Source organism: Micromonospora sp. H61 (assembly GCF_018070325.1).
Taxonomy (GTDB): Bacteria; Actinomycetota; Actinomycetes; order Mycobacteriales; family Micromonosporaceae; genus Micromonospora; species Micromonospora salmantinae.
The window spans coordinates 1-57264 of the sequence record NZ_JAGPXY010000007.1 but is presented as its reverse complement, the minus strand read 5'-3'; the positions used below and the strand labels follow the sequence as shown (position 1 = coordinate 57264).

Sequence of the window (57264 nt, the reverse complement as noted above, 5' to 3'; positions counted from 1 at the left end):
GGAACAGGCGCAGTCGACCGTCGCTGTCGGTGCTGACGCGGTACGGCGAGCTGGGGTTGGTGCGGACCGACACGACGGTGCGACGCAGGTCGTACGGACCCCCGGTGAGCACGATCTCCTCCGGTGGTCGGCGCAGCGCGGCCGTCCCCAACTCCGGCAGCGTCCGGTGATCGAAGGAGAAGATGAAGTACGACTTCGGCTTGACGTCGCCGTGCTCGTTGTCGGTCAGCGCCGCGTCGTCGAAGGCGAGGCCGCCCCGCAGCAGGTCTTCCTTGAGGACCGCCTCCCGTGGCACGTGTGGAAAACGGCTCATCAAGTCTTCGACGAGGTCGGTTCGCGACTCCATGCGGTTCCTCCCGAACGTGGTACGCCGCACCGGGTGGCTCGCGCCACCCGGTGCCGGTTGATCAGCCCTGCTTGGTCTCCCAGAAGATCTTCGAGATCTCCTCGATCTTCCCGAGGAGCTGCTCGGCGACCGCCGGGTCCGCGGCGCCCTTCGCGCCGCCGGCACCCGCCAGCTTCGTCGCCTCGTTGAAGAGGCCGTGCAGCTGGGGGTACTTCTCGAAGTGCGGCTGCTTGAAGTAGTCGGTCCACAGCACCCAGAGGTGGTGCTTCACCAGCTCGGCGCGCTGCTCCTTGATGAGCAACGCGCGGGTGCGAAACTCCGGGTCGTCGCTGGCCTGGTACTTCTCGGAGATCGCCTTGATCGACTCGGCCTCGATGCGGGCCTGCGCCGGGTCGTAGACGCCACAGGGGAGGTCGCAGTGCGCGCTCGCGACCGTACCCGGGCGGAGAAGGCGGGACAGGTTCATCGGAATCCCTTCGACGGTAGTGCTCAGCTGACGTACGCAGGGCACGGCGGCCCTGACGTGATCATCTAGGGACGCTAGAACCTCAACCGCACTTCATGTCAAGGCCGGGTCGATCGCGAGCCCTGTTTCCGGACGAGCGTCAGCAGGGCGGCGTGCGTCCGCTCGTCCGCGGCCACGACGAGACCGTCCCCACCGGTGTGCAGCGGCTGACCGTCGAGCCCGGTGACCACGCAGCCGGCCGCCTCGCAGAGCGCGATTCCGGCCGCGAAGTGGACGCTGTTCCGCAGGTCGTGGCGGTCCGTCAGATAGGCGGCGCGGCGACCGGCGGCGACCCAGGCCACGGCGAGGCTGGTGGAGACCACCCGGGGCCGGAACTGTTCGAGGAAACCCTCGTCGGTGAGCATGCGGGCGGCCAGGAAGACGTCCCGGTTGGGAAAGGGCGGGTCGAGATTGAGGTCGACAAGCGTCGACTCGGCCGACGGTACGAGTCGCTCGTCCGTCCCCGCGCCCCGGACGTACGCGGCGGTGCCGTCGGTCCAGAACACCTCGGCGGCGAACGGGTCCGCCGAGGCCGCCACTGTGACGTCCGACCCGACCCGCAGGGCGACGTTGACCGAGGCCAGCATGGTCCGCGCGGCAAAGTTCAACGTTCCGCACAGCGGGTCGACCAGCCAGGTGCGCCCGTTGTCGCCGGTACCCGTGCGCCCGCTCTCCTCGGCGACCACGGCGTCCTCCGGCCGCGCCGCGCGCAGGACGTCGATGATGGCCCGCTCGGCCTCGACGTCGGCGGCGGTGGCGAAGTCACCGCCGGTCTTCATGACGCGCGTCAGTGCTGAGCCGTACCGGGAGCGGACGACTGCGGCTCCAGCTTCCGCCGCCTCGATGGCCAACGCCTGGTCTGTGATCGACATGCCCGAACCATAGGAGCCGTGGGCAATGTCGATGACAGCCCCGCACCCGGGCCGCGGGTAACCGGGCAGGTCAGTCCGACAGTTCGATGATCGGTAGTTGACTGACGACCGCCGTCATGATCATGGGAGCGTCGCCGTCACACTGGTTGACCGAGACCGCGACCCACCGACCCCCGGTCACCGTCGGCCCCCAGACGGTCAGGTCGCCGTAGCAGTCCAGGTCACAGAGCGACTGGAACAGCGCCGGCATGGGTTCACCGGCCTGATCCCGGAACAGCGGCACCCGCATGGAGACCGAGCGGTGCCCGCCCCACCTCTGGTCCAACTCCGCCACGACGAGGGCCAGGTTCGCCTCGGCGGCCTCTTCGGCCTGGTTCCACTCGGCACCGTACACACCCGTCAGGGCGTCGCTCTCCCAGAGCGGAACGATCCGAAAGCCCTCGCCTCGGCTGCCCGTCCACTCACCGGTGACCGGGTCCCCCTCGCTGACCGGCGTCCCGTCCGTGGGCAGGTGCGCGGCGAGCAGCGACTCGATGTCGGACACCGTCCGACCGGTGTCGAACACCTCGCCGGCCCGGCCGGTCATCGGGGGACTCGTCGTACCGCTGGCGGCCCATACCGCATCGTCCGCACCACCTGTCTCCGTCGGCTCCGGCCGTCGATCATCGCACCGTGAGCGAGCCAGCGAGGGGGCGGGCATCGGTCAGGAGACCGCCGTCCGCACCAGTTCGGTGATCTTCTTCTCCACGGCCGGGCTCCACTGCTGCAACGCGTACGCCACCGGCCAGAGATCCCCGTCGTCGAGGTTGGCCGAGTCCTGGAAGCCCACAGTCGAGTACCGGTAGTTGAACTTGCCGGAGTCCTGGAAGAAGACGACGATCTTGCCGTCCTCGTTCGCGTAGGCGGGCATCCCGTACCAGGTCTTCGGCATCAGGCTCGGGGCGGCGGCGGTCACCGTCACGTGCACCCGCTCGGCGAGCGCGCGGTCCTCCGGTTCCATCTGCGCGATCCGGTCGAGGACCGCTTGCAGCCCGTCCGCCTTCTTGGCGCCCTTCTTGCCCTCGGCGCGCAGCTCGTCGGCGCGCTCCTTCATCGCGGCCCGCTCCTCGGGGCTGAAGCCGTCGGACACGGTAGTGGTCTTCGCGGACATTCTCGGGCTCCCTCTCGTCGTCCAGGTCGGCATGCTGCCGTTCACCTGGGGAAAGGCTAGGCCGCCCGAAGTTCCCGGGGCTTCTCGATTCCTGATCGGTTCGAAGCCGTTCCGCAGGTGGCGGTCATCGTGCCCGTGATTTGCTGGTCAGCGTGATCGGTGGCTAGGTTGTCGACCGAAGCAGAACGACCGGTCTAGGGAGTCCCACCATGAACATCACCGCCGATCGGATGGCGGCGGCGTACTTCGACGCCTTCGAGACGCTGTGCAGGGTGACTCCGAAGGGCGGGTACGCCGAGCGGGGCACTGCCCGCGCGGGGGTGACGCAGGCCGGCGTCGCGACGCTCAACGCTGCCTACGACAGGTCCACCGAGCCCGACCTCGGGTCGCTCGACGAGATGGCGACCGAGGTCGGCAGGCAGGCCGCGCAGTGGTCGATCATCGTTCGGGGCGAGGCGGACGACCAGGTCGCTGACCTCGCGGCCCGGCACGGCCTCCTCGAACGCAGTGAGCTGCCCCTGCTGGCCTGCGCGTCGGACGACCTCACCTTCCGTGCCGGCTCGGCGGAGCGCCCCTCGGTGCGTCAGGTAGGCGCCGCCGAGAACGACCTCTACACCGACGCCCTCACCCGGAGCTTCGAGGTTCCCGAGGGCCTCTTCGGATCGCTGATGGGTGGTGCGGTGCTCGACGCCGACTCCATCACCGGCTACCTGGCCGAGGAGTCCGGCCAGCCCGTCGGCACCGGGCTCGGGATGCTGACCTCCGGGGTGGTCGGCGTGTTCAACATCGCGGTCGTTCCGTCCGCCCGGGGTCGTGGCCTGGGCCGGGTGATCACCGAAACGGTTCTGCGGGACGGCATCGCGGCCGGCGCGGACGCTGCCTACCTGCACACCAGCGTGATGGGTAGGCCGCTCTACGAGTCGATGGGCTTCACGCTCGTGGAGACCTGGACCATGTTCCACGCGCGGTGACGGACGATGTCGACCGGGCGGTGTCAGGTATGGGGGAGAGGGTCATGACCTTCAGCGAGAGCGTGCGCTCGGCGTTTCGCCGAGGCGAGACCGACGCCGTGGTGCGGATGAGCGAGGCCGAAATCGAGCGGGCCCAGGCGGCCGGTGACCTGGCGGGCGAGGTGGAGGCTCGGTACAGCCTCGCCCGGGTCGCCATTCGCGGCGGTGACCTGACGGGCGGAGAGGCGCGGGCCCGGGAGGCTCTCGCGGTGGCGCTGCGCTCCGGCGACCGGGCCCTGGAGGAACGACCGAGGCACGTGCTGGCCGGCGTCGCGAGGATGTCCGGTGACCTGCTCCGCGCTCGGGACCTGTACCGGGAGAGCATCGCGCTCAACGAGGCGCTCGGCCAACCCAAGACGGTCAACTCCGAATATCACAACCTCGCGTTCTGCGAGCTGGGGCTGGGCAACCTGGACGTGGCCCGAACGCTGTTCGCCGAGAACCGCCAGCGGGTGTTCCACAACGGTTGGACGGACTTCGTGCCGTACGTCTGCGTTGCCGGCGCCGCGCTCGCGACCGCCGAGGGGAACCACTCCCGCGCGGCGCGGATGATCGGTGTCGCGGACGCCGCGTTCGCGGCGCTCGGCCAGGTGCCGGACCCGGACGACGCCGCGGACCTCGCCCGGATGCGCGCCGCCGCGACCGAGGCGCTCGGCCCGACCGACTTCGACGAGCAGTACGCCGTTGGCCAGCACCTCGAACCGCGGGCGGCGTTCGGCGTCGCCTGACCCAAAGAGACTGTCGCCTCCCCGTTCGACAGCGGTCCTCCCGCGTTCGGGACGGGTCCGTACCGTTCCGAACACCCTGATGTCTTGTTGGCCGTGAATGGCGATGATTGGTTCGCCTCATGTCAGTCAAGAGAGCAACGCGCCCAGCTTTCATCGTGGCCCTGGCGGCCCTCTTCGTCCTGCTCGCCGGCGCGCCGGCGGCGGCGACCATCGCGACGCCGGCCGGCTGGCCGCCCGACGTCGTGGACTGCGTCGACGCACCGGCCCCCTCCGCCGGCTCGTCGTCGCCGGCCCAAGCCTGCTTCCGGGCCTACGGTGACCAGATCTGGGTCTACGACCGCGACACGCCCTACGCGGCCATCGGGATCTGGGAGAACCAGCTCTACTACGGCGGAACCTGGCACAACTACCGCAGCGGCGACTGCCAGAACCTCGAAGGCGAGGGTGAATGGGGAGTGTGCAACTACGACTTCTACGAGGACGGCACGACTCACCGCTACAACGATGAGGGCAGCCGCGTGCGGTTCCGGGCGTGTGGCGCCTGGGGCTGTTCGGGATGGTCGCCCTGGTGGCGTAACAACAACTAGTGCCGGAGGGCGATGACGATGATCGGGTCGGAGGGCCGCCTTCCGGATCCCTCCGACCCGATCGTCTCTGACCCCTGAGCGGCCGCAGGCGATGTCTACGACGCCGTGCGGGCAGCGGTGATGGTCCGTCCCCGCTCCGACTCTCCGAAGCGGTCGAGCATGGCGCGTACCTCGTCGGCGCTCACGTTGGCGCCGAACAACTCGCTGCCCGGTTCTAGTCGTACCCCCTCGGCCAGCGGGCCGGCCACGATCGGATCGAAGCCGAGCGCGTCCACCAGGGCCGCGATCTCGGTGAGGTCGGCGTTGTCGTCGCCGGCGATCGCGATGGCCTTGCGGCCGGTCGCCCCTGCCGGCCGGGCCTCGTCCTCCAGGTCGTGATAGCCCATGTGGTTGAACGCCTTCACGACGCGTGAGCCGGACAGGAACGCCTGGACGGTCTCGCTGGACGAGGTACGCGGGTTGGTGAGGTCGTCGCGGATGCCGTCGATCTCCCACCAGTAGTTCATGGCGTCGACGACGAGCTTGCCGCGCAGCGCCTCGGCGGGAACGCTGCGGTACTTGCCCAGGGGCAGGGCGAGGATGACGACGTCGGCGTCGGCCGCCGCGTCGACCGCCGTGGTGGCCTCGGCCCCCGGGGCGAGGACCTCGACGGTGAGGGCGATCTTCGTCGGGTCGCCGGAGCCGGCCACCCGTACCCGGTAGCCGGCGGCGACGGCGAGCCGGGCGAGCACCGTGCCCACCTTGCCGGCGCCGAGGATGCCGAGGGTCGCAGGCCGGCTCCGGTCGTTGTCGTTCATGTCGTCCTCTCGCTCGGGAAGTGCTGTTCAGGCCAGCAGTTCGCGGACCATGGGGATCACCTTCGAGCCGTAGAGTTCCACGGCGCGCATCCGGGCGCTGGCCGGTTGCGCTCCGGCCGAGTAGATGAGGTCGAACCGGCCGACACCGAGGCTGCGGATCGCACGGGCCATCCGGCGGGCCACCGTCTCCGGTGAGCCGATGTAGAGGGAGCCGTTCTCCACCTCGGAGTCGAACTCCTGACGGCGGATCGGGGGCCAGCCCCGCAGTTTGCCGATCCGGTCTCGCATGATCCGATAGTGCGGCCAGTAGATCTCCTTGGCCTGCTCGTCGGTGTCGGCGATGAAGCCCGGCGAGTGCATGCCGACCGGGTGCGCGGTCGTACCGAGCTGGTCGGCGGCCCGGCGGTACAGGTCGATGTAGGGCGCGAAGCGCTCGGGGGCCCCGCCGATGATGGCGAGCATGAGTGGCAGCCCGTACCGGGCGGTGCGGACGACCGACTGCGGCGAGCCACCCACGCCGACCCAGGTGTCCAGGTGACCCGATTCGGTCTTCGGGAACACGTCGGCGTTCTCCAGTGGGGCACGCAGGGTGCCGCTCCAGGTGACCGGCTTCTCGTCCAGCAACTTGACGAACAGTTCGATCTTCTCCTCGAACAGCGTGTCGTAGTCGCGCAGGTCGTAACCGAAGAGCGGGAACGACTCGGTGAACGAGCCGCGACCGAGGATGACCTCGGCTCGACCGTTCGACAGCGCGTCCACTGTGGCGAAGCGCTGGAACACCCGTACCGGGTCGTCCGAACTCAGCACGGTCACGCCGGAGGCCAACCGGATCCGCGAGGTGCGGGTGGCGATTCCGGCCAGCACCGTCTCCGGTGTGGAGACCGAGTACTCCGGCCGGTGGTGCTCGCCCAGCGCGATGACGTCGACCCCGAGTTGGTCGGCGAGGACTGCCTCGTCGACGACCTGCCGGATCGCCGCCGCGTGGGAGACGAGTTTGCCGGCGTCGTCCTGCGGTATGTCGCCGAACGTGTCCAGGCCGAACAGCAGATCAGACATGGTTGGGCTCCTTAGCCAGCAGCTCCCGGACCCGTGGCGCGACCTCACTGCCCAGCAGTTGGATGGTGCGCGCGCGTGCCTCGCGGGGCAGGTGCATGATGTCGTACTTCAGGTCGAAGCGGCTCAGTCGCAGGTCCCGAGCGACAGTGGCGATCTTCTGCGCCACTGTCTCGGGTGAACCGACGAAGAGCGCGCCGTGGTCGATTTCGGCCTCGTAGCGCGCGCGGTCCGGTTTGTAGAAGCCGCGTTCGGCGGCCAGGGCCGCCACGACCGGCTGCCAGTATCGCCACCACGTCTCCACCGCCTCCTCGTCGGTGTCTGCGACAAGGCCGAGTGAGTGCTGCCCGATTGGCTGCAGGGTATGCCCGAATTGTTCGAGCGCCCTGGTGTAGAGGTCGACGTGGCCGGCGAAGCGCTGGGGGCGCCCGCCGATGATCGCGAGCATGAGCGGAAGTCCGTGCCGGGCGGCGCGGATGACCGAGTTCGGGCTTCCCCCGACACCGATCCAGGTCGGGATGCCGCCCGGCTGCATCAGTGGGTGCAGCCGCTGCCCGGTCAGTGGGCTTCGTACAGTGCCGGACCAGGTGACCGGTTCGTCCTGCTGAAGTCGCAGGAAGAGGTCCAGCTTCTCCTCGAACAACCGCTCGTAGTCGGCCAGGTCGTACCCGAACAGCGGAAACGACTCGGTCGCGGATGCGCGCCCGAGGACGATCTGGGCGCGGCCGTCGGAGACGGCGTCGAGGGTGGAGAACTCGTGGTAGAGCCGTACCGGGTCGTTGGTGCTGAGCACTGTGACCGAGGTGCCGAGGCGAATTCGCTCGGTGGCCGTCGCGACCGCGGCCAGCAGCACCGGTGTCGCCGAGTCGTTGTGGCCCTCGCGGTAGTGCTCGCCGACGCTGAACACGTCGAGTCCGGCCGACTCGGCGAGCCGTGCCTCGTCCACGAGTAGCCGTACGGTCTCGGCGTCGCTCAGGACCCGGTCGCCGTCGGTGGCCACCTCCCCGAACGAGTTGAGCCCCAGCTCGAAGTCTGCAGCTGCCATGGTCTCCTCCTCGGTGCAATCCGCCGACGGCCTGCGGAAGCGGACCTACCGGTTGACGTGTCAATGATGCTAACTTGGCGATTGACACGTCAATTCCCGGGAGGGTGAGATGACGGAGACCACACCCGGCCGGCGGGGCGGACGCCAGCTCCCGACCGCCGACGAACTGCGGATCTGGCGGAACTTCATCGAGACGACGGCGGCGCTCGGCTCCCGGCTCGAGTCCCGCCTACAGGGCGACTCCTCGCTCTCGAGCGGGGACTACGCGGTGCTCCTCGCTCTCAGCGAGGCGGAGGGCGAGGCGATGCGGTCGTCCGAACTCGCCTCGCACATCGGGTGGGAGCGGAGCCGGCTCTCCCACCATCTCGGGCGGATGGAGCGGCGCGGCCTCATCCGCCGCCAGGAGTGCGCCACGGTTCCCCGCGGTGCGGAGGTGCTGCTCACGACGGCCGGCGCCGAGGCGTTCAGGGGAGCCACCTTTCCCCACCTGCGCGCCATCCGGGAGCTCTTCGTCGACGCCCTCACGCCGGAGCAGATCGTCGCTGCGGGCGAGATCGCCACGGCGCTGAAAGCGCGCCTCGACGATCCGCGTACGCAGTGACGCGCTGCCACGCTTTCCCGGCACCATCGCATCCGTAGCGGCGAGTGTTCGGGCGATTGCCGAGAGCTATGTTCGGGTGGTCCAATCCTCCAGAAAGCCGCCACTCCGCCAGCCCGGCGGGGAATGGCGACGGCTGCGCCGCCCGGAGGTACGTCCATGAGCGAGACCGCCACCGCAGAGGCCCACCGCTTCAATCCCGGCAAGCCCCACAGTGGGCGCACGGAGTCGGTGCTGCCGGAGTTGCGGGAGATGTGGTGGGAGACGGGGGTGCGGGCGCGCGCGGAGGCCGGCGTCTTCGCCGTCTTCGCGGAGCTGCCCAGGCTCGTCTGGACAGCCGTCGGGATCAGTTGGCGCGCGGACCGGCTCCGTACCGGTGTGGTGGCCGCGGCCACTGTCGGCGCGGGGGTGATGGCCGCCTTCGGCCTGTTGGCCACCCAGCGGGTGTTGGTGGAACTGTTCGCCGGCGGACCGACCGCGGACAAGGTGCGGGCGGCGCTGCCCGCGCTGGCCGTGCTGGCGGCGACGGTCGCGCTCCGCGCCGGGATGGGCATCGCCACCGGGTACGCGCAGAACGGCTTGACGCCTCGGGTGAGTCGTGAGGTGGAGCGGGGCCTGTTCGAGGTGTCCACAGCGGTCCGGTTGGAGGCGTTCGACGCCGACGCGTTCGCCGATGACATGGAACGCGCCTCCCGAGGCACCGAATCGACGATCGGGCTGGTGCAGGCGTCGATGAACCTGCTCGCCGGGCTGGCCGGGCTGCTCGCCGTGGCGGCCGCCGTCGTCATCATCCATCCGCTGCTGTTGCTGGCGCTGCTGGTCGCCACGGTGCCCAACGCGTGGGCGTCGTTGCGGGCCGGGCATCTGCGCTACCAGACGTACAACGCCGGGTCGGTGCGCCGACGTCGACTGTGGCTGCTGCACAAGCTGATGGCCGAACGTGCCTCGGCCCCGGAGTTGCGCTCCTACGGGCTGCGCCGGTTCCTGCTCGACCAGTACGACAGGGTGATGCAGGTGGAGACCGACATCCAACTCGCCCTCGCCCGGCGGGTCACCACTACCACCACTGTCGGAGCCATTGTCGGCGGTCTGGCGACCGGCACCGTCTACGCCCTGCTCGGCCTGCTGCTCCTCGACGGGCAGATCCCGCTCGCCGCCGCGGCGACCTGCGTCATCGCCGTGCAGTCCGCGCAGCGGTCCCTGGCCATCGCCACCTTCCAGGTCGACCACGTCTACACCGAGGGGCAGCACTTCGGCGACTACACCGGTTTCATGACCCGCGCTGACGCCTACCTACCGACCAGCACCGGACCCGTTGCCGAGGCCGCTCCTGATCGGCTGCGGGAGTTGACAGTCAACGAGGTGAGCCTGCGTTACCCCGATCGGGACGACTCCGCAGTCGACGGCGTCACGTTGACGATCACCGCCGGGCAGACTGTCGCGTTCGTCGGGGAGAACGGCTCGGGCAAGACGACCCTCGCCGCGATGATCGCCGGCCTTCGCGCCCCCACCGAGGGCAGCATCGAGTGGAACGGCCGCCCGTTGTCGGACTGGAACGTCGGCGGGCTGCGTGCCCGGATCGCGGTGGTGACGCAGGAATACCACAAGTGGCCGTTCACCGCGGCCACGAACATCGCCATCGGCGACGTCGACAGCGAGGCCCAGCAGGATCGCATCGAGGCCGCCGCCGGCCGCGCCGTCGCCCACGACATGATCAACGAACTTCCGCACGGGTACGAGACACTGCTCGACCGGACCTTCGCGCGAGGCCAGGACCTCTCCGGTGGGCAGTGGCAGCGCATCACCGCGGCTCGCGGGTTTCTGCGCGACGCCGAACTGCTGATCATGGATGAGCCGTCCTCGGCGCTCGACCCCCGCGCCGAGGACGCCCTGTTCCAGACCATCCGGGACCGGCGAGGTCGCGCCACCACGATCCTCATCACGCACCGGCTCGCGAACGTCCGGCACGCCGACCGGATCTTCGTCCTGCACCACGGCCGGCTCGTCGAGGCCGGCACACACGCCGACCTCGTCGCCACCGGCGGCCGGTACGCCGAACTGTTCGCCCTCCAGGCCGCCGGCTACGACGCGAACCTGGCCGAGGGCAACCAGCACACCTGAACGGTCCAGTCGGACCTTCTCCCGCTGGATCGCGGGAGGCTAGGCTTCGGTCCATGTCGGGGTGGCGGGGCCGGACGGCGGACGTGGCCCTGGTGCCCGCCGTGGGTCTGGTCGCTGTCATGGGCCTGGTGGTCCAGTCGCGCGGCATCGACACCGCCGCCGAATGGGCGGCGCTGCTGGCGGTGCTGCTCTCGACCGGCGCGCTGTACGTCCGCCGGCGTCACCCGGTGCCGGTGGGCGTCGTGGCGCTGGCTGCCATCGGCGCGTACGGGGCGTTGCTGCACCGGCCCGGCCCGATCATGTTGGTCTTCGTCGTGGCGCTCTACACAGTTGTCGACGAGGGGTACCTCGCGGTCGCCGTCGGGCTCGGTCTCGCCTCGGTGGTCGCCTTCGCCGTGGCGGACAGCTACAACCGGTCCCCGAACACCATGAACGGGGCGACGCTGCTGCACACCGGTTGGCTCGTCGCGGTCATCGTCGGCGTGACCCGCAACCGCCGCGCCTACCTCGCCGAGGCACAGGCCCGAGCTGTCGTCGCCGAGCAGCGGATGGAGGAGGAGTCCCGGCGACGGGCCACCGAGGAGCGGCTGCGCATTGCCCGGGAGTTGCACGACGTGCTCGGCCACCACCTGTCGTTGATCAACGTGCAGGCCAGCGCGGCGTTGCACCGACCCGACCCGGTCCGGTCCGAGCAGGCCCTCACCGCGATCAAACAGACCAGCAAGGAGACGTTGAGTGAGTTGCGAGCGACGCTGGGGGCACTGCGGCAGGAAGCTGGGCCGGCGGTCGTGCCGGCACCCGGCCTGCATCGCCTCGGCGATCTGATCAGGACGGCCGCCCGGCCGGAGTTGGAGATCCGCACCGAGCTGGCCGAGACGCGGTCGCTACCGCCGGAGGTCGATCTGGCGGTGTATCGGATCGTCCAGGAGGCGCTCACCAACGTGGCGCGTCACGCGCGTGCCACCACCGCTGTGGTCCGGGTCCGGCCCGATCACGACGACGTGCTCGTGGAGGTCGACGACGACGGCATCGCCCAGCCGGGTTCGCCGGGCAGCGGGATCCTCGGAATGCGGGAGCGGGCGCGGGCACTCGGCGGTTCGTTGACCACCGGCGCGCGGCCGGACGGAGGCTTCCGGGTCTGTGCCCGTCTGCCGATGCGAGCCGACCCGGCACCGGTGGGGGAGCAGGCGTGATCCGGCTACTCCTCGTCGACGACCAGACCCTCGTACGGGCCGGCTTCCGGTCCATTCTCGACGGTGAGGACGGTCTCGAGGTGGTCGGCGAGGCTGCCGATGGATTCGAGGCGGTGCGGCTGGCCCGGCAACTGCGACCCGATGTCGTCCTCATGGACATCCGGATGCCCGGGCTCGACGGCCTGGCCGCCACTGGTGAGATCGTCGCCAGCTCCGACGCTCGCGTCATCATTCTGACCACCTTCGACCTGGACGATTACGTCTACGACGCGCTGCGGGCCGGTGCCAGCGGATTCCTGGTCAAGGACACCGAGCCAGCGGAGTTGATCCACGGGGTGCGGGTGGTGGCCCGGGGTGACGCGCTTATCGCACCGTCGATCACCCGGCGGTTGATCGCCGAGTTCGCGGCCCGGGCCAAGCATCCCGACCCCGGGCCGCGACTGAGCCTGCTCACCGAGCGGGAGCGTGAAGTGCTGACGCTGGTCGCCGCCGGCCTCTCCAACGACGAGATAGCGGCGCGGTTGGTGCTGAGCCCGGCGACCGCCAAGACGCATGTCAGCCGGATCATGACCAAGGCCCATGCCCGGGACCGAGCCCAGTTGGTGATCCTCGCCTACGAGTCCGGTCTGACAGTGCCTGGTTGGCTCGCTCGCTCCTGACCACCACCGTCGGCTGGTCGGCCGGAACGACCGCCGGCGGGGCAGCCTTCGGATGGAACGAGATCAGCCAGGCGGGCCCCGCGCCGGAACCGGCCGCGGTCAGCCCGCCAGGTGGCCGGTGCGGCGCGCGCGAAGAAGGGCCAGCCCGCCGAGCACCACGCCGGCCAGTCCGACCGCCAGCGCCACGTAGGCCCCGCCTCGCCCGTTGCCCGTGCCGATGCCACTGTCGGAGGTGGTCACCACCAGCCCGCCGAGCGCCATGCCGATCAGCCCTGTCGCCAGGGCCAGGACGGCTCCGCGGCTTCCCGAGCCGGTGCCGAGTCGACTGGCGGGGCGGGCCAGGGCCAGTCCTCCGATGATGGCGCCGACCAGCCCCAGCAGGGCGGCCGCGCTGGCGCCGAGACGTCCGGAACTCATGGAGAGAGCAGCGGCGGCGGTTGGCTGGGCCGCGACGTGCGCCGCTGCCGGTGCGGCTAGCTCGATCCCTCCGAGCGGGGCGGCTACGGCGGTGGCAAGCAGGTGACGAACGGACATCGTGGATCTCCTCGGTCTCGTGACGGGTACGGGTGGCAGCCTAGGAAGCAAACCGCTGGTGAGTCGTCATGCCGGAGTTGCCGATGGGCCTACCACCCGGGATGTACGCCCTCGGGACGTCGTACCGCCGCAGTTGTCTCCAGGCCGCCGTCAGGCACCTGTTATTTACGCGCGTGCTGGCCATGAACACGTCCTTGACCTGCGGTTTTGTCGGATCCGAGCAGTGGCGTTCGGGGCCTGGGAGTGGTACGACTGATACCCGGACCAGGTGGTGCGGGGTCAGTAGGAGGTGGCGGATGCGTCTCACGAGCACCACGCCTCAGCGGCGGCCCTTGCGCCGGACGGCTACGGCGGTCCCGCCCGAGTGCGGGCCAGGAGCAGCGTCGTCGGTGCCGACGGACCCACGATGACGGGCCCGGACAACGCGGAGGAGTTGGCGGCCGCCTACGCCCGCGGTCTCGACGCGGGCCGGATCGAGCAACGTCTACAGGGGCACGATGAGCACCTGCGCAGGATCAACGGTTCGATCGACTCGATGACGCAGGCGCTCCGGTCTCTCACCGAGGAACTCCGCGGCAACGTCACCCTGTTCAGCGCCGACGTGGCAGCGGGCCGCCGTGACGCCAGTGAGCGGGACAGGATCGCCGCGGTGCGGGTGGAGGAGGCGGGCATCGTCGAGTCCCAGCGGACGGTCCGGTGGACGGCTTGGCAGCGCTGGTTCGCCGTCGTCGGCGCGATCGTCCTGGTGGTGAACTTCGGCCTGGGTCTCTACCTCGCGTTCGGCAGTTGAGCCCGCGTGGCAGCCGGGTAACCAGACGGAGCCGATGGTGCGGAAGCCGCGAGTTGCGTCATTGCACCGGGGCGTCGCTATCCGATCTGGGCTCCAGCACCACCACTGTGGTTTCCGACGATCGCCGTGCGGCGTGGGCGTCGAAGTTCTTGTCGGCCTCGCGCCAGCGTGGCCACAGGCGCGACCGCTCGTCGTCGGTGGCGGCGCGACCGCGCACCAGCCGCCGCCCGTCGACCAGATCGACTGACGCGTCCGGGTGCGCCTGGAGGTTGAGCCACCAGGCGGGAGCGCCCTCGCCCCACCCGTTCATCGCCACCCCGACCAGGTTCGGGCCATCCTCGAAGTACGCGAGAATGACGCTGCGCTGCTGGCCGGTGCGGCGTCCGGTCGTGGTCAGCCGCAGGGTGCCCCAGCGGGTCTCGCGGGGTCGCCACAGCCCGACCCGGCTGCCGGAGACCCGGTACAGGCCCCGGTGCACCGACCAGGCCAGCCGGATGAACCACCGTGGCGGGAGCCACGGCGCCTTTGTTCCCTGAGCGTCCGACATGACGACCTCCTCCACCGACCAACGCTGATGGTCCGGGTGGCTGGTTTCCGCGGGCGCACCCCGCCACTGTGGACCGTGATCCCCAAGTCTCCCGGCGCGAGCGTGACTCGCGTCCAGGTGTCCATGATTCGACCGAGGATGGAACCGATCGGTGGAGCCCCGCGCCGGTGGCGGGTGGGTGGATCACCCCTGCCAGGCGTCGATGGCGCGGACGCCGTCGCGGACGACCCGGTCCAGGATGGCGGGGTTGCCGCTGGTGCCCTCCCACCCCTGGTCGTCGAAGACCGTCACCGTGCTGTCGACGCGGGCCACAGCGATCTGGCTGGACGCGGTGCCGCCGGTGCGTTCGCCGTTCAGGCTCGTCTCGGGCCACGTCCGGGTCAGCAGCAGCGCCTCGTCGCCGACCCCGGGCAGCGCCTGACTCTTGACGGTGACGCGGTTTCCGGACTGGTCGTAGGAGGGGCACGCCTGCACGCCGGTGCGGAGCCGGCCCAGGTAACCCGAGGCGCCGTCGCCGTCGAAGGTGAAGATGGTCTGGTGGATCATCCCCTGGGGCACGTTGCTGGCGGGCTCGCCGGCCTTCTGGTAGGTGACTGTCATCGCGGCGCTCGCGGTGACCTGCCGGCCGCCGGTGCCGAACTCGTTGCCGCACAGCTTTGGCAGTGCCTCCTCGACGGGCGTCGTCCGTCGCGGAGACTTCCGCAGCTCGGCGGGCAACTCGACGAAGGCCGAGGTCGGGATGGTCACCGGGGTGCTCGCGCTCGGCGATGGCGGATCTGTCGGGGGCGCTGACGCCGACGCGGTGGCCGGTGCGGTGGTCGCCGGGGCAGAGCCGGGCGGATCCTCGGTGGCGGTGCAGGCAGCGGCCAGTGCGACGGTGCCGAGCAGCGCGAGCGCGCGTCGCGTACGGGCCATCGGCAGTGCTGTGTATCGGCTCATCATCACCCCTCGTCTGTCCCGAGGAAGTTCCCTGCCCCGAGTCGACCGAAACGACCACGTGGCGCCTCGGGCATCGGCCGGACCACGGAATTTCTGTGTCGTCGGGTCGGCCGGGCCGCTAGGCTGCCCCGCATGACCAGCGTGATCGCTCAGTGCACCGGACTGTCGTATGACGTCCAGGTCGGTGCGGGGCGACGCCGGCGATCCGTCGCCCGCCCGCGCTGACCTGTTTCCTGCGACCGGCGGATCGAGCCGCCGGTCGTTCGCTGGTCGTCCTCGGTCCGCCCGTATCTCCCCGTCAACGGCTCGCGTGGCAGCGTGGGTCCGAGCGAGATCGGCGTACTGATGGATCTTGAAAAGTTGTTGTCCGACCGGCTGGCACCGGCGTTCGCGGCGGTGGCCGGCAGCCCGGTCGACCCGCTGGTGCGGCGGTCTCCACGTGCGGACTTCCAGTCCGACGCGGCGCTGGCGCTGGCCCGGCGGCTCGGCCGCCCGCCGCGCGACATCGCCGCGGCGGTGCTGGCGCACGCGGTGCTCGACGACGTCGGCGTGTTGGCGGAGGTCTCCGGGCCTGGCTTCCTCAATCTGACGGTTGCCGACCGGGCCCTGGCCGACCTGGTATCCGGGCTGGCCGGTGACGCCCGGCTCGGCGTGCCGCCGACGGCGACGCCGCAGACCGTGGTGGTCGACTACTCGGCGCCCAACGTGGCGAAGGAGATGCACGTCGGGCACCTCCGCTCCACTGTCATCGGTGATGCTGCGGTGCGGCTGCTGGACTGGCTCGGGCACCGGGTGGTGCGGGTCAACCACCTGGGTGACTGGGGGACACCGTTCGGCATGCTGATCGAGCACCTGATCGACCTCGGTGAGGCCGAAGCCGCGCAGAACCTGTCGATGGGGGACCTGGACACCTTCTACCGGGCGGCCCGGGTGAAGTTCGACGCCGACGAGGCGTTCCAGGAACGGTCGCGGCTGCGGGTGGTCGCGTTGCAGGGCGGTGACGAGCGGACCCGCCGGTTGTGGCGGCTGCTGGTGACGCAGTCCGAGCGGTACTTCCTGACCGTGTACGACCTGCTCGACGTGACGTTGTCCGGTGCCGACTTTCGGGGCGAGAGCGCCTACAACGACCTGCTCGCGGACGTCGTCGACGACCTGGACCAGCTGGGGCTGCTGCTGCCCAGCGGTGGGGCCGAGTGCGTCTTTCCGCCCGGGTTCACCGGCCGGGACGGCGAGCCGTTGCCGCTGATCGTGCGCAAGAGCGACGGTGGGTACGGCTATCCGGCCACCGACCTGGCCGCGCTGCGGCAGCGCGTCGGCGAACTCGGCGCCACCCGGCTGCTGTACGTCGTCGGCCTACCGCAGCGGCAGCACTTCGCGATGGTGTTCGCCGTCGCCGAGGCGGCCGGCTGGCTCTGCCCGCCGGCCCGGGCCGAGCACCTGGGCTTCGGGTCCATCCTCGGCACCGACGGGCGGATGCTGCGCAGCCGGGCCGGTGAGTCGGTGAAGCTGGTCGGGCTGTTGGAGGAGGCGGTCGCCCGTGCCACCGACCTGGCCCGGAGCAGGAACCCGGATCTGGACGCCGGGACCGCCGACGAGATCGGCCGCGCGGTGGGCATCGGCGCCATCAAGTACGCCGACCTGTCCGTCGACCGGACCAAGGACTACGTCCTGGACTGGGAGCGGATGTTGGCGCTGGACGGCAACACCGCGCCCTACCTGCAGTACGCGTACGCCCGGATCCGGTCAGTGCTGCGGCGGGCCGGGACCGCCGTGCGGCCGGACGCCCCCATCGTGGTGGCGCAGCCGGCGGAGCGGGCGCTCGCGGTCGAGCTGCTCGGCTTCGCCGGGGTGGTCGGCGAGCTGGAGCGGAGTCTCGAGTTCCATCAGCTCGCCGGTTACCTGCACCGACTCGCGACAGCGTTCAACGCGTTCTACGAGCGCTGTCCGGTGTTGCGTGCCACGGACCAGCTGCGGGAGAGCCGGCTGCTGCTGGCCGAGCTGACCGCCCGGACCCTGCGGCAGGGGCTGCACCTGCTGGGCATCCGCACAGTGGAGCGGATGTGACGAGCCGGCCTTCCGGCCCGGTCAGCGGGCCCGCTTCGTCGCCCGCTTCCGGGGCGGCGTCAACAGGTCGGCGATCTGCGCGATCGCGGCGGGCACCAGGCGGTAGTACGCCCAGACCCCGCGCTTGTCGCGTTCGAGTAGGCCGGCCTCGGTGAGGATCCGAAGGTGATGACTCACCGTCGGCTGGGAGAGATTGAGCGCCGCGGTGAGGTCACTCACTGACGCCTCACCTTCTGGCGCGGACTGGATCAGGCTGAGCAACCGGAGTCGCGCCGGATCGGCGAAGGCCTTCAGCACCCCCGCTAGCCGCTCGGCATCGGCCCGCTTGATGGGATCGCCGGTGAGCGGCGAGATCGCAGGCATGGCAGTTTTCGCAGTTCCCACGCCTGCCATAGTGACACCAACACCATCAATAAACCGGCAGATCCGGCACCAGCCCTCCGATGGCGTCCGGATGGCGACAGCGGAACCACCGAACGTGAGTCGACCGTCGACGTCCGTGGTGGCACACGGGCCGTGTGGAGCTTCGGGAAGCTCCACACGGCCCTGGGCGTCAGCGGCGAGGTCTGGGTGCGATGCGGGGCAGGACGTACGGCGGCCCTGCGAAGATCAGGTCGGACTTCAACTCCTGGTATGCCCGCTTGGGCTGGTAGTTCTCGTCGTAGATGGTGGCCAGGCCCTCCGGCGGGTCGTCGAACCAGCCCGGCACCCACGAATGGTTGTCACTGAAACCCCAGACCGTGTACGACAGGCAGCTCCGCACGGCGAGGCACGCCTTCATCAGCACGCTGAAGTTCGCGGCCGACGCCTGGAGCCGGGGGTTGATCTCCTCCGAGTTGCCAGCCTGGACGCCTTCCGTCAGCTGGCTGCGGACGTCGACCTCGGTGAACGCGGTCGCCACACCGAGCCCACCGAACTTCTTCAGCGCGGCGGTCACCTGGAGGGTGTCGAAGTTGCCGTACTGGGTGCCCAGGTGACCCTGGGAGCCGACGCCGTCGATCGGGACGCCCTGGGCGCGCAGGCTCTTGGTCATGTCGTACACGAACTGGGTCTTGTCGTCCGCCGGGTTGCCCGAGCCGAACGCCTCGATGTTGTAGTCGTTGTAGAACAGCAGGGCCTTCGGGTCGGCGGCCCGCGCCCAGCGGAACGCGTCGGCGATGTAGCCGGGCCCGAGGTTCTGCGCCCAGAAGCCCTTGTAGTGCAGGGTCGACGGGGTGTCCCACGGGTCGCTGACCGCCTCGTTGACCACGTCCCACTGCCAGATCTTGCCCTTGTAGCGGTTCACGACTGTGGTGATGTGCTTGCGCAGCAGCTCGCGCAACTCCTGCTTGCTGATGGAGCCGTCGGCGACGCCGCTGGTCAACCAGGCGGGCAACTGGTTGTGCCAGACCAGCACGTGACCGCGCACGCTCTGCCGGTTGCGCTTGGCGAAGTCGACGAACTCGTCGGCCGGCGCCCAGTTGTAGGCGCCGCGGGTCGGCTCCAGGCTCTCCCACTTCATCACGTTCTCGGCGGTGACCGAGGCGAACTCGGCGGAGGCCAGTTTGCGGTACTGCGGGTCGCTGGCGTCGTTGAGGGCGTCCATGTTGACCGCAGTGCCGACGTGCAGGCCGTGGCGCAGGCCGAGGGTACCGAGGCTCTGGGTCGTGGGGTCGTACGGCCGACTCGCGGTCGCCGGCACCGTGTTCAGTGTGGCGATGGTCGCGACGGCGACCAGGCCGACGGTCGACCACTGTCTCAACTTCATGTGCCTTCCCTTCCAGACGATCAATAGATAGATGTCGATCTAGGAGGTGAGGGTGCGGTATTGGTCGGGTGGAGACGCGAGCTGGTGGGGTGACGCCGGTAGTTCCGGTCGGAAACCGGAAACTTGCTCGAAACGTTAAGCCGATCTATGTCTGGGCGTCAACGCTGAAAACTTCCGGAAATTCATCACATGACCTGCCCAGCGCCGAGCAGCTGGCGGTCGAAACTTTCGGCGACCGGCGACCGGCGACCGGCGACCGGCGACCGGTTCGCGTGGTGAGGTCATCGCGGCGCACGCCACCAGGCATCGTCGACCCGGTGGCCGACGATGCCTGGTGGCGCTACGGAAGAGTGGTCAGCGCAGACCGGCGAAGAGGTCGTCCTCGGGGGTCGGCGCGCCCGTCCGGTCCTGGACCCGCACGAAGGTCTCCACGCCCATCAACTCGGTGAACCGCTCCTGGCCCAGTTGCAGGAAGAAGATGTTCTCGGTCTGACTGGCGTGCGTGGCCAGCGCGTCGAACTTCTGCGCGCCGTACTTGCTCGTGTCGACCCAGGTGGTGATCTCGTCGTCGGGCAGGCCGAGCTGCGGCCCCGGCTCCGCCGCCGCGTCCGGATCGGCCCACTCGACGCCGAGCTCCTTCATGATCCGGCCGAACTCCGCGAACGCCGTACGCGGCACCGTGGTCCAGTAGACCTTCGCCGGAACGTCCGTCTGCTCGACGGCGGCCATGGTGATCCGATGGGCCTGGATGTGGTCCGGGTGGCCGTAGAAACCGTTCTCGTCGTACGTGACGATCACGTCCGGCTGGTACCGCCGAATCAGCTCGGCGAGCCGGGCCGCCGCCTCCGCCACCGGCGTCGTCCAGAACGCGCCAGGCAGGTCGTTGGTGGGCCAGCCCATCATCCCGGAGTCGGCGTAGCCGAGGGTCTCCAGGTGGGTGACGTTCAGCGTGGCGCAGCTGGCCTCCAGCTCGGCCTGGCGCATCGCCACCACCGCGGCCGGGTCGTGCCCCTCATCGCCCGGCTTGACCCCACCGGGGCCGTCCCCACATCGCCCGTCGGTGCAGGTCACGAGCACTGTGGTGACCCCCTCGGCGGCATAGCGGGCAAGCACGCCGCCGGTGCTCGTCGCCTCGTCGTCGGGGTGGGCGTGCACCGCCATCAGGGTCAGAGGTCGCTCAGCCATGCCATCACCCTACGGTCATCCCGCTACGGCCCCACAACCTCCACCGGGAACGAGGCGGTCCTCGTCACACCGACCACCGAGTACGACACATTGATGGTCTGCACACCTGCGGTGGTGGGGTCGTACCCCGAGACCGTGTACCCGCCGTGGCCGTGCGCCAGTACCTCGTCCCGCAGCCCGTCGGTGTAGTCGGCCGTGACCACGAGACCCGTGCGGTCGAGGGGCTCGCCGACGGCGTACGTGGTCCTGGTCCGTGGGATCCGCACCGCGACGCTCGTCAGGTCGGCGCCCCGCAGCGCGGCATGTTCCGCCTGGGTGAGGGCGAAGACGGTCCCGTGGCGCAGCACGCCGTTCGCCAGGTCGTATGCGGGCTTCCGACTCCAGTCGATCGGCGTCCAGTCGCCCGACGCGAGGTCCGCGCTCCAGTACGGGTGCAACTGTTCCTCCAGGGGCTCACCGGAGGGCGACCCGGCCCAGATCTGGTCGGCCCAGAGGTAGTAGCCCGGTCCGCGTACGTCACCGGGGTTCGCCTTGACCACCATCGGCGCTTCGGCGTAGGTGGTGTTCATCGTCCGGTGGGTGATGCAGCTCGCCACCAGCGCCCAGTCGTCCGGCGGAGCGAGGATGGCGGTCGACCGCTCCTGATAGATGTCCTGCGAGCCGCACCCGGGGACGTACGGTGTGACCCCGACGCCGGTGGCCGTCCGGTCGCAGACGAAGCGGTGGTACGACCCGTCCGTGTCGTCTCGGATGATCACCGCGTCCAGCGTCCCGTGGTGCGGCCGGCCGCACATCACCTGCGCTGGAGTGAATGTGACGAAGTCCCGCGTGGTGCTGTAGAGGGTCTGGTTCCGGGTGAGCGGGAAGCGGCCACGCGGATCGGTGCGATCCGGTGTGTAGTACGTGCCGGAGGCGTACACCGACGAGGTCCAGTAGACGACGTAGGCGCCGATCGACTCGTCCCAGATGGCCTCCGGGGCGAACGCCATGCCTGCCTCTTCCGGGGCCACCAGCACGTGTCGCTGCTCGGACCAGGTCCGCAGGTCGATGGACTCCCACACCTCGATGTGCCGGCTCGCGCCGCTCTGCGCCCAGTCCCAGCCACGCCACCCGTACGCCCGGCCGTCGACGTTCAGATCCGTGGCGACGAGGTAGAACCTGTCCCCCTCCGGGGAGCGGACGATGGACGGGTCGCGGAGGGCGTGCATGCCAGTGCGGGACCGGAGCACCGCCTGCCCGTCGTTGACGGCGGCCCAACTGGTCGGATCGTTTCCGATGCTCGCGGCACTGTAGAGCTGTTGCCCCCGGTGGCTGTTGGATCGGGCGAAGTTGACCATGCCGTAGCGCGAGAACGGGGCGAGTGCGGCCCCGGGGCGTTGCTCGGTCTGTGTCACCCGATCACCTTCCGCCGCCACTGGACTCGCCGGAGCTGGCATTTTACCCAGCTCGGCATCCGTCGAGCGGTCCTTGTGCGAACGGTGCTCAGGCTCCGGGCAGGTCGTTAGATTCGGGCGTGATCGGCACATCCGAGCAGGTCCGGACGCGGGGAGAAGTCGATGGCAAGGGCCGCTGGCGGGTTCACCGACCTGCGACAGGTCGAGGCCGGTGTGCTGAACGTCGGATACGTGGACGCCGGGCCGCCCGACGGGGACGCGGTGATCCTCCTGCACGGGTGGCCCTACGACATCCACAGCTTCGCCGACGTCGTGCCGTTGCTCACCGCCGCCGGCCAGCGGGTCGTCGTCCCGTACCTGCGGGGCTACGGCACGACCCGGTTCCTCTCCGACGACACCATGCGAAACGGCGAACCGGCGGCGATGGGGCTCGACCTCATCGCTCTGCTGGACGCCCTGGACATCGACACCGCGAAGCTCGCCGGGTTCGACTGGGGCGCGCGGACCGCCGATGTCGTCGCCGCGCTGTGGCCCGAACGCTGCCGAGGTCTGGTCTCCGTGAGCGGTTACCTGATCGACGGGCAGAAGTCGGGCACGGTCCCGTTGCCGCCGAAGGCGGAGTTCGCGTGGTGGTACCAGTACTACTTCGCCACCGAGCGCGGTCGGGAAGGGTACGACAAGAACCGGCGCGACTTCGCGAAGCTGATCTGGCACACCGCGTCGCCCAGATGGACGTTCGACGACGCGACGTTCGACCGCAGCGCGGCGGCGTTCGACAACCCCGACCACGTCGACATCGTCATCCACAACTACCGCTGGCGGCTGGCTCTCGCCGACGGCGAGCCGCAGTACGCGCAGATCGAGGAGCGCCTGGCCGCTAAGCCGAAAATCACGGTGCCCAGCATCTCCCTGGAGGGGGACGCCAACGGTGCGCCGCACCTGGAGCCCACCGTCTACGGCAAGCAGTTCACCGGCCCGTACGAGCACCGGACCGTCGGGGGCGGTGTCGGGCACAACCTGCCGCAGGAGGCGCCGCAGGCATTCGCGGACGCGGTGCTGCAGGTCTGAGTCGCTGGACTGCCGGTCACCGGTGCGTCGGACGTTCCACCCGCACCGGATCGCCGCGAACCAGCTCGTCGTGGATGCGCCACCGGGCGGTGGTGACGGCACGCCGCGCCGCCACGTCGCCCTGCTCGATGCGCTGGCGCAGCAGGTCCAGGGCGATCCGGCGGTTGAGGCTGAACTGCCGCTCCTCGTCGACCACGACCACCAGGCCCGAGGGGCGGTGCGTCGCGCGTACCGCCGTGCTGGCCTTGTTCCGGTGCTGACCACCCGGCCCGCCGGTGCGGCAGGCGACGATGTCGATGTCCACCTCGCGGAACGTCGTCGGCCGAGCGTCGCGTTCGGGCGGCTGGGCGGTGACGTACCAGTTCTTCCGGCCGATGCCCGACCGGTACGGGCTCGGGGCCTGCCAGCACAGCGTCCCGGTCCACGAGGCCGCGAACGCCTCGGCGTCGACGCCGGAGATCCGGATCAGCACCGACCGGTAGGTGCCGGCGCGGTCACCGGGAACCGCCTCAACCTGCTGGATCGTCAGACCTCGGCGGACGCCCTCGCCCCGCAGGCGGTGCAGCAGTTGACTCAGTGCCCAGGCGCACTCCTGGGGCCCACGCCCGGCCGACAACAGCAGGAACGCGCTCACGAGCGGCCTCGCCGGCCGCGGTGGCCCCGCCGGTCCGGCCGGGCGGCGGAACCGAGGTCGGGCGTCTTGTAGGTGACCACTGGCGTCGTGCTGACCACCGGGGTGGCCAGCCGATGTTCGACCAGGTCGGCGATCACCTGCTCGATGCGCTTGTACGCCGTGGGCGCCTCCTCGAAGAGCAACTGTCGGTCACCGCACACCACCAGCGAACCCACCGGGGTACGGCGTAGCTCCTCGACCGTGTGTTTGGCCCGGCTCCGCCGCAGGGCGTCGGCGCGCGACATCTTGCGGCCAGCGCCGTGGGCCACCGAATGGTTGGCCTCCGGCCCGGCGTGCGCGGCCACCAGGTAGGACGCCGTTCCCCGGGTACCGGCGATCAGGACATCGCGCCCGTCACCCGGTGCCGCGCCCTTGCGGTGCAGGTAGACCCCGTCCCGGACCTCGACCAGGTTGTGGCACTGGTCGACGATCGGCGCGGTGGGCTCGGCCCCCAACGCGTGCGCCACCCGGGCGGCCAGCACCCGGCGGTTGAGCGATCCCCAGCGCACGGCGTCGTCGTGCATGCCCAGGTAGGCGGCGGGGTCGGGCGCCGCCCCGGCGCCGTGGACCTCGGTGTGCGCCCGCAGGATCCGCTCGCCCAGACCACGGGAACCGCTGTGCACGATCAGCACGAGATCGCCCGCGTCGAGCCCGAGCCGGCCCGCGTGCCGTACGTCGAAGACGGTGTCGACGCGGGCCAGCTCCACGAAGTGGTTGCCCCGGCCCACCGTCCCGAGACCGTCGAGGTGACCGGCCGGAACGGCACAGTCGACGGCGGCCCAGGCGGGGTCGTCGGCGTCGCGTACCGGGTCGAGCGCCTGGTCGAGGTCGGGGAACCGGGCGGCGAGCCGTTCCGGTACGGCCCGCTTGAGCTTGATGGGAAACACGGCGATGCCGCAGCCGATGTCGGAACCCACCAGGAACGGGTACAGCACTGTCGACGCCATGGCCGCGCCGATGGGCGCGCCCTTGCCGGGATGCAGGTCCGGCATCGCGGCGACGTGCCGCATGCCGTCCAGGGCGGCGACCTGTTGGCACTGTGTGAGCGCATCGGACTCGATCCAGCTCGCCGGGGAGGCGAACACCGTGACGGTGGCCGGGGCGGACGGGGGCATGGGCTCCCGAGGGAGGTGGTGCTGGGACAAGGGGGCTCATCTCTGGCTGCGAACGTGAAAGCGGACGGCGTCACGGCCCCCGGGAGGCATCACCGGTGGCGCGGAGCAGGGGGTGGAGTCCGTCAGTACGTCATGGACGTCACTCTGGCCGAGACGCGCCAGGCACGACAACCGATTTTCCTTCACGACGTACGCTGCCGCGATGAGCGCACCGCGTCGCATCCTGGTCTACGGGGTGTACGGCTCCGGCAAGTCCACCCTCGCTGCGCGGTTGGCCGAACACCTCGGAGTGCCCTGGTATCCGGTGGACGATCTGCTCTGGCGACCGGGCTGGGTCGAGGTGCCGGTCGCCCAGCAACGCAGCCGGATCGAGGAGGTCTGCCGACGGGACCGCTGGATCATCGACGGGGCGTACCACGGCTGGCGGGACGTTCCGATGGCCCGCGCCGACCTTGTCGTCGGCCTGGACTATCCACGATGGCGTTCGTTCGGGCGGTTGCTTCGCCGCACCGTCCGCCGGGTGATCACCGGCGAGGTGATCTGCAACGGCAACCGCGAGTCGCTGAGCAGTGTGCTGTCCCCGGACTCGATCCTGGTGTGGCACGTCACCGCGTTCGGCCGGGCCCGACGGCGGATGCGGGCCTGGCAGGCCGATCCGTCCGCGCCGCCAGTGGTGTTACTGCGCTCCCCAGCGGAGCTGGACGTCTGGCTGGCCGGGCTGCCCCGCCGCTGATGCCGCGCGAACACTGCGCCGAGCGAGGCTGGCAGCGCGCAGTTCGCACAGACCTACGTGGTGCGCCTCGGTGACCCCCGGCGCCAGATTCTGCTCCACCTGTCCCACGAGCGGGAGGACGAAGCCATGCGCGAGCTGGGGCTTGTCGACTGACCGTCCATGGCGAACGCGTCGTGCGCCCGCACCCCGGGGGGGCGGGCCGACGACTTGACGTGGCCCGGCCGGGATCACACCGGCCGGGCCACCGATCAGGACTCCAGGCGTCGACGCCGGGCCAGGAAGAACGCGACAGCGCCCAGCACGACCATCACACCTCCGACGCCGGTCATGGCCGGGACCGTACCGCTGCCGGTTACCGGCAGGATGGGGTGCTTGCCGCCGCCACCAGGTCGACCGGGTGCGCCAGGGCTGCCGGGTGCACCGGGGCTGCCAGGTGCACCGGGTGCTCCGGGAGGTCCGGACGGACCGGGTGCGCCGGGGCTACCCGGTGCTCCGGGGGCTCCCGGGCTACCTGGTGCGCCAGGTGCTCCCGGGCTACCCGGTGCTCCTGGACTGCCGGGTGCTCCCGGGCTACCCGGTGCTCCTGGACTGCCGGGTGCGCCGGGGCTGCCGGGTGGACCGGACGGGCCGGGCGGACCGGTGGGCCCGGGCGGGCCGGTCGGTCCGGGTGGTCCCGTCGGCCCGGCGCAGTTAGGTGCGGTGATGACGTTGGTGTCGAGGGTGACGGCCTCGGTGCGCGCCAGCGCGCGGCCCTGGAGGGTCGCGCCCGTGGCCATCGTGATCGCGGCCTGGGCCATGATGGTGCCCACGAAGGTGGTGCCGGTACCGATCGTCGCCGAGCTGCCGATCTTCCAGAAGACGTTGCAGGCCGAAGCACCGTTGATCAGGACGACGCTGCTGTTCGACGCCGTTGTCAGCGAGGAGTCGACCTGGAAGATGAACACGGCCGACGGGTCGCCCTGGCCGTTGAGCGTCAACGGTCCGGTCAGTTGGGCGGCCCCGATCCGGTAGACCCCTTCGTTGAGCGTGTTGCCACCCAGCTCCGCCGGGAGGATGGTGAACGGGGTCCGGCCGGCGGCGTCGTTGAAGGCGATGGTCAGGTCGCTCTGAGCTTGGAGCGCGACCGCGTCGCCGAGGTGGATCTCGCCGCCGATGGTTGCCGTTTCGAAGCCGGACGCGGTGTTTCCGGGGAAGCGCCCGAGGCTCTGGGCCAGGAAGCTGGGGCCGGTGTTTGTGGGCTCCGCTCCGGCCAGGACGGAGAAGTCGGCCGCCGTCCCCAGGTTGACCGGTGCTTCCTGCGCGTTCGCGGCGGTCGAGCTGAAGAGCAGCAGGCTGGCTGCCACTGCGGCGGCTGCGCCAGCCGCGAGCGACGGCAGGACAACTCGCCGCCGTAGCCAATTCTTGGGTTTAGCTGTCACAGAACACCCTCCGTGGGTACTACTCGCAGGAGACGGCCAGCGAGTGGCGTCCTGCGTGATACGGCCTGTAAGGCGCCGATGAGCGCGCTGACCACCACATCACGTCAGGTGTTCAAATGAGAGCAGAATGGGACAATAGCCGGATGGTAACTATCTGAACTGGATCGACCTTCGCGTTCTTGTTCGCCGCTTCCGCGACGGGCGGGTGGGGCGGTGAAGCGGTCGAGCTGATCTCGGCCTATCGCCGGACCGTCGGGACCGGCCTGACCGCGCGGCCGAGGACGCAGGGGGAGGAGGGGCTGTTGCTGGTGGCCGGGAAACGGAACCTGCGCAGCTGCTCCACTTCGAAGCCGGCCGCCCCGATGGCGGCGACGGTGTCGCGGTTGGTGTGGCAGCCGGCGAACAGCTTCGGCCACAGTGTGGCGTCGAGAAGTCGTTGGGCGCGGTGCAGGCCGGTGGTCTCCTCGGCGGCCACGTGCTCGAAGAACCGCACCTGGCCCCCGGGGCGCAGCGCCCGGCTGATCTCGGCCAACGCGCTCACCTGATCGGGCACTGTGCACAACACCAACGCGACCACCGCCGCGTCGAATTCGCCGTCCCCGGCGGGCAGCGCCTCGGCCAGACCGTCGACGACAGTGACCGGAACCGGCGCGGCCGCCGCGGCGCGCTCGGCAGCGGCACGCAGACGCCGCTCCGGTTCGACAGCGAGGACCTCTGTCACCCCCGGCGGGTAGTGGGCGAACATTCGCCCGTTGCCCGCGCCGATCTCGATCACCCGCCCGGAGAGGCCGGCGACCAGGTCGCGGCGGAACGCCGCCGTGCCGGCGCGGTCCATGGCGACGCTGAGCCGCTCGTAGACCCGAGCGAACACCGGGTGGGACACCGTGGCCACGTCGACCTCCTGATCTCCGTCGAACTGTTCTCTGGCGATTGTCCTGCATCCGCGCACGCTTTCCGTCTTACTGGTTGGCAGCACGATTCAACCCAGTGCAGACAGGACGTGGTGCGACCATGAAGATCGTCGTCATCGGGGGCAGCGGCCTCATCGGCTCCAAGCTCGTGGACCGCCTCGGCGCCCAGGGCCACGAGGCGGTGCCGGCATCGCCGAAGACCGGCGTGAACACCCTGACCGGTGAGGGAGTGGCCGGTGCGCTCACCGACGCCGAGGTCGTCGTCGACGTGTCGAACTCGCCGTCGTTCGAGGACGCCGCCGTACTGGAGTTCTTCGAGACCTCGACCCGGACGCTCCTCGCCGCCGCGTCGGACGCCGGGGTGAACCACTACGTGGCGCTCTCCATCGTGGGGTGCGACCGGATCCCGGACAGCGGGTACATGCGCGCGAAGGTCGCCCAGGAGAGGCTCATCGTCGCGTCCGGACTCCCGTACTCGGTGGTGCATGCCACCCAGTTCTTCGAGTTCCTCCAGGGCATCATCGACACCGCCACGGACGGCGACACCGTGCACCTCGCACCGGTGCTCATTCAGCCGATGGCCGCGGACGACGTCGCGGCCGCGGTCGCCGAGGTCGTGCTCGGCGCGCCGACGAACTCCGTGGTCGAGGTCGCCGGCCCGGAGCAGTTCCGCCTCGACGAACTGGGCCGATCCCTCCTCGCCGACCAACAGGACCGTCGTTCGGTGGTGGCCGACCCCGACGCCCGGTACTTCGGCGCCAAGCTGGGCGAACGCTCGCTCGTCCCGGCGGACGGTGCCCGCCTCGCCGGCATCGCCCTGGACGACTGGCGTGCCCGGGCGGGCCGGGGACACTGAGCCGGCCTGCTACCCCGGCGTCCCGGGCGGACCGGCCCGCCCACCGAGGCGCTGCACCAACTCCCGTACCGCCTCGGTGAACGGCTCGTCGGACTCGCCCGGCCAGTGCCCGTGGATGGATGGGGCGACGCTGTCCCCGGGGGGTGTCACCACGTCACGGGGGTCACGCTGTCGACGATCCACAGCGGCGGCCGGGTCACCAGTGGTGGCCGGCGCGGGTGCGGGACGCGGCGAGAAGATCCAGCCACCGATCGGGTCCGTGTCGCGCCACAGGTTCACCCAGCGCCAACCCACCCGCCGGCCGATCTCGTGCAGTGCCGCGTCGTCGACGTACGCGGGGAAGAGCCGTGCGTAGAGGCGGCGCAGCGGCGATCCGTGGGTGAGCAGGGCGACCCGGTCACCGACCTGCGGCGGCAGTTGGAGCACCGTGGCGGCGAGCAGAACCGACCCGTGGCTGTGCCCGGTGAGCAGCACCGCGTCGCCGCGCTCGACGAGGTAGGTGATCCGGCGGGCCAGTTCCGGCACCGCCCGCTCGGAGTAGCAGGGCGGCGCGAACGGGTGGGCGGCCCGGGGCCAGAAGGTGCCGAGGTCCCAGAGGACACCGATGTGGCGGCGGTACGGCTCGGTCCGGTACGCGAAGATGCCGCCGATGATCAGGCCGAGGATGATCGCCGCGATCACCCAGCTACCGAACGCGATGGCGAACGTGATCGCGCCCGCCGGCAATCCGATGTTCCGCTCGAGCACGTCGCTCGGGACCTGCCCGAGCAGGCCGATGGTGGTGGTGGCCGTGCCGATTCCGGCGAGGCAACCGTAGAGCACTGCCAACGGCACCAGCTTCTCGGTGAAGCGAGCCCGGGCTATCGCGTCTCGGATCTGCCGCAGCCGGGGTCCTGCCTCGGCCGGCGGGTCCGGGAAGTCGCGCGCGACTATCGCCGCCGCGGCCCGACGTCGACTCCGGCGGGAGATCAGGATGACGAGGACGGCGATGATCGCGGTGACCAGCACCGCCCGGAAGAAGCCGAAGATCGCCCAGGTGTAGGCGCGGGGTGGGCCGGAGGCGATGCCCGCTCCGGTCGGTACGTCGCGGTCCAGGAAGTCCGCCACCCGGTAGACCAGTTCGGCGGAGTACGCCACCGCCATGCTGATCCCGGTGGCGGCGACAACGAGAGCGCCCAGTCCGAACAGCGGGGTGGCGCCGTGTTCCCGGCTCCGGTGCCAGAGCAGCACCACGCCGAGGGCGGCCAACAGCGTCGTCTGCGCCACGAACAGAGCAGTCAGCGTCGAGTCGTAGCCGGGGAGTTCCCGCTCCTCAGGCCAGGGTTGCGAGCTGGTCGACACGTGTGCCACGACGACCACGGTCAGCACGATGGCAGCGGTCCGGAGGGTGCGGGTGACCCGGTCGAGCCGCTGGTCGCCGGGGGCCCGGTCCATCAGCGGCGGTGTGCAGAGCAGCCCCACGCAGCCCGTCAGGACCACCCCCGTGATCGCCGTCAGCGCGATCGTGGCCGGCGAGGCGTCACCGGCGCCCCGGGCCAGCAGCAGGACGAGATCCAGCGTCGCGAAGGCCGCGGCGACGTGGATGGCGCGCAACCGGCCCACCAGCGGCTCGGCGTCCCACTGACCGACAGTGCCGAGCCGAGACGTGGAGCTGCCCTGATCGGGTGCCCGGAACGCCTCGAAGGTCCGCCCGGGACGGCAGCTGACCCGCCAGATCAGGCCGATCGCGGCGGCCGGGACCAGCGCGAGCACCGCCAGCCGCAGTCCGACCGGCCGTCCACCCAACCAGGACAACCAACTGCGTCCGGCCAGGCAGTCCGGCGAGGCCAGGCACTTCCAACCGACGAGGTCCAGGGCGACGCCGGCGATGGCGAGCACGTACAACACGGTGAGGGTGAGCGCCAGCAGCCGGCACAGGGACTTGACCGTCGCCTCGGAACTCGGGTTCGCCGGGCGCATCCAGATCGCGACGTTGACAAGCATGAAGGGGAGCAGGAAGACCACCGCCAGGGTGCGGGCCACGGTCCCGGACGGCAGGTCACCCCAGCGGTACGCCTCAAGCGTCACCCCGTGCGCGCCGGTGCTGTCGGAGTTTCGGGGGCGCGGCCGGTAGAACCCGCCATTGCGGTCACCGGCGACCTGCCCGATCTGTTGCAGGTTCAGCACCTGTGCGGCGCTCGCGCCGGAGACTCCGTGCACCCGTAGCTCCACGACGTCACCGGAGTCGTCCGGCCCGCTCAACCGCGCTGATCCATCCGATGTCCCCCCGAGGCGTCTCGCAGCCGTTGTCCCGCGACCCACCCGACGTCACGCGCCGGGCAGCCGACCGCGGTGACGGCAGAGCCGGGTCTACCCGATCCGTTCGCCCTCAATCTCGGCCGGCCGGGGCGCTACCGCCCAGGCCGGGCCCGACCGGCGGTCACTGTCGCTTCGGGTACGTCGTTCCGGCCCGCCTTCGCCAGCTCGGTGCGGTAGGCGCGTGGCGACAGGCCGGTGGTGCGCTTGAAGGCCACGCTCAGCGCGCTCTCCGAGCCGTATCCGACGGCCTGGGCGATGGTGGCGACAGTGTCGGAGCTGCGCCGGATGCGGTCGGCCGCGAGTTCGATCCGCCACCCGGTCAGGTACTCCAGTGGGCCCACCCCGACGACCTTCTTGAATCGGGCCGCCAGCGTCGATCGGGAGACGGTGGCCGCCCGGGCGACCTCGTCCACCGTCCACGCGTGCGCGGGTCGCGCGTGCATCGCGCCTAACGCGGGAGCGACCACCGGGTCGGTGAGACCGGCCAGCCACCCGGAGGTGGGCTGTTCGTCGCGGGCGAGGTGCAGCCGCAGGACTCGGATCAGCAGGACCAGCGCCAGGTGCTCGGCGACGAGGTGGGAGCCGAGTCGCGTGGATCGCAGTTCCGCGTCGATCTCGCCGAGGGCCCACTGGACGGTACCGGCCTCCGGGGTGTCGGCGGGCACGTGGATGACCGGCGGCAGGTTGTCGAGCAGGAGGCTGCGCGCCCGTCCGCCCAGGGTGAAGGCACCGCCGATGAGGAACACGTCGTCACCGTCGCCGACCTGCGCCACACCGTCGGTGGCGGCGGCGAAGATCGGGTACGCGGGCTGGACCGGCACGTCGGGGTCGCTGAAGAGGGTGTAGGCCGCCGGTCGGGTCAGCAGGAAGCAGTCGCCCGCACCGAGGTTGATCGGCTCGGCGTGGCCGTCGACCCGCAGCGAGCATCGGCCCCGCCGGACGGCGTTGAACTTGGCCCCGGCCGGTGGGTCGAAACCGACGGCCCAGCGTCCGCCCCCGACCAGGCCGGCGGAGACGTGGCTCGTCGCGCCGAGCAGGGCCAGCACATCCTCCAGCGGATCCACCATCCCCACCTCTTCTGGACGCTCACGAAAGTATGAAGGACTCCAGACTATAGGCAGTCCGATCCGAGCGTTCGTAACCTGGGTTCATGACAGCGAACCCACGCCTCACCACCCCGTTCAACGCCCGTACCACCGCCGCCGAGGTCCTCGACGGTGTCGACCTCACCGGCCGTCGGATGATCGTCACCGGGGGCGCCTCCGGCATCGGTGTGGAGACGGTGCGCGCGCTGGCCGGGGCCGGCGCCGAGGTCACCGTCGCGACCCGGAATCCTCGAGCGGCCGACCGGCTCGCCGAGGAGTTCGCCACCGATGCCACAGTGGGCGCGGTCCGGTCGTCCGCCCTCGATCTCGCCGACCTGGCGTCGGTCGACGCCTTCGTCGCGGCCTGGCAGGGCCCGCTCGACGTGCTGGTGGCCAACGCCGGAATCATGGCGATCCCGACCCGCCAGCTGACCGCCGTGGGCTGGGAACTCCAGCTCGCTACGAACCACCTCGGCCACTTCGCGCTGGTCCGGGGGCTGCAGGACAATCTGCGGGCCGCCGAGGCGGCCCGGGTCGTGATGGTCAGCTCCGGGGCACACCTTGCCGCACCCTTCGACTTCGACGACCCGCAGTTCGAGCGGCGCCCGTACGACCCGTGGTCGGCCTACGGCCAGTCGAAGACCGCTGAGGTCCTGCTCGCGGTCGGCATCACCCGCCAGTGGGCCAGCGACGGGATCACCGCGAACGCCCTCAACCCCGGGTACATCTTCACCAACCTCCAGCGCCACATCGACGACGACACGATGCGGGCGATGGGCGCGATGGACGAGGCGGGCAACCTCATCGAGGCGGAGTACTACAAGAAGCCCGACCAGGGCGCGTCGACCACAGTGCTGCTCGCCGGCTCACCCCTGCTCGACGGTGTCGGCGGCCGGTACTTCGACGACAACCAGGAGGCCGAGGTCGTTCCCGGTGGCCCTGACGCCACCGGCGGGGTCGCCGCCCACGCGTTGGACCCGGCCGCGGCCGACCGGCTCTGGGCGTACGCCGAGAAGGCGCTCGCCTCGCGCTGAGCACGGCCGGGCCGTGCCGGCGAGGATTGATCCGGTCGTGGCGGGGTAGGTGCCGCCATGGTCGCTGCCGGTCGGCGCGGAGCGGACGCGGGCCCGTCGACCGTCGCCCGGTGGTGGGACCGCTTGGTGGCCGCGCTGCGCGACCGGGTCCGTCGGGTACGAACCATCGGCGGCCTCGCCCTACAGGCCGGTCTGGCCGCGGCGCTGTCCTGGCTGGTGGCGCATTCGCTGCTGCACGTGTCGCAGCCGGTATTCGCGCCGATCTCCGCCGTCTCGACGCTCGCCGCGTCCGTCGGCCAGCGGTTGCGTCGCACCGTCGAGCTGATCATCGGTGTCACCGTCGGAGTGCTGATCGGTGACCTGCTCCTCCTGGTGATCGGCACCGGGTGGTGGCAGCTCGCCCTGATCGTCACGCTGGCGATCGTCGTCGCGCTCTTCCTCGCCGGTAGCGCGGCGGTGGTTATCCAGGCCGGGGCGACGGCGGTGCTCATCGCCACGCTCAGCCCGGCCGTCCGGGATCTGGAGATCCCCCGGTTCGTGGACGCGCTCGTCGGGGGAGGGGTGGCGCTACTGGTCACCGCCGTGTTGCTGCCGCTGAACCCGCTGCGGGTGCTCAACCGGGCCGCGCGGCCGGCGTTGGACCTCCTCGCCACCCAGCTCGACGCCACCGCCGAGGCGCTGAACGAGCGGGACGCCGCTCGGGCCCGTACCGCCCGGAGTGAGCTGCGGCAGAGCGCGGGCCGGTTGAAGGCGTTCGTCGAGGCGACCCAGGGCGCCCGGGAGGCGAGCACCCTGTCACCGGTGTACTGGCATCAACGGCACGGGCCGGTGGGCCGCTATGCGCGGGCGGCGGAGCCGATCGACCGGGCGATGCGTAACAGCGGCACCCTGATCCGACGATCGGTGACGCTCATCGAGGACGGCGAGCCGGTGCCGGAGTCGTTGCCGACGGCGGTGGCCGATCTCGCCGAGGCGGTCCGCCTGCTCAAGCGGCAGTTCGCCGCCGGCGCCGAGCCGAACCGGGCCCGGGAGCAGGCGCTACGGGCGGTCCGGACGGCCGGGCACGCCTATCGGGACGGTGTCGGCTTCTCGGGTGCGGTGGTGGTGGCACAGGTCCGGACGACCGTCAGTGACCTCCTGGTCGCCTCCGGGCTGGACCAGGAGGACGCGAATCACCTGGTCAGGAAGCTTTTCGGGGATCTCTGAGAGCCGGGTGACCCCCGGCGGAGCCAGGTGGCGGCACCTTCTTGAGCCATTACTGTTGCACTCTGAGCCAAAGTGGTGCCATGATGGCGTCATGGAGCTGAGGTCATACGTCGAGAACCTGCGTAACGAGTTCGCCGTGGCCGCGGAGGGCGTGGACCCGGAGGCCCGGGCGCTGGCCGAACGACTCTTCGCGCAGTTGGAGGCGGCCACCCGTCTCACGCTGCTCGAAGCGCTGTCCGACGCGGCCGACGAGATCACCCGCGACCTCGCACCGGGATCGGTGCACGTCCGGTTGCGCGGGCGCGAGCCCGACTTCGTGGTGACGCCGGCCAGCCCGCCGGCCGAGGTGGCGACCGAGCCCAGTGGCCCGCCACCGCTGGCGGTGCCGGTGTCCGCCCCCGACGGTGACGAGGGCGGCACCTCGCGGATCAACCTGCGGCTCCCCGACCACCTGAAGGCCAGCGTCGAGGACGCCGCCGGCCGCGCCGGGCTCTCGGTCAACGCCTGGCTGGTGCGCGCCGTCGCCGGTGCCATCGGGGCGGGCGACACCCAGCGTCGTCCACCCCGCCGGGTGGAGCCGACCTCCGGCCAGCACTTCACCGGCTGGGCCCGCTAACTCCCCGTACCCCTTCCACCACCACGCCGCTGACCAGCGGCGACCTCCGCCGACCACAGTTCGGGAGACCACCATGCCTGTTTTCGAGACGCCAGAACCGATTTCCGTCCAGATCGAGCTGCCGATCGGCGATGCCTGGATCGCCGCGAGCGACCGCACCGACACTGTGGTGACGGTGCGGCCCCGCGACCCGTCGAGCAAGGCCGACGTGAGCGCCGCCGAACAGAGCACCGTCGAGTTCGCCGCCGGGCGACTGGTGATCCGGGTGCCGAAGAGCTGGCGCCGCTACGGGTTCGGCCCCGGGCCGTCGGTCGACGTCCAGATCGAGGTGCCGACCGGGTCGCGGGTGTACGCCGAGGCGGCCTGGGCGGCGTTCCGCTGCGAGGGTCGGCTCGGCGAGTGTCGGATCAAGACCGGCAGCGGCATCCGTCTCGACGAGACCGGGCCGTTGGAGATCGACAGCAGCCACGGCGAGGTCGCGGTCGAGCGTGTGCTGGGCTCTGCCCGGGTGAAGGCATCGTCCGGCAAGGTGCGCATCGGTGCGGTCGACGGCACCGCCGAGATCAAGAACTCGTCCGGCGACTGCTGGATCGGCCGCAGCGGTGGCGACGTCCGGATCAACACGGCCTACGGCGACATCACAGTGGACGCCTCGCAGGCATCGGTGACGGCGCGCACCGCCTACGGCAACCTCCGGCTGGGTGAGGTCACCCGCGGCGCGGTCGACGCACAGACCTCCTTCGGCGCGATCGAGGTCGGCATCCGTCGCGGGACCGCCGCCTGGCTCGACGTCAGTTCCAAGCACGGCCGCGTGCACAACGCGTTGGAGTCGACCGACAGCCCGGCGCAGACCGACGAGACGGTCGAGGTCCGGGCGAACACCTCCTACGGCGACATCATGATCCGCCGCGCCTGACCCACCGCCCCGCCGACCACAAATGAGGAGACCATGACCAGCTCCATGAACCCCGCGATCGTCGCCACCGACCTGCGCAAGTCCTACGGCGACAAGGTCGTGCTGAACGGCATCGACCTGATGATCACCGAGGGCACCATCTTCGCGTTGCTCGGTCCGAACGGCGCCGGCAAGACCACCACAGTGCAGATCCTCTCCACCCTGATCGACGCCGACGGCGGTAACGCCCGCGTCTTCGGCCACGACCTGACCCGGGAACCCGACGCGGTACGCGCGCTGATCGGCGTCACCGGTCAGTTCTCCGCCGTCGACAACCTGCTCACCGGTCGGGAGAACCTGACCCTGATGGCCGACCTGTGCCACCTGGACAGGGCCGCCGGTCGGCGGCGGATCGCCGACCTGCTCGACCAGTTCGACCTGACCGACGCGGCGGGCAAGCCGGTGTCCACGTACTCCGGCGGCATGCGCCGCCGGCTCGACCTCGCGATGACCCTGGTCGGCGAGCCCCGCGTCATCTTTTTGGACGAGCCGACCACCGGCCTGGACCCGCGCAGCCGCCGGGCCATGTGGCACATCATCCGCGCACTCGCCGCCGAGGGCGTGACCATCCTGCTCACCACGCAGTACCTGGAGGAGGCCGACCAGCTTGCCGACCGGGTGGCGTTCCTCGACCACGGCCGGCTGATCGCCGAGGGCACGCCGCGCGAGCTCAAGCGGCTCATCCCGGGCGGCCACGTCGTGTTGCAGTTCGCCGACCAGGAGGGTCTCGACTCGGCGGCCCGGACGTTCGAGAGCGCCACCCGGGACGACGCGGCGCTCACCCTCCAGGTGCCGAGTGACGGCGGGGTCGGGTCGCTGCGATCCCTGCTCGACCAGCTCGACCGCGCCTCGATCAGCGTGGCGGGGCTCTCCGTGCACACCCCCGACCTCGACGACGTCTTCCTCACCCTCACCGGTCAGCCCGACACCCGGGCCGGCCGACCCGACCACGAAAGGGCTCCCGCGCGATGAGCACCCTCTCCCTCGCCGTCCGCGACTCGAGCACCATGCTGCGGCGCAACCTGCTGCACATGCGGCGGTACCCGTCGATGACGTTCCTGCTCATCGGCATCCCGATCATCATCCTGCTGCTCTTCGTCTACGTCTTCGGCGGCACGCTCGGCGCCGGTCTCGGCCCGTCCGGCGACCGCTCCCAGTACGCCAACTACGTCACCCCCGGCATCCTGCTCATCACCGTGGTCAGCGCCGCGCAGGGCACCGCCATCTCGGTCGCGATGGACATGACCGAGGGGATCATCGCCCGGTTCCGCACGATGTCGATCTTCCGGCCGTCGGTACTGACGGGTCACGTACTGGGCAGCCTGGTCCAGACCATGCTCAGCCTCGTGGCCGTCATCCTCGTGGCGCTGCTGGTCGGGTTCCGACCCAATGCCAACGCGGTCGAGTGGCTCGCGGCGATCGGCGTCCTCGCCATGATCACCTTCGCGCTGACCTGGCTGTCCGTCGCCCTCGGTCTGGTCAGTGACAGTGTCGAGACGGCCAGCAACCTGCCCATGCCGCTGATCCTCCTGCCGTTCCTCGGCAGCGGGTTCGTCCCCACCGACTCCATGCCGACCGCCGTGCGGTTGTTCGCGGACTACCAGCCCTTCACGCCCGTCATGGAGACCCTTCGCGGCCTGCTCCTGGGTACCGGGATCGGCGCCAACGGGATCATCGCGGTCGTCTGGTGCGCCGTCATCACAGTGGGCTGCTTCCTGTGGGCCAAGGCCCTGTACAACCGCAACCGGACGGCCTGATCCGTACGGCGTGCTCGGTCCCACCAACGCAACGGAGAGCCGGCGGCTCGGCCCACAGGGGTCGGGCCGCCGGCTCGAGGCGTCCTGCGACCGGCGGCGCGAGGTGCGTGCTCAGGCGGTCGGGTCGCCGGCGTGAGGTGCATGATCGGGCGGGCGAGGACGACCGGGCGGCGCGGGCTCGTCAAGACGTTGAATGTTATCGATAACACCGGGTCGTCGTCCGGCTTCGCGCCGGGTGGGTGGCGCTCCGGAGCGCTCAGCCATGAGCCCGCATGGCCGTCGATGGCTGTCGGGCGGATCCGAGCACGCGACCGCGACGCCCCGGGAATGTTATCGCTGCCATCATCGCCGGGGGAACAAGTGGTCGCTATCGGACCGCCATGCCCCGATGTGCGGCGCACTGGACCTGTCGCGCCGCCGGTTGACGGGTCTCCGGACGGCAGTCGTGCCGGACGCCGGCCCCATTCGTCGGATGGCTGCCGCAGTTAAGGGCGGAATCTTGGGATTTGCACCGGTCCGCTATCTACCCTCCCGAGTCGGTCCGCCTTCCGCGTTCCGTTACGGAGCTGTTGCGGGTAGATGTCTTGACGAGCCTGGATGTGAGCGTTAACACTATCCCCGTTAACGGTGGAGGTGAACACATGAACCGTGTGGACGGAGCTGACGACCGCTACGTCGTCGGTGTCGACTACGGCACCCTGTCCGGGCGAGCTCTGGTGGTCCGTGTCGGCGATGGTGCCGAGTTGGGGACCGCGGTGCACGAGTACGGCGATGGCGTGATCAGCGCGGCGCTTCCGGGGGGTCGGACCCTGCCCCCGGACTGGGCCCTGCAGAACCCGCAGGACTACCGCGACGTTCTGCGGTACGCCGTCCCGGCGGCGGTGTCCGCCGCGGGGGTGGACCCGGCGGCGGTGGTCGGCATCGGCATCGACTTCACCGCCTGCACCGTGCTGCCGACGCTCGCCGACGGCACCCCGCTGTGCGAGACACCCGAGCTGCGCGACCGACCGCACGCCTGGGTCAAGCTGTGGAAGCACCACGCCGCGCAGCCGCACGCCGACCGGATCAACGCGCTGGCCCATGAGCGGGCCGAGCCGTGGATCGGCCGGTACGGCGGCAAGATCTCCGCCGAGTGGCAGTACGCCAAGGGCCTGCAGATCCTGGAGGAGGACCCGGAGGTCTACGACCGGGCCGAGCGCTTCATCGAGGCGGCCGACTGGATCGTCTGGCAGCTCTGCGGCACCGAGACGCGCAACGTCTGCACGGCCGGCTACAAGGGCATTCTGCAGGACGGTCACTACCCCTCCGAGGGCTTCCTGACCGCGCTCAACCCCAACTTCGGCGACTTCGTGGCGAAGCTGGACGGCCCGCTGCTGCCCCTCGGGGCCCGGGCCGGCGCGCTCACCGCCCAGGCCGCCGCCTGGACCGGCCTGCCGGCGGGGATCGCGGTGGCCGTCGGCAACGTCGACGCGCACGTCACCGCGGCATCCGCGCAGGCGGTGCAGCCCGGTCGGCTGGTCGCCATCATGGGCACCTCGACCTGCCACGTCGTCAACGGCGCGGAGGTCGCCGAGGTGGCCGGCATGTGCGGTGTGGTGGACGGCGGCATCAGCCCCGGCGCGTGGGGTTACGAGGCCGGGCAGAGCGGTGTCGGCGACATCTTCGGCTGGTTCGTCGAGCACGCCGCTCCGGCCGGCGTCGACTCGCACGAGCGCCTCACCGAGCTGGCCGCGAGTCAGCCCGTCGGCGCGCACGGCCTGATCGCGTTGGACTGGTGGAACGGCAACCGTTCCCTGCTGGTCAACCACGACCTCAGCGGGATGATCGTCGGCATGACCCTGGCCACCCGGCCGGCGGACATCTACCGGGCCCTGCTGGAGTCCACCGCGTACGGCACCCGGATGATCATCGAGGCGTTCGTCGACGCCGGAGTCCCGGTGAACGACCTGGTGATCGCCGGTGGTCTGACCAACAACGCGCTGCTGATGCAGATCTACGCCGACGTGACCAGGCGACCGCTGAACATCATCGCCTCGGCCCAGGGGCCGGCGCTGGGCTCGGCGATCCACGCCGCCGTCGCCGCCGGCGAGTTCCCCTCGATCCACGAGGCGTCGCAGGCGATGGGCCGGGTGCACGAGGCCGTCTACCGTCCGGACCCCGAGCGGGCCCGCGCCTACGACGCCCTCTACGCCGAGTACCGGGCGCTGCACGACCACTTCGGTCGTGGCGGCAACGACGTCATGCTCCGCCTGCGGGCGATCCGCAACGCGGCGGTCGAGACCGCCGCGACTACGCACGAGGTCCCGCTGGAGGTGGTGGCGTGAACGCCGAGGTGACCCGACAGGTCGGCGAGCTGCGCGAGACCGTCGCCCGCCTGCACGCCGAGCTGACCCGGTACAACCTGGTCGCCTGGACGTCCGGCAACGTCTCCGCGCGGGTCCCCGGCCAGGATCTGATGGTGATCAAGCCGAGTGGGGTGAGCTACGACGACCTCACCGCGGCCACGATGGTGGTGTGCGACCTCGACGGCGTTCTCGTCGAGGGCGACTTCGCCCCGTCCAGCGACACCGCCGCCCACGCCTACGTCTACCGGGCCATGCCCGAGGTCGGTGGGGTCGTGCACACGCACAGCTCGTACGCGACCGCCTGGGCCGCGTGTGGGGAGTCGATCCCCTGCCACCTCACGGCCCAGGCTGACGAGTTCGGTGGGGAGATCCCGATCGGCCCGTTCGCGCTGATCGGCGGTGACGACATCGGCAAGGGCATCGTCGCCACGCTCGCCGGGCACCGCTCGCCCGCGGTGCTGATGCGCAACCACGGCGTGTTCACCATCGGCCGCGACGCCCGCGCGGCGGTCAAGGCGGCGGTCATGTGCGAGGACGTGGCCCGCACCGCGCACCTGGCCCACACCCTCGGGCAGCCGGTCCCGATGGCACAGGCCGACATCGACTCGCTCTACGACCGCTACCAGAACGTCTACGGCCAACAACCAGTCGCACCGGCGGGCTCCTGACCCTGCACCGATAACCCGGGACCCGTCGGTCTGCACCACGACGCACCAGCACGCACCACCCGCGTTCGCCGCTCTTTCGCACCTCGGCGGTTGGCGCGGTTACCCACCACATCCAGCCAAGGAGATTCGATGGGAAAGATGCGAACGCAGTCCGCTCCGTGGCGCGCTGCCGCGGTCCTCGCCAGCGTGCTGCTGGTCGGCGGCGTGGCGGCCTGCGGCAACAGCGACACGGGCGGCGGCGGCACCACGGACGACGGCAAGATCACGATGGGCTTCTCCCAGGTCGGTGCGGAGAGCGGGTGGCGTACCGCGAACACCACCTCGATCAAGGAGGCCGCCGCGGCGGCCGGGATCGAGCTGAAGTTCGACGACGCTCAGCAGAAGCAGGAAAACCAGATCAAGGCGATCCGCAACTACATCCAGCAGAAGGTCGACGTCATCGCCTTCTCGCCGGTGGTGGAGTCCGGTTGGGACACCGTGCTCAAGGAGGCCAAGGACGCCGACATCCCGGTCATCCTGACCGACCGCTCGGTGGACTCGGCCGACAAGTCGCTGTACAAGACCTTCCTCGGCTCGGACTTCGTCAAGGAGGGCCGGCTCGCCGGTGAGTGGCTGGTCGAGCAGAAGAAGACCGCCTCGGGCCCGGTGAACATCGTCGAGCTGCAGGGCAACACCGGTGCGGCGCCGGCGAACGATCGCAAGAAGGGCTTCGGTGAGGCGATCGCCGCCAACCCGAACCTGAAGATCATCGCTTCCCAGCCGGGTGACTTCACCCGGGCCGGCGGCAAGCAGGTCATGGAGCAGTTCCTCAAGGCCAACAAGAAGATCGACGTGTTGTTCGCGCACAACGACGACATGGGTCTGGGCGCGCTCGAGGCGATCAACGCCGCCGGCAAGGTGCCCGGCAAGGACATCACCATCATCACCGTCGACGCCGTCAAGGACGGCATGCAGGCTCTCGCCGACGGGAAGTTCAACTTCATCGCGGAGTGCAGCCCGCTGCTCGGCCCGCAGCTGATGGACCTGGCCAAGAAGGTCCACGCGGGCGAGGAGGTGCCGCCTCGGATCGAGACCGAGGAGACCACCTTCACGACCGAGCAGGCCAAGGAAGCTCTGCCCAACCGTAAGTACTGATCGACGACGGGGTCGCCGCGTTCGCGTGGCGGCCCCGCCGCGTCGCTTCCCTACCCGAAACGGACCGGGCTTGGCCCGCGACGACCTCCGAACCACGCCCGCCCGAGCGGCCCCCCAGGGACGACCGGGCGGGCGTGGCGGGAGCGTAGCGGCCCTTCCGTGTCGACAACCCAGAAGAGGTCTGATGGGATGACGGATAGCCGTCCGGTCCTGACGATGACCGGGATCAGCAAGTCCTTCCCCGGGGTGCGCGCACTCCACGACGTCAACTTCCGGCTCTTTCCCGGCGAGGTGCACGCCCTGATGGGCGAGAACGGCGCCGGCAAATCCACCCTCATCAAGGTGCTCACCGGCGTCTACGACACCGATGAGGGCGCGATCACCCTCGACGGCGAGCCAGTGTCGTTCACCGGGCCGATGCAGGCGACCGCCGCCGGTGTGAGCACCGTTTTCCAGGAAGTCAACCTCTGCACCAACCTCTCGGTGGCGGAGAACATCTTCATCGGCCGTGAGCCTCGGGTCTTCGGCGCCGTCCGCTGGGGTGAGGTCCGCCGCCGCGCCCGAGCCCTGCTGGCCCGCCTCGACCTCGACCTCGACGTCAGCGCGCCACTCGGCTCGTACTCGCTCGCGATCCAGCAGATGGTCGCCATCGCCCGCGCCATCGACATCAAGGCCCGGGTGCTGATCCTGGACGAGCCGACGTCCAGCCTCGACGCCGGCGAGGTGGCGCAGCTGTTCCGCATCATGCGGCAACTGCGCGACGAGGGCATCGCGATCCTGTTCGTGACCCACTTCCTCGACCAGGTCTACGAGATCGCCGACCGGATCACGGTGCTGCGCAACGGCGGGCTCGTCGGTGAGTACCTCACCACCGAGCTGCCCCAGCTCTCCCTGGTCGAGAAGATGATCGGCAAGGAGCTCGACGTCCTGGAGGGCATCGAGGAGCACTCCCGGCGGGACCTGGCCGCGCTGGAGGAGGGCACCCCCCTGGTGGCGGTGTCGAACTTCGGTCGGGCGGGTGCTGTCGAGCCGTTCAGCCTCACCATCCACGCCGGCGAGGTGGTGGGCCTGGCCGGCCTGCTGGGCTCGGGGCGTACCGAGGTCGCGCGGTTGCTGTTCGGCGCCGACCGGACCGACGGCGGCCAGGTCGCGATCGACGGCACGGCGAGCAGCCTGCGCACCCCCGCGCAGGCCATCGACCACGGCGTGGGCTTCTGTTCGGAGAACCGCCGGGCCGAGGGGATCGTCGCGGACCTGTCGGTCCGCGAGAACATGATCCTCGCCATGCAGGCGGCCCGCGGCTGGCTGCGGCCCATTCCGCGTCGTCGCCAGGACGAGCTGGTCGACAAGTACGTCAAGGCCCTCAACATCCGGCCCGCCGACCCGGAGGTGCCGGTACGCAACCTCTCCGGCGGTAACCAGCAGAAGGTGCTGCTGGCCCGGTGGCTGATCACCGAGCCGCGACTGCTGATCCTCGACGAGCCCACCCGGGGCATCGACATCGGGGCGAAGACCGAGATCCAGAAGCTCGTGACGCAGCTGTCCGACGGTGGCATGGCGGTGCTGTTCATCTCCGCCGAGCTGGAGGAGGTGCTGCGCCTCAGCCACAAGGTGGCCGTCATGCGGGACCGGCAGATGGTCGCGCAGCTCGCCAACGACGAGAGCCTGGACGCCGACCGCATCATGCAGACCATCGCCAGCGGATCCCACCGGGAGGAGGCAGACCGATGAACGACACCACGAGCCGCTATCGGACGATGATCGGTCACCGGCTGTTCTGGCCCGCCGCCGTGCTGTTCGTCATGCTCGCCGCGAACACGATCTACCGGCCCGGGTTCCTGTCCATCGAGCTCAAGGACGGGCACCTGTACGGCACGCCGATCGACATCCTGCGGCTGAGCGCACCGCTGATCCTCGTCGCGCTGGGCATGACCCTGGTCATCTCCACCGGCGGCATCGACCTGTCGGTGGGCTCGCTCTGCGCGATCAGCGGCGCGATCGCCTGCATGTACATCAGCAAGCAGCCCGACCAGAACAGCCTTGGCGTGGTGGTGACCGCCCTCGCCTTGGCGATGGGCGTCTCGCTGGTGCTCGGCGCCTGGAACGGGGTGCTGGTGGCCGTGATCGGGATTCAACCGATCATCGCCACCCTGATCCTGATGGTCGCCGGCCGGGGTCTCGCCCAGCTGATCACCGAGGGTCAGATCATCACCATCAACTCCGAGCCGTACCGGGCGATCGGCCTGGGCCACGCGTTGACCCTGCCGCTGGCCATCTTCATCGCGCTCGCCGCGGCCCTGCTGGTCGCCGCGTTCACCCGTCGCACCGCACTCGGCATGATCATCGAGTCGGTGGGCGGCAACGCCATGGCCAGCCGGCTCGCCGGCATCCGGTCCAGTCGGGTCATCTTCCTGGCGTACGTGATCAGCGCCGCCTGTGCCGCGGTCGCCGGTTTCATGATGACGGCCAACGTCTCCAGCGCCGACGGCAACGCCGCCGGCCTCTGGGTCGAGCTGGACGCGATCCTCGCGGTCGTCATCGGCGGTACGTCCCTCGCGGGCGGCCGGTTCTTCCTGAGTGGCACGATCATCGGCGCGCTGATCATCCAGACCCTGACCACCACCGTGTACGCCATGGACATCTCACCGCAGACCTCGCTGCTGTTCAAGGCGGTCGTCGTCATCGCCGTCTGCCTCATCCAGGCGCCGGCCTTCCGGGCCCGGTTCAGTCGACGTAGGCGTAACGTCCCGCCGCCCGCCACCATCGCCGACAAGCCGAAGGAGCAGGTGCCGGCATGACCACTGGAACGCTTACCGCCGGTCGTACCCGGTTCCGGCTGCCGAGGAAGCAGATACCGGTTCTGGCGACGCTCGCCCTGCTGCTGGTGATGTACGGCATCGGCGTCTCGCAGTACACGGCGTTCTCCAACGTCCAGGTCATCTTCAACGTCTTCATCGACAACGGCTTCCTGCTCGTCGTCGCGGTGGGCATGACCTTCGTGATCCTCACCGGTGGCATCGACCTGTCGGTCGGTTCGGTGGTCGCCATGACGGCGATGGTGTCGGCCGCTCTGCTGCAGGACGGCATGCCGGCGGCGCTGGTGCTGGTCATCGCCCTGCTCATCGGCCCGACGCTCGGCCTGTTGATGGGCTGCGTCATCCACTTCTTCGAGATCCAGCCGTTCATCGTCACGCTCGCCGGGATGTTCTTCGCCCGGGGCATGTGCACCTTCATCTCCGGCGCGTCGATCCCGATCACCGACGGGTTCTGGACCTCGATGTCGCAGGAGCGGATCGGGGACCCACGGGGCAACTTCGTGTCGATCAGCGTGCTGATCGCCTTCGTGGTGGTCGTCATCGCCGCGTACACGCTGGCCTACACCCGGTTGGGACGTAACGTGTACGCCATCGGCGGCAACCCGCAGTCGGCGCTGCTGATGGGCCTGCCGGTGGGACGGACCCGGATCGCCGTCTACACGATCAGTGGTCTGTGCTCGGCCATCGGCGGGATCCTGCTGTCCTTCTACACCCTCTCCGGCGCGCCGCTGATCGCGGTGGGGATGGAGCTGGACGTCATCGCCGCCGTCGTCATCGGTGGCACGGTGCTCACCGGCGGGGCGGGTTACGTCTTCGGCACGGTGCTCGGCGTGCTGGTTCTCGGCGTGATCCAGACTCTCATCACCTTCGACGGGAGCCTCAACTCCTGGTGGACCAAGATCGTGATTGGTGGTCTGCTCTTCGCGTTCATCCTCCTTCAGCGCCTCATCGGAATCCGTTACAAGTGACCGCCCCTCTCGCGGAAGGCAACTCCATGGCACCACACACCGAACCCGAGATCTGGTTCCTCACCGGCAGCCAAGGCATGTACGGCGAGGAGACGCTCCGCCAGGTGGCCGAGCAGTCTCGCCAGATCGCGGCGGCGCTCGACGACTCGCCGCAGATTCCCGCCCGCGTGGTCTGGAAGCCCGTCCTGACCAACAGTGGTGAGATTCTGCAGGTCTGCCGGGACGCCGCCGCTCAGGGTGCCGTCGGGGTCATCGCCTGGATGCACACGTTCTCACCGGCCAAGATGTGGATCTCCGGCCTGGACGCGTTGCAGACACCGCTGCTGCACCTGCACACCCAGGCCAACGTTCTGCTGCCGTGGAACGACATCGACATGGACTTCATGAACCTGAACCAGGCCGCCCACGGCGACCGTGAGTTCGGGTACATCCAGACGCGTCTCGGTGTGGCCCGTAAGACAGTGGCCGGGCACGTCAGCGACCCGCGGGTGACCACTCGGATCGGGGCGTGGGCCCGCGCCGCGCTGGGTTGGTCGGCGATGCGGTCGCTGCGCCTGGCCCGCTTCGGCGACAACATGCGCGACGTCGCGGTGACCGAGGGTGACAAGGTCGAGGCCGAGCTGCGGTTCGGGGTCTCGGTCAACACCTACGGCGTCAACGACCTGGTCGAGGTGGTCGGCGAGGTCACCGACGCGCAGGTGGACGACCTGGTCAAGGAGTACGAGGACACCTACCGCATCGTCAGCGAGCTGCTGCCCGGCGGCGAGCAGCACGACTCGCTGCGGTACGCCGCGCGGGTGGAGTTGGGTATGCGCGCCTTCCTGGACGCGGGCGGGTTCCGGGCCTTCACGACGAACTTCGAGGACCTCGGGGGGCTGCGTCAGCTGCCGGGCATCGCCGTGCAGCGGCTGATGGCGGACGGCTACGGCTTCGGCGGTGAGGGCGACTGGAAGACCTCGGTCCTGGTCCGCACCCTCAAGGCGATGTCGGTGGGCGTGAGCGGCGGCACGTCGTTCATGGAGGACTACACCTACGACCTCACTCCGGGCAACGAGTTGGTGCTCGGCGCCCACATGCTGGAGGTCTGCCCGACGATCGCCTCCGGCGTGCCCAACGTGGAGATCCATCCGCTGAGCATCGGTGGCCGGGAGGACCCGGTCCGGCTGGTGTTCGACGCCGCACCCGGTCCGGCAGTGGTGCTCGGGTTGTCCGACATGGGGGAGCGTTTCCGGCTGGTGGCCAACGAGATCGACGTGGTGGCGCCGCCGCAGCCGCTGCGCCGGTTGCCGGTTGCCCGTGCCGTCTGGCGTCCGCGCCCCGACCTGCCGGTCTCGGCCGAGGCGTGGATCACCGCGGGCGCCCCGCACCACACAGTGCTGTCTCAGGCGGTGGGCGTGGAGGAGCTGCACGACCTGGCGGAGATGAGCCGCACCGAGCTCGTCGTCATCGACGCCGCCACGGAGCCCCGCCGTTTCGCCGACGAGCTGCGCTGGAACCAGGCGTACTACCGGCTGGCCCGCGGCTTCTGATTCGCGCGGCCTGATCGTACGAAAAACGGGTGGTCCACCCCTGCCCGCAGGCAGGGGTGGACCACCCGTTCGCGTGTGCGCCAGCCGGGCCGCGAGGCGATTGTGTTACGCCTTGACTAACAGCATGTTATCGCTCACAGTCTATAACCAAGATGGTCGATGTCGTTGGCTGCTCCGGCCGCGCGCACGTCCTACCCCCGCGGTTTCGGCACCTCGTCACCGCAACGGTCGGGCGATCGGTGTTAGCGATCACATGGCCGGGCGTGGTCAGCTCGGTGCCCCGCCCGGTGCCGCGGACGCCGACCCAGACCGCACGGTTCGCGTCAGCAGAGGAGGATCATGCTTTCCATCGGTCGGGTTCCCCGGGGTGCGCCACGACGGCGCGGGTGGCTGTCGAGACTCGCCGTCGCCGCGATGGTGCTGGTGGTCGGTGGCGCGGCTGCGGCCGTCGCCTCGTCGCCCGCGTCAGCGGCCACCGTCGACACCAGCGCCTGGTACGTGTTGGTGAACCGCAACAGTGGCAAGGCCGTGGACGTGTACAACCTGGCCACGAACGACGGTGCGCGGATCACCCAGTGGACGCGTAACAACGGCAACCAGCAGCAGTGGCAGTTCGTGGACTCCGGAGGCGGCTACTACCGACTCAAGTCGAGGTTGTCGAGCAAGGTGCTGGACGTCTCCGGCCGCTCGACCGCCAACGGCGCCAGCGTCGTGCAGTGGAGCGACCTCAACGGCACCAACCAGCAGTTCCGGCTGGCCGACTCGGACGGCGGGTACGTCCGGTTGATCAACCGGAACAGCAACAAGGTGATGGAGGTGCAGGGCGCCTCGACCGCCGACGGCGGCAACATCGTGCAGTACGACGACTGGAACGGCACCAACCAGCAGTGGCAGCTCGTCCGCGTCGACGGCGGGACCGACCCCACGACGCCGCCCCCGTCCAACGGCACGTACCCGAACCCGGTGGTCTGGCAGGACTTCGCCGACGTCGACATCATCCGGGTGGACAACGCCTACTACATGTCGGCGTCCACCATGCACTACTCGCCTGGCGCGCCGGTCCTGCGCTCGTACGACCTGGTGAACTGGGAGTTCGCCGGTCACTCGGTGCCCCGACTCGACTTCGGGTCGAAGTACGACATGAGCGGTGGTAACGCCTACGTCGACGGCATCTGGGCGTCGACGCTGAACTACCGGCCGAGCAACCGGACGTACTACTGGGCCGGGTGCATCGACTTCGCGCAGACCCACATCTACACCGCGTCCGCCGTCGACGGCGCCTGGAGCAAGCACACCACCATCCCCAACTGCTACTACGACGCGGGGATGCTGATCGACGACAACGACACCATGTACGTGGCGTACGGCAACGGCACCATCAGCGTGGCGCAGCTGTCCGCGGACGGAAAGTCCCAGGTTCGTGCCCAGCAGGTGTACACCACGCCGTCGAGCATCGGAACGCTGGAGGGCGCGCGCTTCTACAAGCGCAACGGCGCCTACTACATCTGGCTCACCCGCCCGGCCAACGGCCAGTACGTGCTGAAGTCGACGAACGGCCCGTTCGGCCCGTACGAGCAGCGGCAGGTGCTGCTCAACCTGCCCGGCCCGATCTCCGGTGGCGGTGTGCCGCACCAGGGTGGGCTGGTGCAGACCCAGAACGGCGACTGGTACTACATGTCCTTCGTCGACGCGTACCCCGGTGGTCGGATGCCGGCCATGGCCCCGATCACCTGGACCGGCGACGGTTGGCCGGTGCTGCAGACGGTCAACGGCACGTGGGGCAGCTCGTACCCGAAGCCGAACCTGCCCGCGCCGCCCCGGGCGGTCAAGCCGCTCACCGGCGCCGACACCTTCGCCGGCACCACGCTCGGCCCGCAGTGGGAGTGGAACCACAACCCGGACAACAGCAAGTGGTCGGTCAACAACGGGCTGAACCTGCAGACCGCCACCGTCACCAGCGACCTTTACAAGGCGCGCAACACGCTGACCCACCGCATCCAGGGCCCCACCTCGACCGCGACGATCGAGTTGGACTACTCCACCATGCGCGACGGTGATCGCACCGGCCTGGCGGTGCTGCGCAACTCGTCGGCCTGGATCGGAGTCCGACGGGACAACGGGTCCACCCGACTGGTCATGCAGAACGGGCTGACGATGGACGGCAGCTGGAACACCACCAGCACCGGCAGCGAGGTGGCGAGCACCGCCGTCTCCGGTGGCCGGATCTGGTTGCGCGCCAACGCCGACATCAGACCCGGCTCCGGCCGACAGGCCCGTTTCTCGTACAGCACCGACGGGGTCAACTTCACCTCGTTCGGCAACGCCCTGACGCTGGCGAACAACTGGCAGTTCTTCATGGGCTACCGGTTCGCCATCTTCAACCACGCGACGCAGGCGCTCGGTGGCGCGGTCACCGTGCGGCGCTTCGACCTGACCACTCCGTGACGCCGGTCACACGACGATCGCTCTGACCGGTGGCGCTGGCGACGCAGCCCTGGCGGCATGTGAAGTCCGCGCCACCGCGTCAGATCCTCGCCGGCCTGTTCCACGCTCTGTCCAGGAGCGAGGGCAGGCCGGCGTACCACATCAGGACCGTGCCTCGTACCTGTTGGTTGGCGAGTCCGGACGGGCACGGCGTTGTACGGCTTCGGCACGTCGAGCGGTCCCCACACGGGCGTGCCGTGTTCGGGGCCGTTGCTGGCGTAGACTGTCGGCGATCCAGCGCTGGTCACCTGGGATTCAGCACCGGCGTGGTGACTGAGCGAGGGGGATCGGGCCGGGCCGCTCCAGTCGACGTCGACGGGCTGCGGGCCGGAGATGTAGCGGGGGGAGTGAAATGGCCGTCCACGGTCCCGCGATGACGGACGTTGCTCGTCTCGCCGGTGTCTCCCATCAGACGGTGTCGCGGGTGCTCAACGGGCACCCCAACGTCCGTGAGCAGACCCGGCTTCGGGTTCGCGCGGCGATCGCCGAACTCGGCTACCGCCCCAACGGCGCGGCACGCGCCCTGGTGACCGGTCGATCACAGGTCATCGGTGTGGTCGCGCAGAACACGACGCTCTACGGTCCGGCCTCGCTGCTGGCCGCGTTGGAGCAGACCGCCGCCGAAGAGGGCTTCGCGGTCAGCGTCGGCAGCGTGCGAAACCTGGACCACCGCTCCATCTCGGCGGCCGTCGAGCGGCACCTGTCGCACCGGGTCGCCGGCATCGTGGTCATCGCCCCGGTCGAGTCGGCCGGTGAGGCGCTGGAGCGCCTGCCCAAGGATGTCCCGCTGGTCACTGTCGACGGTGACCCGAGCCGGCCGGTGCCGCTGGTGACTGTCGACCAGGTGGCGGGCGCCCGGGCGGCGACGCAACATCTGCTCGACGCCGGGCACCGCACCGTCTGGCACGTCTCCGGGCCGACCGACTGGTTCGACAGCGTGGGTCGGATCGACGGCTGGCGGCAGGCGTTGCTGGCCGCCGGTCTGGATCCGCCGCCGCCGATGCCGGGGGACTGGTCAGCGGCGTCGGGTTACCGGTGCGGGCAGATGTTGGCGCGGATGCCGGAGGTTACCGCCGTCTTCACCGCCAACGACCATCTCGCGCTGGGCGTGCTGCGGGCGCTGCACGAGTTCGGTCGACGGGTGCCGCACGAGATCAGCGTGGTCGGCTTCGACGACGTGCCGGAGGCGGCGTACTTCATTCCGCCGCTGACCACGGTTCGACCGGACTTCGACGCGGTGGCGCGAGCGAGCCTGCAGATGCTGCTGTCCCAGATCGAGTCGGGCACCGGTGGGGCGCTGCGGCAGACCATCGCCCCCGCTCTGGTCGCCCGCGAGAGCGTCGCTCCACCTCGTCACTGACGGTCGGGCCAACCGGAGGTCGCCCCGCGTGGTGCGGCCCCGCCAGGGTGCACGCGCGTGGGGGTCCGCGTCAGCGCGTGCCAATTCTTGGCTTCCTCGCCGGATAAGACGCGACTCGATGCGTTGCTCAGCGTGACCAATCGATGTCGAGCGATACGGCGCGGTGGAGGTATTGAACCTCGTGAAATGTCGCCGTAACATGATGGGCGTCTCTGTTAACGCTAACAAAAATTGGCGTCCAACTATCGGCGTGCCGACCAGAGATCGTAATCACGGGCGGGCGTCACCGACAAGGAGGCTCGATGAACCGCAATACCCGAGGTCGTCGCTGGGGGAGCGCACTGGCGGCCGGAATTCTGCTCGCCGGCGCCCTGGTCGGCCTTCGCGCGCCGACCGCGCAGGCACTGGACAACGGCGTGGCGCGCACTCCACCCATGGGTTGGAATTCGTGGAACCAGTTCGGCTGCAACATCAACGAGGCGCTGATCCGGCAGACGGCGGATGCGATCGTCAGCACCGGCATGCGGGACCTGGGCTACAACTACGTCGTGGTCGACGACTGCTGGTTCAACCCCAACCGGGACAGCTCCGGCAACATCCAGGGCGACCCCGGCCGGTTCCCCAGCGGGATGAAGGCGCTCGGCGACTACCTGCACGCCCGGAACCTGAAGTTCGGCCTCTACCAGGTGCCGGTCGACAAGACCTGCGCGCAGTACTTCGGCGCCTACCCCGGGGCGACCGGCAGTCGGGGCCACGAGGTGCAGGACGCACGGCAGTTCGCCGCCTGGGGCGTCGACTTCCTCAAGTACGACTGGTGCTCGCCGGAGGGCAGCATCAACGACCAGGTGGCCACCTTCGCCAAGATGCGTGACGCGCTGGCCGCCACCGGTCGACCGATCGTCTACAGCATCAACCCGAACAGTATCCACGCCAAGACCGGCCCCCAGCGCAACTGGGGCGACGTGGCGAACATGTGGCGCACCACCGAGGACATCACCAACGCCTGGGACACCGGCCAGACCAACGGCTACCCGATGGGCATCCAGAACATCATCAACGTGACCGTTCCGCTGGCGTCCTACGCGAGACCGGGTGGGTTCAACGACCCCGACATGATGGAGATCGGCCGCGGCGGCATGAACGACACGGAGATGCGCAGCCACTTCGCGATGTGGGCGATCATGGCGTCTCCGCTGATCGCCGGCAACGACGTGCGGAACATGAACGCCGCCACGCAGGCGATCCTCAAGAACGCCAACCTGATCGCGATCAACCAGGACTCGCTCGGTTTGCAGGGGACCCAGGTGTCGTTCGACGGCACGCGTCGGGTGCTGGCCAAGCGGCTCGCCAATGGTGACATCGCCGTCGCCCTCTTCAACCAGGGCGGCTCGACGACGACGATCTCGACCACGGCCGCGGCCATCGGCAAGTCCGGCTCGTCGTTCACGCTGGTGGACGCGTGGACCGGTGGCACCAGCACCAGCAGCGGGACCATCAGCGCCAGCGTCCCCGCGCACGGCACTGTGGTGTACCGGGTCAGCGGTGGCGGGACGACTCCTCCGACGACGCCGCCGCCGACCACGTCGAGCGCGTACGCCAGCGCCGCCTCCGGCCGCTGCCTCGACGTGCCGAACAGCAACACGGCCAACGGCACGCAGCCGGTCATCTGGGACTGCAACGGCGCCGCCAACCAGCGCTGGACCAGCAGCGGCCAGACCCTGCAGGCCCTCGGCAAGTGCCTGGACGCGCCGCCGAACGCCGCGGCCGGCGCCAAGGTGCAGATCTGGGACTGCAACGGCGGGACCAACCAGCAGTGGACGGTCAACGCCAACGGCACGATCAGCAACAACCAGTCGGGGCTCTGCCTGGACGTCAACGCCAACGCCACTGCCAACGGCACCACGGTGATCCTCTGGACCTGCACCGCGGCGGCGAACCAGCGGTGGTCGCAGCGGTAGCCGACCGGGTCGGTCGACCGCCGAGGTCGCGGCGACCCACCTGATCCGGCGATAGTGCCGATGCCCGCGGACGACAGACGTCGTCCGCGGGCATCGGTCTGTAGAGTGCTGCGGACGACCACGCTGAGTCGCCGCGTCCTGCCCTTCCGGCGGATCGGCCACATGGCTACGCTCGCCTGGATGCTCCGTTACGAGACCGTGACACCGGTATTTCGGATCTGGTGTTGACGCAGTCTATGTGAGCGCTAACACTACCCGAAAGATGACAGTTGGCCCCGGCAGTCGGCGGGGGAGTCCAGAGAGGAGAAGCCCGTGGGCAGGAAATTCCTGGTTGCTCTCGGCGGCGCGGCACTCGCGCTGAGTTTGGCGGCGTGCAGCGGCGGGGGTGCGGGCAGCGGTGAGAAGTCCGGCGACGAGAAGCCGAGCGATTTGACGATCGGTGTGTCGATGCCGACCCAGACCTCGGAGCGGTGGATCGCCGACGGCAACGCGGTGAAGTCGAAGCTGGAGGCCAAGGGCTACAAGGTCGACCTCCAGTACGCCGGCGACGACATCCCCACGCAGTCGCAGCAGGTCGACCAGATGATCACCCAGGGTGCCGATGTTCTGGTCCTCGCGGCGATCGACGGCACCGCGCTCAGCAGCCAGCTGCAGGCCGCCGCGGCCGCGAAGATCCCGGTCATCTCCTACGACCGACTGATCCGTGGCAGCAAGGACGTCGACTTCTACGTCAGCTTCGACAACTACAAGGTTGGCGTCGCCCAGGGCACCGCGCTGCTCGTCGGTCTCGGCCTGCTGAACAAGGACGGCTCGAAGGGCACGGCCAAGGGGCCGCTGAACGTCGAGCTCTTCGCCGGATCGCTGGATGACAACAACACCCAGTACTTCTTCGGCGGCGCGATGGACACGCTGAAGCCGTTCATCGAGAACGGCACGCTGGTCGTCAAGTCCAAGCAGACCACCCCCGAGCAGGTAGCCATCCTGCGGTGGCAGCAGGAGACCGCGCAGAAGCGGATGGAGAACCTGCTCACCTCCAGCTACAACGACGGCTCGAAGGTCGACGGGGTGCTCTCGCCGTACGACGGCATCTCCCGCGGCATCATCACCGCCCTGCAGAACGCCGGCTACGGCAAGGGCGCGAAGAAGCTCCCGGTGGTGACCGGCCAGGACGCGGAGATCGCCTCGATCAAGCTGATCAACGACGGCGTACAGAGCTCCACGGTCTTCAAGGACACCCGGCTGCTGGCCGAGCAGGCCGTGAACGCGGCCGAGGCGTTCCTGCAGAAGAAGCAGCCGCAGGCCAACGACACCCAGACGTACAACAACGGCGTCAAGGTAGTCCCGGCGTACCTGCTGCCGATCGCGACGGTCTACAAGGACGACATCAAGGCGACGCTGATCGACTCCGGCTACTGGACGGCGGAAGAGGTCGCCGCCGGTCAGGCCAAGAAGTAAGCCACTCGTCGGGCCCGGCGGTCACCCGCCGGGCCCGACCCCTGGGCGCGTACACGTCCAGACCTGACGGAGGACAGTGACAATGGACGACACCATCCTCGAGATGCGTCGCATCACCAAGACCTTCCCCGGCGTGACCGCGCTGGAGGACGTCACCCTCGCAGTGCGCCGCGGGGAGATCCACGCCATCTGTGGTGAGAACGGCGCCGGCAAGTCCACCCTGATGAAGGTGCTGTCCGGCGTCTACCCGTCCGGCTCGTACGACGGCGAGATCCTCTTCGACGGCAAGCCGATGCAGTTCCGTGGCATCCGCGACAGCGAGGCCAACGGCATCGTCATCATCCACCAGGAGCTCGCCCTGGTGCCGTACCTGTCGATCGCGGAGAACATCTTCCTCGGCAACGAGCGGCGCGGCCGCAGCGGGCTCATCGACTGGAACTTCGCCAACGCCGAGGCGGCGAAGCTGTTGGCGTCCGTCGGGCTGCACGAGAACCCGGTCACCCCGGTCATCCAGCTCGGCGTCGGCAAGCAACAGCTCGTGGAGATCGCCAAGGCGCTGTCGAAGAAGGTGCGCCTGCTCATCCTGGACGAGCCGACGGCCGCGCTCAACGACATCGACTCGGCGCACCTGCTCGACCTGTTGCGGGCCCTCAAGGAGCAGGGCATCACCTGCATCATGATCTCGCACAAGCTCAACGAGATCACCGCCATCGCCGACTCGACCACCGTCATCCGCGACGGGCGCGCCGTGGAGACCCTCGACATGCGGTCGGACGAGGTGACCCAGCATCGGATCATCCGGGGCATGGTCGGGCGCGACCTGGACAGCTTCTACCCCGACCGCGAGTCGTCCCCCGGTGACGAGGTCCTGCGCATCGAGGACTGGACGGTGCGTCACCCGGTCCAGGACCGGATGGTCGTCGAGGGCGTCGGGCTGTCCGTACGCGCCGGCGAGGTCGTCGGCATCGCGGGCCTCATGGGGGCCGGGCGGACCGAGCTGGCCATGAGCGTGTTCGGTCGGTCCTACGGGCGCGACATCCGGGGCCGACTCTTCGTCCACGGCCGGGAGGTGCAGGCACGCACCGTCGCCGAGGCGATCGACAACGGCATCGCCTACGTCACCGAGGACCGCAAGCGCTACGGCCTCAACCTCATCGACGACGTGCGGCGCAACGTGTCCGCCGCCGCGTTGGACCGGCTGTCCCGCCTGGGCTGGGTGAACGGCAACGAGGAGATCAAGGTTGCCGAGGCGAGCCGCAAGGAGATGAACATCCGGACGCCGAGCGTCATGGCGGTGGTCGGCAAGCTCTCCGGCGGCAACCAGCAGAAGGTCGTGCTGTCGAAGTGGCTGTTCACCGACCCGGACGTGCTGATCCTCGACGAGCCCACCCGCGGGATCGACGTCGGCGCCAAGTACGAGATCTACACGATCATCAACCGGCTGGTGGCCGCCGGTAAGGCGGTGATCGTCATCTCCTCCGAGCTGCCGGAGCTGCTCGGAATGTGCGACCGCATCTATACCCTCGCCGCCGGCCGGATCACCGGCGAGATGCCGGTGGCCGAGGCGACTCAGGAGAGCCTCATGGAGCTGATGACCAAGGACAAGGAGCTCGTCGGATGACCAGCATCAAGACCCCTTCGACGGAGCGCCCCACGCCCCCGGACAGCACGCCCGGCGCCGCCCTGCACAGCGGGACGAGCGACCTGCGGGCGCTGGTGTTGAACAACCTGCGGCAGAGCGGGATCTACGTCGCCCTGGTCGTCATCGTCGCGCTCTTCGCGGTCCTGACCGACGGGGTGTTGCTGAGCCCCGGCAACATCACCAACATCGTCCTCCAGTACTCGTACATCCTGGTCCTCGCGATCGGGATGGTCATCCTGATCATCGGCGGGCACATCGACCTGTCGGTCGGATCGGTCGTCGCGCTCACCGGAGCGGTCTCCGCCGTCCTGGTGATTCAGCAGGGTCACCCCTGGTGGATCGGCGTCGTGGCCGCGCTGGTCGTCGGCGTCGCGGTCGGCGCGTGGCACGGGTTCTGGGTGGCGTACGCCGGCATTCCGGCCTTCATCGTGACCCTGGCCGGCATGCTGTTGTTCCGGGGTCTGACCCTGCGGGTGCTCGACAACATCTCGCTGTCGCCGTTCCCGTCCGAGTACCAGCAGGTCGCGGCGGGCTTCCTCAACGGCCTGCTCGGTGGGCAGGGCTTCGACGCCTTCACACTGCTGATCGGCGCCATCGCCGTGGCCGGCTACGCGGTCAGCGGCTTCCGCACCCGCGTGGCGCGGATCCGCTACCAGCAGCCCGTCGAGTCGTTCCCGCTCTTCGTCGCCCGGGTCGTGCTGATCGGCGCGGTCCTCATGTACTTCGCCTGGCAGCTGGCGCACGCCCGAGGGCTGCCGATCGTGCTGATCATCCTGGCGGTCCTGGTGCTGGTCTACGGCCTGCTCACCCGGCGTACCGTCTTCGGTCGCCAGGTCTACGCGATCGGCGGCAACCTGTCGGCGGCGGCGCTGTCCGGGGTGAAGGTCCGCACGGTCAACTTCTGGATGTTCGTCAACATGGGCTTCCTGGCGGCGGTGGCCGGCGTCATCTACTCGTCGCGGTCGAACGGCGCCCAGCCCGCCGCCGGCAACATGTTCGAGCTGGACGCGATCGCCGCGGCCTTCATCGGCGGCGCGGCGGTCACCGGTGGCGTGGGCACCGTGGTGGGCGCGATGGTCGGTGGTCTGATCATGGCGGTGATGAGCAACGGCATGCAGCTGATGGGCATCGACCAGTCGACCCAGTCGGTGGTGAAGGGTCTCGTCCTGCTCGTCGCTGTCGCCTTCGACGTCTACAACAAGCGTCGCGCCGGCACGGCCCGCTGACGCCCGGTCCGTACCCAGTTGGCCCCTGACCGCGCTGCGGTCAGGGGCCCCTTGCGTTCCCACCCGACTCCGCGATCTTGCACTTTGTGT

52 protein-coding genes (1 of these 52 only partly in view) are annotated in these 57264 nt (G+C 69.8%); 31 read left to right on the top strand and 21 right to left on the bottom strand.

The features are described 5' to 3' along the window. The 5 genes from KBX08_RS06180 to KBX08_RS06160 form a co-directional block, all read right to left on the bottom strand. Positions 1 to 313 carry the start of a radical SAM protein gene (locus KBX08_RS06180; protein WP_247668956.1) on the bottom strand. It extends 965 nt beyond the left edge of the window, so only the first 313 of its 1278 coding nucleotides appear in the window; its start codon is at positions 311 to 313; the stop codon falls past the left edge of the window. A gap of 94 nt (positions 314 to 407) precedes the next feature. Beyond that, entirely contained in the window at positions 408 to 812 is a 405-nt protein-coding gene (gene sodN, locus KBX08_RS06175; protein WP_210781617.1) for a superoxide dismutase, Ni, read from the bottom strand. A 98-nt stretch (positions 813 to 910) separates the two neighbouring features. Next, complete coding sequence (locus KBX08_RS06170) at positions 911 to 1723, bottom strand: inositol monophosphatase family protein (RefSeq protein WP_210781616.1); 813 nt, start codon at positions 1721 to 1723, stop codon at positions 911 to 913. A 70-nt stretch (positions 1724 to 1793) separates the two neighbouring features. Then, on the bottom strand, positions 1794 to 2309 hold the full coding sequence (locus KBX08_RS06165; RefSeq protein WP_210781615.1) for a hypothetical protein: 516 nt from the start codon (positions 2307 to 2309) through the stop codon (positions 1794 to 1796). 117 nt (positions 2310 to 2426) lie between these two features. Beyond that, positions 2427 to 2873 (bottom strand): iron chaperone, encoded by a 447-nt coding sequence (locus tag KBX08_RS06160; RefSeq protein ID WP_210781614.1) that lies wholly within the window; start codon positions 2871 to 2873, stop codon positions 2427 to 2429. A 209-nt stretch (positions 2874 to 3082) separates the two neighbouring features. Here KBX08_RS06160 and KBX08_RS06155 point away from each other — a divergent pair, with 209 nt between their 5' ends. The 3 genes from KBX08_RS06155 to KBX08_RS06145 all read left to right on the top strand — a co-directional run bounded on the left by KBX08_RS06155 (position 3083) and on the right by KBX08_RS06145 (position 5198). Then, the gene (locus KBX08_RS06155) at positions 3083 to 3844 is read left to right on the top strand and encodes a GNAT family N-acetyltransferase (protein ID WP_210781613.1); all 762 of its coding nucleotides are present in this window, start codon (positions 3083 to 3085) and stop codon (positions 3842 to 3844) included. A gap of 44 nt (positions 3845 to 3888) precedes the next feature. Continuing rightward, the gene (locus KBX08_RS06150) at positions 3889 to 4611 is read left to right on the top strand and encodes a tetratricopeptide repeat protein (RefSeq protein ID WP_210781612.1); all 723 of its coding nucleotides are present in this window, start codon (positions 3889 to 3891) and stop codon (positions 4609 to 4611) included. A 155-nt stretch (positions 4612 to 4766) separates the two neighbouring features. Further along, on the top strand, positions 4767 to 5198 hold the full coding sequence (locus KBX08_RS06145; protein WP_210781611.1) for a hypothetical protein: 432 nt from the start codon (positions 4767 to 4769) through the stop codon (positions 5196 to 5198). A gap of 95 nt (positions 5199 to 5293) precedes the next feature. Here the strand turns inward: KBX08_RS06145 and KBX08_RS06140 are convergent, their stop codons facing one another. From KBX08_RS06140 to KBX08_RS06130, 3 genes are read right to left on the bottom strand one after another with little or no spacing between them, the layout of a single operon-like run. Next, positions 5294 to 5995 (bottom strand): NADPH-dependent F420 reductase, encoded by a 702-nt coding sequence (locus tag KBX08_RS06140; protein WP_210781610.1) that lies wholly within the window; start codon positions 5993 to 5995, stop codon positions 5294 to 5296. 27 nt (positions 5996 to 6022) lie between these two features. Continuing rightward, positions 6023 to 7051 carry an LLM class flavin-dependent oxidoreductase gene (locus tag KBX08_RS06135; protein ID WP_210781609.1) on the bottom strand — a complete coding sequence of 343 codons (1029 nt, stop codon included), beginning with the start codon at positions 7049 to 7051 and terminating at the stop codon, positions 6023 to 6025. Further along, positions 7044 to 8093: an LLM class flavin-dependent oxidoreductase gene (locus tag KBX08_RS06130; protein WP_210781608.1), complete on the bottom strand. Its 1050-nt coding sequence runs from the start codon at positions 8091 to 8093 to the stop codon at positions 7044 to 7046. Before KBX08_RS06130 ends, KBX08_RS06135 begins: the two co-directional genes overlap by 8 nt. 109 nt (positions 8094 to 8202) lie before the next feature. Between KBX08_RS06130 and KBX08_RS06125 the strand changes: the two genes are divergently transcribed. From KBX08_RS06125 to KBX08_RS06110, 4 genes are all read left to right on the top strand, one after another. Continuing rightward, on the top strand, positions 8203 to 8694 hold the full coding sequence (locus tag KBX08_RS06125) for a MarR family winged helix-turn-helix transcriptional regulator (RefSeq protein WP_210781607.1): 492 nt from the start codon (positions 8203 to 8205) through the stop codon (positions 8692 to 8694). A 249-nt stretch (positions 8695 to 8943) separates the two neighbouring features. Further along, complete coding sequence (locus KBX08_RS06120) at positions 8944 to 10812, top strand: ABC transporter ATP-binding protein (protein ID WP_210781664.1); 1869 nt, start codon at positions 8944 to 8946, stop codon at positions 10810 to 10812. 53 nt (positions 10813 to 10865) lie between these two features. Further along, the gene (locus KBX08_RS06115; protein WP_210781606.1) at positions 10866 to 12005 is read left to right on the top strand and encodes a sensor histidine kinase; all 1140 of its coding nucleotides are present in this window, start codon (positions 10866 to 10868) and stop codon (positions 12003 to 12005) included. Beyond that, on the top strand, positions 12002 to 12664 hold the full coding sequence (locus KBX08_RS06110) for a response regulator transcription factor (protein ID WP_210781605.1): 663 nt from the start codon (positions 12002 to 12004) through the stop codon (positions 12662 to 12664). The genes KBX08_RS06115 and KBX08_RS06110 overlap by 4 nt, the downstream gene beginning before the upstream one ends. A 99-nt stretch (positions 12665 to 12763) precedes the next feature. Here KBX08_RS06110 and KBX08_RS06105 read toward each other — a convergent pair whose 3' ends face one another. Then, positions 12764 to 13198: a DUF6223 family protein gene (locus tag KBX08_RS06105; RefSeq protein ID WP_210781604.1), complete on the bottom strand. Its 435-nt coding sequence runs from the start codon at positions 13196 to 13198 to the stop codon at positions 12764 to 12766. Between the two features lie 406 nt (positions 13199 to 13604). Between KBX08_RS06105 and KBX08_RS06100 the strand changes: the two genes are divergently transcribed. Continuing rightward, on the top strand, positions 13605 to 13988 hold the full coding sequence (locus KBX08_RS06100; protein ID WP_210781603.1) for a hypothetical protein: 384 nt from the start codon (positions 13605 to 13607) through the stop codon (positions 13986 to 13988). A gap of 58 nt (positions 13989 to 14046) precedes the next feature. Here the strand turns inward: KBX08_RS06100 and KBX08_RS06095 are convergent, their stop codons facing one another. Beyond that, positions 14047 to 14535, bottom strand: a complete 489-nt coding sequence (locus KBX08_RS06095) for a nitroreductase/quinone reductase family protein (protein WP_210781602.1) — start codon at positions 14533 to 14535, stop codon at positions 14047 to 14049. 183 nt (positions 14536 to 14718) lie between these two features. Continuing rightward, positions 14719 to 15474, bottom strand: coding sequence for a hypothetical protein (locus KBX08_RS06090; protein WP_210781601.1), 756 nt, complete (start codon positions 15472 to 15474; stop codon positions 14719 to 14721). Positions 15475 to 15819: 345 nt separating this feature from the next. Between KBX08_RS06090 and argS the strand changes: the two genes are divergently transcribed. Further along, complete coding sequence (gene argS, locus KBX08_RS06085) at positions 15820 to 17538, top strand: arginine--tRNA ligase (protein ID WP_210781663.1); 1719 nt, start codon at positions 15820 to 15822, stop codon at positions 17536 to 17538. 21 nt (positions 17539 to 17559) lie between these two features. Here the strand turns inward: argS and KBX08_RS06080 are convergent, their stop codons facing one another. The 4 genes from KBX08_RS06080 to KBX08_RS34620 form a co-directional block, all read right to left on the bottom strand. Further along, positions 17560 to 17901: a helix-turn-helix transcriptional regulator gene (locus KBX08_RS06080; protein WP_112585316.1), complete on the bottom strand. Its 342-nt coding sequence runs from the start codon at positions 17899 to 17901 to the stop codon at positions 17560 to 17562. Between the two features lie 190 nt (positions 17902 to 18091). Next, complete coding sequence (locus KBX08_RS06075; RefSeq protein ID WP_210781600.1) at positions 18092 to 19285, bottom strand: endo-1,4-beta-xylanase; 1194 nt, start codon at positions 19283 to 19285, stop codon at positions 18092 to 18094. Between the two features lie 354 nt (positions 19286 to 19639). Further along, entirely contained in the window at positions 19640 to 20470 is an 831-nt protein-coding gene (locus tag KBX08_RS06070) for a PIG-L family deacetylase (RefSeq protein ID WP_210781598.1), read from the bottom strand. A 23-nt stretch (positions 20471 to 20493) separates the two neighbouring features. Beyond that, on the bottom strand, positions 20494 to 21864 hold the full coding sequence (locus KBX08_RS34620) for a bacterial Ig-like domain-containing protein (protein ID WP_210781596.1): 1371 nt from the start codon (positions 21862 to 21864) through the stop codon (positions 20494 to 20496). A gap of 162 nt (positions 21865 to 22026) precedes the next feature. On the opposite strand from KBX08_RS34620, the gene KBX08_RS06060 reads away from it, so the two are divergent. Next, complete coding sequence (locus KBX08_RS06060; RefSeq protein ID WP_210781594.1) at positions 22027 to 22932, top strand: alpha/beta fold hydrolase; 906 nt, start codon at positions 22027 to 22029, stop codon at positions 22930 to 22932. Between the two features lie 16 nt (positions 22933 to 22948). On the opposite strand, the gene prfH is transcribed toward KBX08_RS06060, so the two are convergent. Further along, a complete protein-coding gene (gene prfH, locus KBX08_RS06055; RefSeq protein WP_210781592.1) occupies positions 22949 to 23566 on the bottom strand; it encodes a peptide chain release factor H in 618 nt (205 codons plus the stop codon). Then, complete coding sequence (locus tag KBX08_RS06050) at positions 23563 to 24720, bottom strand: RNA ligase RtcB family protein (protein WP_210781590.1); 1158 nt, start codon at positions 24718 to 24720, stop codon at positions 23563 to 23565. Before KBX08_RS06050 ends, prfH begins: the two co-directional genes overlap by 4 nt. A 202-nt stretch (positions 24721 to 24922) precedes the next feature. On the opposite strand from KBX08_RS06050, the gene KBX08_RS06045 reads away from it, so the two are divergent. Next, entirely contained in the window at positions 24923 to 25453 is a 531-nt protein-coding gene (locus KBX08_RS06045) for an adenylate kinase (protein WP_210781588.1), read from the top strand. A gap of 248 nt (positions 25454 to 25701) precedes the next feature. Here KBX08_RS06045 and KBX08_RS06040 read toward each other — a convergent pair whose 3' ends face one another. Both KBX08_RS06040 and KBX08_RS06035 read right to left on the bottom strand, forming a co-directional pair. Continuing rightward, positions 25702 to 26796 (bottom strand): ice-binding family protein, encoded by a 1095-nt coding sequence (locus KBX08_RS06040; protein WP_238689582.1) that lies wholly within the window; start codon positions 26794 to 26796, stop codon positions 25702 to 25704. Between the two features lie 313 nt (positions 26797 to 27109). Beyond that, positions 27110 to 27763 (bottom strand): class I SAM-dependent methyltransferase, encoded by a 654-nt coding sequence (locus tag KBX08_RS06035; protein WP_238689583.1) that lies wholly within the window; start codon positions 27761 to 27763, stop codon positions 27110 to 27112. Positions 27764 to 27882: 119 nt separating this feature from the next. On the opposite strand from KBX08_RS06035, the gene KBX08_RS06030 reads away from it, so the two are divergent. Next, entirely contained in the window at positions 27883 to 28638 is a 756-nt protein-coding gene (locus KBX08_RS06030; protein ID WP_210781584.1) for an SDR family oxidoreductase, read from the top strand. Between the two features lie 9 nt (positions 28639 to 28647). On the opposite strand, the gene KBX08_RS06025 is transcribed toward KBX08_RS06030, so the two are convergent. Together KBX08_RS06025 and KBX08_RS06020 are read right to left on the bottom strand one after the other, a co-directional pair. Next, positions 28648 to 30879, bottom strand: coding sequence for a hypothetical protein (locus KBX08_RS06025; protein ID WP_210781582.1), 2232 nt, complete (start codon positions 30877 to 30879; stop codon positions 28648 to 28650). 149 nt (positions 30880 to 31028) lie between these two features. Further along, positions 31029 to 32003, bottom strand: coding sequence for an AraC family transcriptional regulator (locus KBX08_RS06020; RefSeq protein WP_374101929.1), 975 nt, complete (start codon positions 32001 to 32003; stop codon positions 31029 to 31031). Between the two features lie 83 nt (positions 32004 to 32086). Here KBX08_RS06020 and KBX08_RS06015 point away from each other — a divergent pair, with 83 nt between their 5' ends. The 19 genes from KBX08_RS06015 (at position 32087) to mmsB (ending at position 57174) form a co-directional block, all read left to right on the top strand. After that, positions 32087 to 33055: an SDR family NAD(P)-dependent oxidoreductase gene (locus KBX08_RS06015; RefSeq protein WP_210781580.1), complete on the top strand. Its 969-nt coding sequence runs from the start codon at positions 32087 to 32089 to the stop codon at positions 33053 to 33055. A 57-nt stretch (positions 33056 to 33112) separates the two neighbouring features. Further along, the gene (locus KBX08_RS06010) at positions 33113 to 34261 is read left to right on the top strand and encodes an FUSC family protein (protein WP_210781579.1); all 1149 of its coding nucleotides are present in this window, start codon (positions 33113 to 33115) and stop codon (positions 34259 to 34261) included. Between the two features lie 91 nt (positions 34262 to 34352). Then, positions 34353 to 34877 carry a hypothetical protein gene (locus tag KBX08_RS06005; protein WP_210781577.1) on the top strand — a complete coding sequence of 175 codons (525 nt, stop codon included), beginning with the start codon at positions 34353 to 34355 and terminating at the stop codon, positions 34875 to 34877. A gap of 73 nt (positions 34878 to 34950) precedes the next feature. Further along, complete coding sequence (locus KBX08_RS06000) at positions 34951 to 35793, top strand: DUF4097 family beta strand repeat-containing protein (protein ID WP_210781575.1); 843 nt, start codon at positions 34951 to 34953, stop codon at positions 35791 to 35793. 33 nt (positions 35794 to 35826) lie between these two features. Further along, complete coding sequence (locus KBX08_RS05995) at positions 35827 to 36804, top strand: ATP-binding cassette domain-containing protein (protein WP_210781573.1); 978 nt, start codon at positions 35827 to 35829, stop codon at positions 36802 to 36804. After that, positions 36801 to 37589, top strand: coding sequence for an ABC transporter permease (locus KBX08_RS05990; protein WP_210781571.1), 789 nt, complete (start codon positions 36801 to 36803; stop codon positions 37587 to 37589). The genes KBX08_RS05995 and KBX08_RS05990 overlap by 4 nt, the downstream gene beginning before the upstream one ends. A 641-nt stretch (positions 37590 to 38230) precedes the next feature. Continuing rightward, positions 38231 to 39913 (top strand): ribulokinase, encoded by a 1683-nt coding sequence (gene araB, locus KBX08_RS05985; protein WP_210781569.1) that lies wholly within the window; start codon positions 38231 to 38233, stop codon positions 39911 to 39913. Continuing rightward, positions 39910 to 40602 (top strand): L-ribulose-5-phosphate 4-epimerase, encoded by a 693-nt coding sequence (locus tag KBX08_RS05980; protein WP_210781567.1) that lies wholly within the window; start codon positions 39910 to 39912, stop codon positions 40600 to 40602. Before araB ends, KBX08_RS05980 begins: the two co-directional genes overlap by 4 nt. A gap of 129 nt (positions 40603 to 40731) precedes the next feature. After that, positions 40732 to 41736 carry an ABC transporter substrate-binding protein gene (locus KBX08_RS05975; RefSeq protein WP_374101928.1) on the top strand — a complete coding sequence of 335 codons (1005 nt, stop codon included), beginning with the start codon at positions 40732 to 40734 and terminating at the stop codon, positions 41734 to 41736. Between the two features lie 189 nt (positions 41737 to 41925). After that, positions 41926 to 43467 carry a sugar ABC transporter ATP-binding protein gene (locus KBX08_RS05970; RefSeq protein ID WP_210781564.1) on the top strand — a complete coding sequence of 514 codons (1542 nt, stop codon included), beginning with the start codon at positions 41926 to 41928 and terminating at the stop codon, positions 43465 to 43467. Further along, on the top strand, positions 43464 to 44534 hold the full coding sequence (locus KBX08_RS05965) for an ABC transporter permease (protein WP_210781562.1): 1071 nt from the start codon (positions 43464 to 43466) through the stop codon (positions 44532 to 44534). Before KBX08_RS05970 ends, KBX08_RS05965 begins: the two co-directional genes overlap by 4 nt. Beyond that, a complete protein-coding gene (gene yjfF / locus KBX08_RS05960; RefSeq protein WP_210781560.1) occupies positions 44531 to 45520 on the top strand; it encodes a galactofuranose ABC transporter, permease protein YjfF in 990 nt (329 codons plus the stop codon). The genes KBX08_RS05965 and yjfF overlap by 4 nt, the downstream gene beginning before the upstream one ends. A gap of 26 nt (positions 45521 to 45546) precedes the next feature. After that, complete coding sequence (araA, locus tag KBX08_RS05955; protein ID WP_210781559.1) at positions 45547 to 47049, top strand: L-arabinose isomerase; 1503 nt, start codon at positions 45547 to 45549, stop codon at positions 47047 to 47049. Between the two features lie 339 nt (positions 47050 to 47388). Further along, entirely contained in the window at positions 47389 to 49494 is a 2106-nt protein-coding gene (locus tag KBX08_RS05950) for a family 43 glycosylhydrolase (RefSeq protein WP_210781557.1), read from the top strand. A gap of 412 nt (positions 49495 to 49906) precedes the next feature. Then, a complete protein-coding gene (locus tag KBX08_RS05945) occupies positions 49907 to 50893 on the top strand; it encodes a LacI family DNA-binding transcriptional regulator (RefSeq protein WP_210781556.1) in 987 nt (328 codons plus the stop codon). Positions 50894 to 51195: 302 nt separating this feature from the next. After that, positions 51196 to 52851, top strand: coding sequence for a glycoside hydrolase family 27 protein (locus KBX08_RS05940; RefSeq protein ID WP_210781555.1), 1656 nt, complete (start codon positions 51196 to 51198; stop codon positions 52849 to 52851). Positions 52852 to 53163: 312 nt separating this feature from the next. Next, positions 53164 to 54306 (top strand): multiple monosaccharide ABC transporter substrate-binding protein, encoded by a 1143-nt coding sequence (chvE, locus tag KBX08_RS05935; RefSeq protein WP_091401170.1) that lies wholly within the window; start codon positions 53164 to 53166, stop codon positions 54304 to 54306. An 82-nt stretch (positions 54307 to 54388) separates the two neighbouring features. Continuing rightward, on the top strand, positions 54389 to 55927 hold the full coding sequence (mmsA, locus tag KBX08_RS05930; protein WP_210781553.1) for a multiple monosaccharide ABC transporter ATP-binding protein: 1539 nt from the start codon (positions 54389 to 54391) through the stop codon (positions 55925 to 55927). Next, the gene (gene mmsB, locus KBX08_RS05925; protein WP_210781552.1) at positions 55924 to 57174 is read left to right on the top strand and encodes a multiple monosaccharide ABC transporter permease; all 1251 of its coding nucleotides are present in this window, start codon (positions 55924 to 55926) and stop codon (positions 57172 to 57174) included. The genes mmsA and mmsB overlap by 4 nt, the downstream gene beginning before the upstream one ends. Positions 57175 to 57264: the final 90 nt, after the last annotated feature.

Coding starts and splice junctions, on each gene's coding strand:
- KBX08_RS06060 (WP_210781594.1), top strand. CDS start 22,027: ATGGCAAGGGCCGCTGGCGGGTTCACCGACCTGCGACAGGTCGAGGCC.
- KBX08_RS06020 (WP_374101929.1), bottom strand. CDS start 32,003: ATGGTGGATCCGCTGGAGGATGTGCTGGCCCTGCTCGGCGCGACGAGC.
- KBX08_RS05940 (WP_210781555.1), top strand. CDS start 51,196: ATGAACCGCAATACCCGAGGTCGTCGCTGGGGGAGCGCACTGGCGGCC.
- KBX08_RS06160 (WP_210781614.1), bottom strand. CDS start 2,873: ATGTCCGCGAAGACCACTACCGTGTCCGACGGCTTCAGCCCCGAGGAG.
- KBX08_RS06030 (WP_210781584.1), top strand. CDS start 27,883: ATGAAGATCGTCGTCATCGGGGGCAGCGGCCTCATCGGCTCCAAGCTC.
- KBX08_RS05990 (WP_210781571.1), top strand. CDS start 36,801: ATGAGCACCCTCTCCCTCGCCGTCCGCGACTCGAGCACCATGCTGCGG.
- mmsB (WP_210781552.1), top strand. CDS start 55,924: ATGACCAGCATCAAGACCCCTTCGACGGAGCGCCCCACGCCCCCGGAC.
- sodN (WP_210781617.1), bottom strand. CDS start 812: ATGAACCTGTCCCGCCTTCTCCGCCCGGGTACGGTCGCGAGCGCGCAC.
- KBX08_RS06075 (WP_210781600.1), bottom strand. CDS start 19,285: ATGAAGTTGAGACAGTGGTCGACCGTCGGCCTGGTCGCCGTCGCGACC.
- KBX08_RS06170 (WP_210781616.1), bottom strand. CDS start 1,723: ATGTCGATCACAGACCAGGCGTTGGCCATCGAGGCGGCGGAAGCTGGA.
- KBX08_RS05945 (WP_210781556.1), top strand. CDS start 49,907: ATGACGGACGTTGCTCGTCTCGCCGGTGTCTCCCATCAGACGGTGTCG.
- KBX08_RS06010 (WP_210781579.1), top strand. CDS start 33,113: ATGGTCGCTGCCGGTCGGCGCGGAGCGGACGCGGGCCCGTCGACCGTC.
- KBX08_RS05975 (WP_374101928.1), top strand. CDS start 40,732: ATGGGAAAGATGCGAACGCAGTCCGCTCCGTGGCGCGCTGCCGCGGTC.
- KBX08_RS06150 (WP_210781612.1), top strand. CDS start 3,889: ATGACCTTCAGCGAGAGCGTGCGCTCGGCGTTTCGCCGAGGCGAGACC.
- argS (WP_210781663.1), top strand. CDS start 15,820: ATGGATCTTGAAAAGTTGTTGTCCGACCGGCTGGCACCGGCGTTCGCG.
- KBX08_RS06155 (WP_210781613.1), top strand. CDS start 3,083: ATGAACATCACCGCCGATCGGATGGCGGCGGCGTACTTCGACGCCTTC.
- KBX08_RS05970 (WP_210781564.1), top strand. CDS start 41,926: ATGACGGATAGCCGTCCGGTCCTGACGATGACCGGGATCAGCAAGTCC.
- KBX08_RS06140 (WP_210781610.1), bottom strand. CDS start 5,995: ATGAACGACAACGACCGGAGCCGGCCTGCGACCCTCGGCATCCTCGGC.
- KBX08_RS06005 (WP_210781577.1), top strand. CDS start 34,353: ATGGAGCTGAGGTCATACGTCGAGAACCTGCGTAACGAGTTCGCCGTG.
- KBX08_RS06130 (WP_210781608.1), bottom strand. CDS start 8,093: ATGGCAGCTGCAGACTTCGAGCTGGGGCTCAACTCGTTCGGGGAGGTG.
- KBX08_RS05950 (WP_210781557.1), top strand. CDS start 47,389: ATGCTTTCCATCGGTCGGGTTCCCCGGGGTGCGCCACGACGGCGCGGG.
- KBX08_RS06125 (WP_210781607.1), top strand. CDS start 8,203: ATGACGGAGACCACACCCGGCCGGCGGGGCGGACGCCAGCTCCCGACC.
- KBX08_RS05965 (WP_210781562.1), top strand. CDS start 43,464: ATGAACGACACCACGAGCCGCTATCGGACGATGATCGGTCACCGGCTG.
- KBX08_RS06070 (WP_210781598.1), bottom strand. CDS start 20,470: ATGGCTGAGCGACCTCTGACCCTGATGGCGGTGCACGCCCACCCCGAC.
- KBX08_RS06080 (WP_112585316.1), bottom strand. CDS start 17,901: ATGCCTGCGATCTCGCCGCTCACCGGCGATCCCATCAAGCGGGCCGAT.
- KBX08_RS06135 (WP_210781609.1), bottom strand. CDS start 7,051: ATGTCTGATCTGCTGTTCGGCCTGGACACGTTCGGCGACATACCGCAG.
- KBX08_RS06165 (WP_210781615.1), bottom strand. CDS start 2,309: ATGACCGGCCGGGCCGGCGAGGTGTTCGACACCGGTCGGACGGTGTCC.
- KBX08_RS06000 (WP_210781575.1), top strand. CDS start 34,951: ATGCCTGTTTTCGAGACGCCAGAACCGATTTCCGTCCAGATCGAGCTG.
- yjfF (WP_210781560.1), top strand. CDS start 44,531: ATGACCACTGGAACGCTTACCGCCGGTCGTACCCGGTTCCGGCTGCCG.
- araB (WP_210781569.1), top strand. CDS start 38,231: ATGAACCGTGTGGACGGAGCTGACGACCGCTACGTCGTCGGTGTCGAC.
- KBX08_RS06095 (WP_210781602.1), bottom strand. CDS start 14,535: ATGTCGGACGCTCAGGGAACAAAGGCGCCGTGGCTCCCGCCACGGTGG.
- araA (WP_210781559.1), top strand. CDS start 45,547: ATGGCACCACACACCGAACCCGAGATCTGGTTCCTCACCGGCAGCCAA.
- mmsA (WP_210781553.1), top strand. CDS start 54,389: ATGGACGACACCATCCTCGAGATGCGTCGCATCACCAAGACCTTCCCC.
- KBX08_RS06015 (WP_210781580.1), top strand. CDS start 32,087: ATGACAGCGAACCCACGCCTCACCACCCCGTTCAACGCCCGTACCACC.
- KBX08_RS06045 (WP_210781588.1), top strand. CDS start 24,923: ATGAGCGCACCGCGTCGCATCCTGGTCTACGGGGTGTACGGCTCCGGC.
- KBX08_RS06090 (WP_210781601.1), bottom strand. CDS start 15,474: ATGAGCCGATACACAGCACTGCCGATGGCCCGTACGCGACGCGCGCTC.
- KBX08_RS06115 (WP_210781606.1), top strand. CDS start 10,866: ATGTCGGGGTGGCGGGGCCGGACGGCGGACGTGGCCCTGGTGCCCGCC.
- KBX08_RS06120 (WP_210781664.1), top strand. CDS start 8,944: ATGTGGTGGGAGACGGGGGTGCGGGCGCGCGCGGAGGCCGGCGTCTTC.
- KBX08_RS05995 (WP_210781573.1), top strand. CDS start 35,827: ATGACCAGCTCCATGAACCCCGCGATCGTCGCCACCGACCTGCGCAAG.
- KBX08_RS06050 (WP_210781590.1), bottom strand. CDS start 24,720: ATGCCCCCGTCCGCCCCGGCCACCGTCACGGTGTTCGCCTCCCCGGCG.
- KBX08_RS06100 (WP_210781603.1), top strand. CDS start 13,605: ATGACGGGCCCGGACAACGCGGAGGAGTTGGCGGCCGCCTACGCCCGC.
- KBX08_RS06105 (WP_210781604.1), bottom strand. CDS start 13,198: ATGTCCGTTCGTCACCTGCTTGCCACCGCCGTAGCCGCCCCGCTCGGA.